Below are 54,794 nucleotides of genomic sequence, written 5' to 3' on the forward strand. Positions count from 1 at the left end.
TTTTTCAATCTGCTCGACCAGCGCCAGTTTAAAAGTCAGCGAGTAATCGCGCTGTGTACGTTTCACACCTTGTCCCATCGGGGTCTCCATTTATGTGGGGAAAGGTGTAAACCATATTCAGGACGGGACACGGAAATGAAAAAGGCCCCCTCGCCTGGCGAGGGGGCCTTTTTAGTGCTCATCGGCAAGAGGTGATGATCACTCCTTGATGCGCTCTATGCAGCCGCCCAGGCCTTGCAGCTTGTGCTCTATGTCTTCATAGCCACGGTCGATGTGATAGATGCGCTCGACCATGGTGGTGCCCTCGGCCACGAAGCCGGCGAGGACCAGGCTGGCGGAGGCGCGCAGATCGGTTGCCATCACCTGGGCACCCTTGAGTTGTTCGGTGTCGCGGCAGATGGCCACGTTACCCTGCAGCTCGATGTCCGCACCCATACGTACCAGCTCGGGCACGTGCATGAAGCGGTTCTCGAAGATGGTCTCGGTGACCATGCCGGTGCCCTTGGCCACGGCGTTCAGCACGGTGAACTGCGCCTGCATGTCGGTCGGGAAGGCCGGGTAGGGGGCCGTCTTGATGGTGACCGGCTTGAGGGTGCGACCCGTCATGTCGAGGGAGATCCAGTCTTCCCCCTTCTCGATGAGCGCACCGGCCTCTTCCAGCTTGACGAGGACGGCTTCCAGCAGGGAAGGGTCGGTCTTGCGGCAGGTGATCTTGCCCCCGGTGACGGCGGCGCCCACCAGGAAGGTACCGGTCTCGATACGGTCTGGCTGCACGCTGTAGCTACCGCCGTGCAGGCGCTCGACGCCATCGATGGTCAGAGTGTCGGTGCCCGCACCCTGGATCTTGGCACCCAGGGCGTTGAGGAAGTTGGCCAGATCGACCACTTCCGGCTCGCGGGCGGCGTTTTCGATCACGGTGCGACCGTCGGCCAGGGTGGCGGCCATCATCAGGTTCTCGGTGCCGGTGACGGAGATCATGTCCATCAGGATGTGGGCACCCTTGAGGCGACCGTCGACACGGGCCTTGATGTAGCCATCTTCGATGGCGATCTTGGCGCCCATCAGCTCGAGGCCGTGAACGTGCAGGTTGACCGGGCGGGCACCGATGGCGCAGCCACCGGGCAGGGAGACGTCAGCCGCGCCGAAACGGGCGGCCAGCGGGCCCAGCGCCAGTATGGAGGCGCGCATGGTCTTCACCAGCTCGTAGGGGGCGACGTGGTTGTTCACGGCGCCGGTCAGCACTGTCACGTTGCCGTTGACCTTGGTGCTGGCACCCAGCATCTCCAGCAGCTTGAGGGTGGTGCCCACGTCTTTGAGGCGCGGCACGTTCGAGAGCTGGATCTCCTCGTCGCACAGCAGGGTGGCGAACAGGATCGGCAGGGCGGCGTTTTTGGCGCCGGAGATGGTCACTTCACCGGAGAGGGTGCAGGGGCCGGTGATCTTGAATTTGTCCATTTACTTAGATACCAAATCAGGAGGGCATTAGGAATTTACGTTCGCGCTTCCATTCGGCATCGGTAAAGGCCTTGATGGAGAGGGCGTGGATGGCGTTGCTGGCGATCTTGTCCATCAGCGGGGCATAGATGGCCTGCTGCTTCTTGACCCGGCTCATGCCGTCAAACATGTCGCCGACCGCAATCACCTGATAGTGACTGCCGTCGCCTTTGACATGGACTTCGGACAATGGCAAGGCCTCAAGGAGTATCGCTTCAATTTCAGAGACTTGCATTATGCGTCCTCGGTGTTGGGCGGGGTGGGTTGAAACAGACTGGCCACACCGTACAGCTTGGCCAGGGTATAAAAATCAGTGGAGGCGCCCACCAGTTGCGGCGTGGCCCCCCGTGTCAGGGTGGCTTTGGCCCACTTGACCAGCAGGGCCAGGCCGGCGGAATCCAGGGTGGTGACCCCGCTCATATCGAGCGCATCATCTTGCCACCACTCGGATCGCCGTTGCCACAGGGCGTTGACCTGCGGTGCCTGCAGCTCCCCCTGGAGTGTCATGACTTGAGCACCAGTGGCTTGGCATTGTGCTCGCGCAACTGGGCTATCACCGCATCTATGCCGTTCTGGCGAATGAGGCCACCGAGCTCGCTCTGCTTGGCGGAGAGCAGGCTGATCCCTTCGGCAACCATGTCGAAGGCCTTCCATTCCCCTGTCTTGTTGTTCTTGCGCAGCTTGAACTCGAGGAAGATGTCCGGTTTGCCAGCCTCTTTCACGCTGACGTTGACGGCGGTGATGTTGCTGTCACCGGGCGCCTTGCCAGGCTGGACCTTGACGGTCTGCTTGTCGAAATGGGCCAGGGCATCGGCGTAGGAGCTCACCATGTACTCGGTGAACACCTGGACGAAGGCATCGCGCTGGGCCGGGGTGGTTTCCTTGATCTGGTTGCCAAGTACCTTGTAGGCGGCGAAGCGGTTGTCCACATAGGGCAGCAGCTCTTCGCGGATGATCACCCGCAGGTGATCCGGGTTGCTCTTGACCTGGGACTTGTCCGCCTTCAGGCGGGCGAAGGTCTGCTGGGCAGCCTGATCCACCAGGGCATAGGGGTCGGCGGCATTGACCGCTGCCAGGGCGGAGACGGAAAACAGCATGCTGGTCATCAGACCCAGCAGCAGGGCGATCTTCTTGAACATGGTTACTCCTTGGTTGCTGGCGTATCGGTGGCCGGGGAAGACTGGCTGTAGAGGAACTTGCCAATCAGGTCTTCCAGCACTATGGCAGACTTGGTGTCTTCGATCATGTCGCCATCCTTGAGCATGCTGGTGCCCATCTCTTCATCGGTGAAGCCCGGTGCCAGGCCGACATACTGCTCGCCCAGCAGACCCGAGGTCAGGATGGAGAGGGTGCTGGTTTCGGAGAACTCGCCGGCACTCTTTTGCATCTGCAGGGAGACGATGGGCACCTGGCTCTTGGCATCCAGCGTGATGTCGCTGACTCGACCGACGACGACGCCGCCGACCTTGACCGGCGAGCGCACTTTCAGGCCGCCGATATTATCGAAATGGGCGCGCAGGGTATAGGTTTCTCCTTCCGGTTTGAAACTCAATCCCGCCACTTGCAGTGCCAACGCCAGAATGGCTGCGATGCCAGCCAGCATGAAGGCACCGACCAGGAATTCTACTTTGCTGAACTTCATCTTTCCCTTATCCAAACATGACTGCGGTGAGTATAAAATCCAGACCGAGCACGGCCAGGGATGAGTGGACCACGGTACGGGTCGTCGCCTGACTGATCCCGGCCGAGGTCGGCTTGGCATCATAGCCATTGAAGAGCGCGATCCAGGTCACCACCAGGGCGAAGATCACACTCTTGATGGCCCCTTGCATGATGTCGTCCTGCCAGTCGACGGAGGCCTGCATGGCAGACCAGAAACTGCCCTCATCCACCCCCAGCCAGTCTACCCCGACCAGTTTGCCGCCGAAGATGCCGATCAGGCTGAACATGAAGGCCAGCAGCGGCATGCTGATGACCCCAGCCCAGAAGCGAGGCGCCACTACCCGGCGCAGCGGGTCCACCGCCATCATCTCCAGGCTGGAGAGCTGCTCGGTGGCCTTCATCAGGCCGATCTCGGCGGTGAGGGCCGAACCTGCACGACCGGCAAACAGCAGGGCGGTGACCACAGGGCCCAGCTCCCGCAGCAGGGAGAGGGAGACCAGGGGCCCCAGACTCTGCTCGGCGCCGAAGTCCTTCAGTACGTTGTAACCCTGCAAGGAGAGCACCATGCCGATGAAGAGACCCGATACCAGTATGATGGCGACCGATTGCACCCCCACCACATAGAGCTGCTGTACCAGCAGGGGGAAGTGCTTGCGGGGCTCGGGTTTGCCCGCCAACGCGTGAAACAGCATGATGGTGGCGCGGCCGACGGCGCTGATGAAGCGCACCCCGCTCCGCCCCAGCTTGCTTATCTGACTTATGAACATCACAGATCCTGTAGCAGGTCGCCTGCCGGAAAATGAAACGGAACAGGACCGTCGGGCAATCCCTTGAGGAACTGCTCGACTTCGGGATTGTGCTCCTCGCGAAGTTGCTCCGGCGTGCCCTGTGCCACCACCCTGCGGTTGGCGATGATGTAGGCGTAGTCGGCGATGCTCAGCACCTCCTTCACATCGTGGGTGACGATGACGGAGGTGATGCCGAGGGCATCGTTGAGCTCCTTGATGAGCTTGACCAGCACCGCCATGGTGATGGGATCCTGGCCGACGAAGGGCTCGTCATACATGATGAGATCCGGATCCAGCGCTATGGATCTGGCCAGGGCTGCGCGACGGGCCATGCCGCCGGAGAGCTCGGAGGGCATCAGGCGGGCGGCACCACGCAGACCCACAGCCTGCAACTTCATCATGACGATGGTGTGGATCAGCTCTTCCGGCAGACCCGAGTGTTCCCGCAGCGGGAAGGCCACGTTGTCGAACACCGTCATGCCGGTGAACAGGGCGCCGCTCTGGAACAGCATGCTCATCCGCTTGCGCACTTCATACAGACGGCTGCGGGAGAGGGTGGGGATGTCTTCCCCGTCAAACAGAATATGACCGGACTCAGGCTTCAGCTGGCCACCGATCAGCCGCAGCAAGGTGGTCTTGCCGATGCCGCTGGGGCCCATGACGGCGGTGACCTTGCCACGGGGAATAGTCAGGTTGATCCTGTCGTACAGCAACCTATCTCCGTGACTGAAGGTCAGGTCGGAGATGGTGATCAGGTCATCGTTCAAACAATTGTCCATCCGGTATAAATGAAGAGCGAATTTTATGGGCTAGTCTAGGTCTAAGCAACAGCAAGGAACAACTATTGAGCGGCTTTGCCCCCCAAATACGCGACAGTTTTATGTAACAACTTGCATCAGCGGCAGAGCGTCCCGCATCCGATTCGCTTATCTCGGCAGACTTTTTTATAATCCCGCAGCAAATTTCGGCCCGGAGCTGTGCCTTTATGTCTGTAAAGCCTGAAAAAGTGTCTGAATTGTTCGATTTTCGTCGCAGTGCCCGTGCGGTGCTGGACATAGAAAAACAAGCCATCGATGGGCTCTACCAGTACCTCGACGAGACCTTCGAGCGCGCCTGCGAGATGGTGCTGCGTTGCGCCGGCAAGATAGTGGTCACCGGCATGGGCAAGTCGGGTCATGTCGGCAACAAGATTGCCGCGACCCTGGCCAGCACAGGCACGCCAGCCTTCTTCCTCCACCCTGGCGAAGCCAGCCATGGGGATCTGGGGATGATCTCCGCCGGGGACCTCATCATCGCCATCTCCAACTCAGGAGAGAGTGACGAGATCCTCGCTCTGCTGCCGGTGCTCAAGCGTCGCGGCATTCCGCTCATCTGCATGACCGGCAACCCGGCCTCCACCATGGCCAAGGAGGCCAACGTGCACCTGTGCATCAAGGTGGAGAAAGAGGCCTGCCCGCTGGGTCTGGCCCCGACCTCCAGCACCACGGCGACCCTGGTAATGGGGGACGCCCTGGCCGTGGCCCTGCTGGAAGCGCGTGGCTTTACCGCCGATGACTTCGCGCTCTCCCACCCGGGCGGGTCACTGGGCAAGCGGCTGTTGCTGCGGGTCGGCGACCTGATGCACAGCGGCGCGCTGTTGCCCCGGGTGGGGATAGATGCCACCATCAGCCAGGCGCTGCTGGAAGTGAGCCGCAAGGGCCTCGGCATGACGGCTGTGGTGGATGAGCAGGGGCTGCTGGCCGGTCTGTTCACCGACGGTGACTTGCGCCGGATCCTGGATCTGCAGGTGGACATTCACCACACCCCGATCAGCCGCGTAATGACGGCCAACTGTGTTACCGTAGGGCCTGAGATGATGGCGGCCGAGGCCGTCAAACTGATGGAAACCAGAAAGATTAACGGATTGCTGGTGGTGGATGAAGAGCGGCGGCCACTTGGCGCCTTCAACATGCACGACCTGCTGAGAGCCGGGGTGATTTGATGCAAGACGTACCGACCCTCTATGGTCCGGTGACGCGCAGCCAGTACGAGAAGGCGGCGCAGATCCGCCTGCTGGTGTGCGATGTGGATGGGGTGCTCTCCAATGGCTTCATCTATATGGGCAATAACGGCGAAGAGCTGAAGACCTTCTGCACCCGTGACGGTGCTGGCATGCGTGCCCTGCTCAACGCCGGCATCGAGATTGCCATCATCACAGGACGCAACTCCCGTATCGTCAGCGATCGGATGAGGGGCCTGGGGGTGCAGCACCTGGTGCAGGGGGCGGATCAGAAGCTGCCCCACTTCGAGGCGCTGCTGGCCAAGCTGGGCATGACGCCGGAGCAGGCCGCCTACATGGGGGACGACACCATAGATCTGCCGGTGATGCAGGCCTGCGGCCTCGGCATCGCAGTGGCAGATGCCCATCCGCTGGTGCTGGCTCGTGCCGATCTGGTGACCCGTCTGGGGGGCGGAGTGGGCGCGGTGCGCGAGGTGTGTGATCTCATCCTGCAGGCGCAGGGCTTGGGTGATTACCAACCCGAGGCCTCGGTATGAACAAGCAGACGTTTCTGTTCGCCCTGCTGTTTCTGGCGGCGCTCGCCGCCTGGCAGCTCGGCGAGATCGAGCTGGCGCCCGAACCGGCTGCCAAGGTAGAGAACTATCAACCGGACTTCACCGCCAAGAACCTGGTCACGACCCGCTTCAACGAGCAGGGCAAACGAACCGAGCGGTTGGAGTCCGAATATGCGGAGTATTACCAGATCCTCGAGCAGGCCACCTTCGACAAGCCGGTGGTCTACATGTTCGATGAACAGGGGGAGGCCGAATGGAAAGTCACGGCCGAAACCGGGGTGCTCAACACAGATGACAACGTGATACTGCGTGACAAGGTACATCTGGACGGCCTGCTGCCAGCGTCTTTCATCTCCACGCTGGATACCCCTTATCTGGAGCTGGATCTGGTGACTCAGGACGTGAGAAGCAACCAGCACATCAGCATAGTGGGTCAGGAATTCCAGACCGAGGGCGTTGGCCTGAAGGGCCATCTGGAACGTAAATATTTCGAATTACTGGATAAAGGCCATGCCACTTATTTCAATGAAAAACGTTAATCTGGCCCTCGCGGCCCTGCTTCTGTGCAGTACAGTGAGCGCCAAAGAGTCCGACTTTGCCGAGAAGGTCTATGTGGATGCGGTCAAGCAAGTGGCCGAGATGCAGGACAACCGCATCACCTTCAGCGAAGACGTGATCATCACCCAGGGCACCATCAAGATTAAGGCCGACAAGGTGGTGGTGATCCGCTCCGGCGACAAGGGCGCCGAGGTGATGACCGCCTATGGCAATCCCGCCACCTTCTTCCAGATCCTGGACAACGGCAAGCCGGTCAATGCTCACGGCAACAGCATTCGCTACGAGCTGAAGAACCGCCTGGTCACCATCACGGGCAACGGTCAGCTCAAGCAGGAAGACAGCCAGGTCACCGGCGACCTCATCCGCTACGACATCGTCAAACAGAAGATGATCGCCGAGAGCAAGGGACCCACCCAGCGGGTCAAGACGGTGTTCCTGCCGGATCAGGTAGAAAACTTCGACAAACCCGCCGATCAGAAGAAGTAGGAAACAGAAGCAATGGCAGTGTTAAAAGCAACGGGTTTGCAGAAGAGCTACAAGCGCCGCATGGTGGTCAGCGACGTGAGTCTGGAAGTGGGTACCGGCCAGATAGTGGGGCTGCTCGGCCCGAACGGTGCTGGCAAGACCACCTCCTTCTACATGATCGTGGGCCTGGTGCAGCGGGATGCAGGTCTCATCACTATCGACGAGCAGGACATCAGCCTGCAGCCCATGCATATCCGTGCCCGCAATGGCATCGGTTATCTGCCCCAGGAGGCCTCCATCTTCCGCCGCCTGTCGGTGTTCGACAACCTGATGGGGGTCATGCAGACCCGCAAGGGGTTGAGCCGCGAAGAGCGTGAGGATAAGGTCGAACAGTTGCTGGAAGAGTTCAACATCACCCATATTCGCGACAGCCTGGGTCAGAGCCTGTCTGGCGGGGAGCGACGCCGGGTCGAGATTGCCCGGGCGCTGGCGGCAGAGCCGCGATTCATCCTGTTGGATGAACCCTTTGCAGGTGTTGATCCTATTTCGGTCATAGACATCAAGAAGATCATCCAGCATCTGAAGGAAAGAGGGCTGGGTGTGCTGATCACGGATCACAACGTCAGAGAGACGCTGGATGTGTGCGAGAAGGCCTACATCGTCAGCCACGGCAAGATGATTGCCGAGGGGGCACCGGCCGATATCCTCGCCGATGAGCAGGTCAAGCGCGTCTATTTGGGCGATCAATTCAGTCTATAGTAAGGGGGCACCCCTCATTTTTGTTAGGTGACTGCCTCGCTGAACATAAGGATATCCCGACGTAGATGAAGCCGACATTACAGTTGCGTCTCGGTCAGTCCCTGACCATGACGCCACAATTACAACAAGCGATTCGTCTGCTCCAGCTCTCCACCCTGGAACTCCAGCAGGAAATTCAGCAAGCGCTCGATAATAACCCCTTGCTGGAGCAGGAGGAGAATGAGGCGCAGGAAACCAGCCCGATAGAGCCCCAGGACGCCAGTCAACTCGACTCCAGCGACGCCATGGCGCAGGACAAGATGCCGGATGAACTGCCGGTGGACACCACCTGGGATGAGGTCTACTCCGCCGGTACGGCCCAGAGCGCCGGGCCTATCCATGATGGGGAAGACAGCGTCTATCAGGGGGAAACCACCGAGAACCTGCAGGACTATCTGCTGTGGCAGATGCGCTTGACGCCGTTCAGCGATCTGGATGCCGCCATCGCCCTCGCCATCATCGATGCCATCGATGAGTCCGGTTACCTGACCGTCTCTCTCGAAGATATTCAGGCTGCAGTCAGCAGCGAAGAGGTAGAAGTTGAACTGGATGAAGTGGAAGCCGTGCTCAAGCGGGTGCAGCATTTCGATCCGGTTGGCATAGCCGCGCGCTCGGTGCAGGAGTGTCTGCTGATCCAGCTTGGCCAGTACTCGCCGGATCTGCCCTGGCTCAATGAGGCAAGGGAGGTGATCCGCGAGCACATGGATCTGCTCGGCAACCGCGACTACCGCACCCTGGCACGCAAGACCAGGCTCAAGGAGAGCGACCTCAAGGAGGTGCTGGATCTCATCCAGCAGCTGGAGCCGAGACCCGGCAATGGCATCATCCAGAGTGAATCGCAATACGTGATCCCGGACGTCTCCGTGGTCAAGAAGGGGGCTAAGTGGGTGGTTGAGCTCAACCCGGATTCGGCGCCGCGCATCCGTGTCAACGAGGCCTATGCGGCCATGGCACGCAATGCCCGCAGCAGCACGGATACCCAGTTCATCCGCTCCCATCTGCAGGAAGCCAAATGGTTCATCAAGAGCCTGGAGAGCCGCAACGACACCCTGCTCAAGGTGGCCAGCTGCATAGTCGAGCAGCAGCAGGGCTTCTTCGAATACGGTGAAGAGGCCATGAAACCCATGGTACTCAACGACATCGCCGAGGCGGTGGAGATGCACGAGTCGACGATTTCACGGGTGACGACCCAGAAGTACATGCATACGCCCCGTGGCATCTTTGAACTGAAGTTTTTTTTCTCCAGTCATGTCAACACGGAGGGAGGAGGAGAGTGCTCATCGACCGCAATTCGCGCCCTGATCAAGAAGCTGGTGACGGCCGAAAACCCGGCCAAACCGCTTAGTGATAGCAAGATCGCGGATTTGCTGGCCGAACAGGGTATTATGGTGGCGAGACGCACGATCGCAAAGTACCGTGAATCCTTGTTGATCCCGCCATCCAATCAGCGCAAACGCCTGGTTTAGGCAAACAAAAGGAAGACGTTATGCAAATTAACCTGACCGGACACCATGTCGAGATTACCGAAGCTCTGCGTGATTATGTGAATAACAAATTTGCCAAACTCGAGCGTCACTTTGACCATATCAACAACGTACATGTGGTGTTGAGCGTCGAAAAACTGAACCAGATCGCCGAAGCCAAGCTGCATGTCAGCGGTGGTGAGGTGTTCGCCAATTCGCAGCATGCCGACATGTATGCGGCGATTGATACCCTGCTGGATAAACTGGATCGGCAGATCATCAAGCACAAAGATAAGTTAAATCAAAAATAACTATGCAACTTGAACACATACTGAGTCGGGACTGCACCAAGAGTGCGGTCCCTTGTACCAGCAAGAAACGCGCCCTCGAGATCATCAGTGAGCTGGCCGCAGAGCGCCTCGGCGCCTCCCGCCAGGTGCTGTTTGAAAGCCTGCTGGCGCGGGAAAAGATGGGCAGTACCGGGATCGGTGCCGGTATCGCCATTCCCCATGGCCGGATCGACGACGCCTTTGCGCCGACGGCCGTGCTGATGACCTTCTCCGAACCCATCCCTTTCGATTCTATCGACAATCAACCGGTTGACCTGCTCTTTGCATTGCTGGTGCCGGAAAGCGAGTGCAAGCAGCATCTCAAGACCCTTTCCCTGATGGCATCCAAGCTGGGTGACAAGGCCGTCTGCCGCCAGTTGCGCCAGGCGACCAGCGACGAAGAACTCTATCAGATCATGACCTCGGCCTGATGCCGGGTCTGACACAGCCACGTTGGCGTGAGGGGACAAGATGCAGTTAATAGTGGTAAGCGGTCGTTCGGGCTCCGGTAAGACGGTGGCCCTGAGGGTGCTGGAGGATCTGGGTTACTACTGCGTGGATAATCTGCCGGTCAACCTGCTGCCCCAGCTGATCGTCTCGGTGGAGAGCCAGTATGACAAGCTGGCGGTCAGCATAGACGTGCGCAACCTGCCGACCCAGCCCGACAAGCTGGACAATCTGCTGACCCAGGTGCGCAACGAAGGGCGGGTGGAGTTCTCCAGCTTCTTCTTCGATGCAGACAACGGGACCCTGCTCAAGCGCTATGGCGAGAGCCGCCGGCTGCACCCCCTGTCTCGCAAGCAGCTGTCGCTGGATGAGGCGATTCGGGAAGAGACCCACCTGCTGGCGCCCCTCTCCTCGACCGCCGATCTGCGCATCGATACCACCAACCTCAGCATCCACGACCTCAGCGAGCTCATCAAGACCCGGGTGCTCGGCAAGAAAGAGAACGAGCTGGTGCTGGTGTTCGAGTCGTTCGGCTTCAAATACGGCATCCCCAAGGATGCGGACTTCGTGTTCGATGCCCGTTTCCTGCCCAACCCCCACTGGATCCCGGAGCTCAAGCCGTTCACCGGTCAGGATGAGCCCGTGGCCAACTACCTCTCGGCCCAGGCGGACGTGATGCTGTTCATCCAGCAGATAGAGAACATGCTGGTGACCTGGCTGCCCCACCTGGAGCGCAACAATCGCAGCTATGTGACCGTCGGCATAGGTTGTACCGGCGGGCAGCATCGTTCGGTGTTCATCGCCGAGCGGCTGGCCAGCACCTTCCGACTGCTTGGCAAGAACGTGCAGATCCGTCACCGCACGCTGGACAAGCGCTCCACCCAAGCCTGACAGACCCACAGGATGTTCAGATGACAGTTTCCGCCTCGGTAGAAGTCAAAAACAAGCTGGGAATCCATGCCAGACCGGCCATGATGCTGTTCGAGCTGGTGCAGGGGTTCGATGCCCATGTGCTGCTGCGCAACGAGGACGGCATCGAGGCCGATGCGGACAGCGTGATCGGCTTGCTGATGCTGGACTCTGCTCAGGGCAAGCAGGTGGAGGTGCAGGTCGAGGGCCCCGAAGAGGTGGAGGCCCTGGCCGCCGTGGTGGCGCTGTTCACCTCGGGCTTCAACGAGGAGTGAGCGGCGCCTCCCTTGCCGTCATGATCCGGCGCGCGCCAGCGCCTTGAAGTCGCAAAAATCCCGACAAGCCAGCAGAGCCCTGCTGGCTTTTTCGTTCATCAGCGCCAGAAACAGATCGTAGAGCCCCATTGCCTCCTCGTAGTCCGCCTTGCTGATGGCGAGCACGAAGATGAGGGTGGCGGTCTCGCCATTGCCCCAGTCGATCCCCTGAGGGGCCAGCACTGTATAGACCAGGGTGCGGCGGGCCAGCAGACCGAGGGAGTGGGGCAGGGCTATGCCCTCTCCCAGCAGGGTGGAGACGATCCGCTCCCGCTCCTGCAGTGAGGCTCTGAAGCCGCTTTCCACCAGTTCTTCCGCCTCCAGCTGATCACAGATACGGGCAAATAGTTCGGCCTGGGTGAGCGGCTCTGTGACCACCATGAAGTGGTCGGCATCGAAATACTTGTCCAGCAGGTAGGGGCGGGTGCGATCGATCAGCACCAGCTTGCCGAGCTGCTCCAGCTGGTACTGGGTCGGGAAGGGGGCGACCTGTACCACGGGGGCGTTCTTCTCGCTCACCTTGAGGGTGCTGATGACAAAGTCCTGCTCGATCTGTGCCAGTCCCTCGTAATCCCGTACCGACTCCAGAGTGGTCAGCTGCAGCTGGGGGTACTCCCGCCGGATGCGCGCCTCCAGTACCCGGAAGGTGGCGTTGCCCGCATCGCACAGGAGCATGGCCTGGGGGCGACGGGTGTAACCGATATCATAGTGGCGCTCCAGGCCTACCCCGATATGGATCACCAGATAGCCGATCTCGTGATGGGTCAGCCGGTAGGGGGTCTGCCTTATCCATTCCGAGATGGCGGCCAGGGTGATGTCGTAGGCGAGGGGATAGTACTGCTTGATGTGGTCCGCCAGCGGGTTGTGGCTGCCTATCTGGTATTTGACCCGCAGCAGCATGGCACCTATGTGGGTCTGCAGGTCGGCCCGCAACTGCGGGTCGGCGCGCAGATCATAGGGGTAGTGCTGGTGGATGTAGGTCAGCAGATGCTCCACCAGTTGCTCGCTCTCGGCGGCCATGGTCGGGCTGAGCTGGGGAGTATCGGCAGTGAGCCGGGCCTGGATCTGGATGGCGAGGCAGGCGATCTCCTCCTCCCCCGGCGGGGTCAGGGTCGGCAGCTCGGCATAGATGTCGCGGGCCACCGCGGCCAGGGTCTGGGTGATGTCGTCGCTGGCAAACTGTCGCAGCTCGTGGCCTGCCGCCTGACGCAGCAGGGCGACGGCGCAATAGATGGCGAGCTGTTGCAGGCTCTCGTCGGCGAGGCGCAACTGATGGCGGCCGAGCTGATCGTGAATGTGGTTGCCCACGACCTCCAGGGTCTTGCTGGGGCAGAGGGTGGGCAGCAGGCTCTGCAACGGGTGGTTGTGCAGCAGCTCCTGGCAGAGCAGCTGGGTCAGGCAGGCGCGGATCGCCGCCTCGCTCCCCTGGATACGCATGCCCAGCCGTGGCTTGCTCTCTATGGTGAGCCCGAAGTGGGCGAGCCGCTCCCTCACCTGTGCCATGTCTCCCTGCAGGGCCGCCCGGCTCAGATACCAGGTATCCGCCAGCTCGTCGAGCTTGATCCCCTGCTCCGCCGTCAGCAGCAGGATCTGCAGATGCAGCACCCGCTCGCGACTGGTGCGCGGCAGGCTGCTCTCCTGCTCCTGTGCCGCCAGCAGCGCATCAAACAGTCCCTGATTGTAAATCTTGAGCTGATAGCCGGTGCCTCGCTGGTGGATCAGGTGGGCGCCCTGGGTGGCGATCAGCTCGTTGAGGGTCGCCACGTCGGTGCGCACCGTGCGGGTGGAGACATTGAGGCGACGGGCCAGCTCCTCCTGCGGCAGTGGTTCGGCATGGAGCTGGGTCAGCAGTTGATGGAGCCTGGGGTGGGGCAGCTTGATCATGGGGTGAGGCAAGACTCCTGTTGCGAAATAAAGGGTCGATGTTAACAAGGGGATCATCAACAAGCCAGACACCGGCCTGTGATCGGACCGGTGCCTGCGGGGGTCGTTATGCCAGCAGCGTCTTCACCATGGCGAGCAGGGTGCGCACATCCTCGGGGCGGGTCTGGCCGCTCTCGCTGTCGATGATGGAGCTGTAGACGTGGGGGATCACCTTCTCGACCCCGGCCTCCAGCGCGATGCGCACTATCTCCTCGAAGTTGTCGAGATCGATGCCGCCGGTGGGTTCCAGCCAGAAGCCGTGCCGGGCACAGGCCTCGGCCACCGCCTGATACTCGTCGCGGCAGGCCAGGCCTCCCATGGGGAAGAACTTGACCGAGCTGCCGCCCATGTCCTTGAGCAGGGCAATGGCGGTGTCGATGGGCACAATCCCGTCCGGCTGCTGGGCACTGAGGGGACCGGTGGAGATCTTCACCATGCCGGGGGTGCCGGTGGGGGAGACAAGGCCGTTGACCAGGCTGTGAGGCTGACCCAGCAGCGCCCGGCTGGGGCCCACTCCGGTAAACACCTGGTTGACGTGCTGGGGCTGCAGCTGGCGAGCCAGCTCGGCCACCATGGCGGACTGGCGGGGATCCCCCGCTCCCAGACCGATGGAGAGGGCGTTGTCGATAAGCCTGGCGTACTCCCGCATGTCGGCGACGGCGGAGGGCACATCCGGGTAGTTCTTGGAGAGCACGCCGACCAGCACGTGCCCCTCGGCCGCCTCATAGATATCGACGGCATTCTGTCTGGACCCTGCCAGCACGTTGAGACAGACACGATCACGGTAGTAGTTGGGAACAAGGGACATCAGCGGTTCTCCTGAACGAGGTTGGCAATGGCGGAATGGATCTGGTCTAGTTGGGCCGTGCTGACGCTGCGCACGTCGATCTCGATGTGCCCCTCGTTGGCCTTGTAGCCGCGGCAGTAGATGGCCGGATTGCCCTGCTGCAGGCGAGCCACCAGTTGCACCGTCGTCATGCCGATCTGAGCATGCTCGAAGGCGATGTCGGTGCGGGCTATGTCGCGCCCCGCACTGTCCCACACCACCCGGGCGGTGACGCCGGGCAGCAGGTTGAGGCGCTCGATGAAGGGAGTCATCTTGGCAACCATGGCGGCGCCGCTCTCCTGCTCTTTCTCCAGGTAGCGCTCTATGGCGTGGGTCAGGCCGAGGATCCCCTCCTTGCCCACCTTCATGGCGCGCCCTATGCCGTTGGCCTGCTGCTTGACCCACCCCACATACTGACGCTTGCCGAGCACCAGGCCGCTGGTGGGCCCTTCGATGGCCTTGGCGCCGCTGTAGATGACGAGATCCGCCCCTTGCTGGTAATAGAGACGCAGATCCTCTTCCGCCGCCGCATCGACGATGAGCGGCAGCCCGTGGGCCCTGGCCACCTCGGCCGCCTCAGAGACTGACAGAATGCTCTTCTGCACACAGTGGTGGGACTTGATGTAGAAAATGGCGGCGGTATTGGGGTTGATGGCGGCAGCCAGCTGGGCGGGGGAGCACTCGTTGGCATAGCCAGCTTCTACCACCTTGCCGCCCCCCAGGTTGACCATGGTGCCGACCGGCGCGCCGAAGTTCACGTTGTGACCCTTGGGCAGCACTATCTCGCTCGGCACCCCGTGGGCATGGGCATGCAACTGCTCGAGGCGGTAGGGATCGCCGCGCACTATGACGGCGGCCACCGACTGGGCTATGCCGGCACTGGCGCAGGAGACCACCACGGCGTCTTCCACGCCGAGCAGGCCGGCCAGGTAGGCACCTGTCTTGTTGACCAGGTCTTTGACCTCGAAGTAGTGGCCAAGGCCGAAGTTGACCGCGTCGACCACCTCCTGCTCCGGGGTGGAGACGCCGAGGATGGTCATGCGCCCGGAGGCGTTGATCACGGGTTTGAGCTGATATTTCTCATACACGGAAGGCATGGTGGGATTGTCCATATTGAGTGAGAACCAGGTCACCGCCGACCAGGGCGGCGAGGGGGCGCAGTTGCCGGTCGCCGTGGCGGGACTCGGCTTCGGTATCGGTAAAGAGCGTCGGGCCGCTCATGACCTCGAACAGGGTCAGGTCGGCATCGGCGCCCACCTCGAGTCGTCCCTTGCCGGGCAGACGCAGGGCATCGGCGGCATGGCTGGTGACGCAGGCGATCACCTGCTCCAGGGTCATGCCGATGGCGAGAAACTTCGACATCACGTGGGCCAGGCTGTAGACGGGGCCCTTGATGCGGTTCTTGCAGTAGATATCCGAGCTGATGGTGTGAGGCAGTATCCCTTGCCGGATGGCGGTCTCTGCCACCTCGAAGCTGAAGCTGGCGCCGCCGTGGCCGATGTCGAGGCGCAGGCCCCGTTGCATCGCGTCCCGCACCGCGACCCGCAACTCGCCGGCCGGGGTCAGGATGCGGTTGGGTTTGCCGTTGAAGCAGTGGGTCAGCAGATCCCCCTCTCCCAGCAGGGCGACTATCTCGTCGAGATCCGGCGGCGTGTTGCCTACATGCACCATCAGCGGCAGCTGGCCGTTGTCCCGCTGGATCTGCTTGGCCACGCGCAGCGGCTGCAGGCCGTTCTCGCCCACCACGCTGCCGCTCATCCGCGCCTTGATGCCGACGATGAAGGAGGGGTGACGCCGAATGGCCGCCCGGGCGAGAGCGGGATCTATGTCGGCGGGGTTGGCCAGCTCGTTCTGGCGCAGCAGACCGATGCGGGAGATGTTGAGCAGGGCATGGACCCGGGTCTTGCAGCCAGCGGCGAGGCGCTGGAAGTCGTCCACGTCGTCGGCCCCCGTGCTGCCCGCGTCTATGACTGTGGTGACACCGGACTCGACGCCCACCTTGTCCGGCTCATCCTGATAGATGGGGGAGGTGGGGTAGCAGTGGGTGTGGCCGTCAATCCAGCCGGCGCTCACATGAACCTGTCCGGCTAGTGTGAGGGTTCGCTTCGCCTCGGCCGCCACTGGCAGCTGGCCGAGGGCCGCAATCTTGCCGTCCTGGATGGCGATGTCGATGAGCTGGCCATTTCCCTGGCGTCCCGCTCTGATGATGATGTCGTACATGCTGATATCCCTCTTGGAACCTGCTTGCGCTCTTACTGCGAGGCCGCTTCCAAGGCTCATGTGCTGCTCGCTTATTTGTAACCAAGAGTTCTCACGTATATCTATACGCTCCGGTTCCTGCGCAGCTCTTCACCTTGCTGACGACCTCTCGCGACAGATCGCAAACAGGTTCTTCAATGCCGCCGAGAGACGGCCTGTGATTAAGCCAAGGCAACCGGGAAGAAGGTACCGAGCAGCATGGCACCCAGGATGGCGCCGCCTGTGATGGGCTTCTCCCAGATGTAGAACAGCAGCGCTCCTGCCAGGGAACCCAGCCCTATGGGGATGGAGGCCCCCATGGCGGAGAGGATGATCAGGGGGCCGAGGAAGCGGCCCGAGCTGTTGCCAGCCCCCATCATCACATCCGCCCCGTAGGTGGAGTTGCTCTGGTTGATGGTGAACTTGCGCGCCAGGATGATCACGTAGCCGATGGCCAGACCTATGGCCATGCCGGTGACCAGGGAGGCGCCGAAGTTCTCCACCGGGTAGACGATGCCGGCACCCAGCAGCAGGGCGGGAACCCCCAGGCCGACGCCGGTCTGGATGGCGCCGCCGATATCCAGGATCCCCACCAGGGAGCCCTCTATGATGCGGGCAAACAGGAAGCTGGCACCGAAGGCTGCGACCGCGCCGTAGGCTCCTGTGTCCATCCCGGCTTTCAGCATGGCGACGAAGGCCACCTCGTTGAAGGCGCCGACCCCGTACAGGTAGAACATGTGGGTCCCGGCAAAGACCCCGGCCGACAGCAGACCGACGAAGATGGGGAAGGACCAGTCGGCGTACCAGAAGTTGTTTCTCAGTTTCTCATCCATGTGGTGGTCCCTTATTTACTGCCAAGCAGGTGATGGACGTTTTCCAGCCACAGGGGAATGCCCAGGTGGAAGGACTCAATCAGTTTCATATCGAAGCCGCGGAAGAAGCCGCTCAGCACGAACAGCAGCACTATGGCGCTCATCATCACCTTGGTGACGTGGTTCCAGCCGCTCTCTTCGACCCCCTTGCCGATCAGGATGCCAAGCACCAGGCCCGGCACGGCGTTGCCCATGATGAGCTGCGCCAGACCGCCGAAGATGGTGGCCCAGAAGCCGGATTTCTTGCCCGCCTCAATGGCGGCCAGCCAGAAGATCACCGGCATGACGGTGTTGACCAGCAGGTTGGCGGCCGGCACCAGCACCTTGACCGCAGTGACCTGCAGGGCCTCGGGTACGGCCGCCGCCGTGCTGTTGAGGAAGGCGACGACGATGGCACCTATGATGCCGCCGGCGATGGCCATCTTCTTGGGGTCGTGCAGGGTAGTGGCGAGATCCCGGTTCTTGAACAGCAGCGCGGCCGTGGCCCAGTGCGGGATGATGCGGTGGTCCACGTCCTGGGTGAAGGCTCCTGCCGCGACCGTGGAGGCCCAGGCATTGAAGAAGAAGCCAAGGCCGAACGAGAAGTGGGAGGCGGGATCCCCTTCGCAGGAGTTGAGCTCACCCAGGGTGCGGAAGGCACCCATGCCCTGTACTGTCGGGGCGTGGAACATCCGCGCCGCACCGGCTCCCACGCCGACGCCCACCAGGCCGCCGATGATGAGTGACTTCATCAAAATGATTAGAAACATCCAACATGTCCTTTTGGTTGTGGGGTTACGCCCTGGTGAAATCCACCTTGTCGACATCCAGGCTGCTGACCTTGACCGAGATCTCCAGCTGGACCCTGAACTCGCGGCGCTGGCGCGGCAGGAAGAAGAACAGGAACTTCTCCACCCGCACCGACTCCTCGGCCTTGAGCACCCGGACCTCGAGCGGCTCGATGCGCAGCATCACCCTGGGGTTGTCCTTGAGCAGGCTGGATTGCACCTGACCGAGGGCGGCGGCAAACGCCTGCTGGCGGGTCGCCCCCTTGCCGTTGACCATGACCTGGGTGGTGAAGTCCTCTTTCATCAGGCGCGCCCGTGTTTCTTGGCGAAGGCTTCGACCAGCTTCTGGCCCAGCTCTTCCTTGTCCATGAAGCCGAAGCCCAGCACCACGCAGCCTTCGTTGATGGCGGTCACACCCTCCTCGACGGAGCGCATGCCGTAGCGGCACTTGTAGCCGTACTTGGTCTGGGCCGTGATGGCGCCGGCGCCGCCGCTGCCGCAGAAGGAGATGCCGAGATCCGCCTGCTCCTTGTTCATCACATCACCGAGCTTCATGTCGGCGGCCATGCCGGGGATGACGGTCACTGTGGCGCCGGCGGCCTCTGCCCCTGCTCCTACCTTCTGACCCTTGCCGAGACGATCTCCAATCACGAGTTTGATGGCTGACATTTAGATTTCTCCTTTGACTGAGCTGAGTTCATTTTCTTTGGCAACTTCGAAATGGACGGACAAGAGGTGGGCCTCTTCATAGGCCAGCCTGTCCAGCCAGCCGACCACCTGTTCGGCGAGGCGCAGGGAGAGGGGGGAGATCTCCTCGAACAGGCTGAGGTCGACCTCGGGCAGGGCTTCACCGCTGTGGGAGCGCCACACCATGGCCTTGACGTGGGAGGCGAGCATCTGTTTCTGCACCTCGTTGGGGATGATGCCCTGATCCGCCAGCAGGCTGTGGATGCGCGCCAGAGTGAGATCTGTCTTGCGCAGCAACGCCGGGCTGTTCGGGGTCAGGGCTGTGTCATGAGTGTCGGTAGTCAAGGTCTGCTCTCCAAGGCTGGCAGAAAGGATGGGATTACCTTAAGGCGGGGAAGAGGGCAGGAGGAGGCACTGTTTTTCCGATTCGAAATGGAAATTCCGGGAAAAAAGCCCCGAAAGAGGCTGAATTTGTGGCGACAAGGGGGAAAGGGAGGGGATTGACCCCGGCGCCGTGTGAGCGGGACCACAGTTTCACCCCGCAGCCGCCCGGTCGTACGCCGGTGGAAACTGTGAGTCATCTCACGCCAGGAAAGGGGGGCCTGAGAGGGAGGCACGAAAAAGGGGCCCTGATGGCCCCTCTGTTGGCTCCCTGCCGTCAGCTGGCGGGTGATGCGCTGCTGGTGGGCAGATTCTGGTAGCGCACGTCTTCCTCTATGATGACGTCGACGTCCAGAGGCTTGCCATTGCGGATCACCGAGATGGTCAGCTTGGTGCCGGGGCGGCTCTCGACGATCTTGTCCATCACGGGGCGCACGCCGCTGATGGCTTCACCGTTGATCTTGAGCAGCACATCCCCGCGCCTGAGGCCTGCCTTGGTGGCCGGGCCGTCGGGATCCAGACTCTCCACCACCAGACCCTGCAGATCCCCGAGATTCATCATGCGCGCGACTATGGGGTTGATCTCGACGCTGGAGATGCCGAGGTAGCCGCGAATGACACGGCCATTGGCGATCAGCTCGTCCATGATCCGCTTGGCCAGCTTGTAGGGGATGGCGAAGCTGATGCCGTAGCTCTCCTGATTGCCATTGAGGTGGTAGGCGGCGGTGTTGATGCCCACCAGGTCGCCACGGCCATTGACCAGGGCGCCACCCGAGTTGCCCTCGTTGATGGCGGCATCGGTCTGCAGCAGATCCTGTCGGCCGTTGCTGTCCGGTCCCATGCTGGAGAGACCGATGCGGCCGGTGGCACTGATGATGCCCTGGGTAATGGTCTGGCCGACGTTGTAGGGGTTGCCGATGGCGAGCACCACATCGCCCACGTCCGGCAGGCGCTCCGGATCCTGCGGTATCACCGGCAGGTTGTCTGACTCTATGTAGAGCACGGCGAGATCGGTCAGCTTGTCGGTGCCGACCAGCTCGGCGCTGAATACCCGGCCATCCTGTAGCGCGACTATGATCTGGTCCGCATCGGCGATGACGTGGTAGTTGGTCAGCACATGACCGCGCTGGTTCATGATGACCCCTGAGCCCAGCCCCTGTGGCCTCAGCTCTGCCTTCTCGCCGCGATTGCCGGCGAAACTGCGGGTGTAGATGTTGACGACGGCAGGGCCGGCGCGGTGGGCGGCATAGGAGAAACTCAGCTCGCGGGCATTGGTGATGAGACCCGGCAGGGGGGCGCCGCCCCGAAAACTGGGGAACAGCAGCAGCAGGAGCGCAGCCACGGTGAGGCCAAAGCCGACAGACTTGCCCAAGTAACTGATCAAAGGTGGGATTTTCATGTCATTCTCGTCCGTACATGCTGCGCGCAGAGAATAACATTATCGGTGGATAAAAATCACCCGCGGCGGTTGCCGCGGGTGTGAGGGACTTAACGGATCACCAAATAGAGCGAGGAGTCGCCGCGCTGTATGTTCAGCGCCAGGACTTCCGGCTTGTTCTTCAAGGCCTTGGTCAGCTCATCCATGGAGTTGATGCGCAGACGGTTGACCCCGATGATGATGTCGCCCTTCTGCAGGCCGGCGGCGGCGGCAGGGGAGCGCGGATCTATGTCGGCCACAGCTACGCCGGTCACCGGATCCGAGGTGGTGCTGAGCTTGGCCCCTTCCAGTGCCGGGTGCAGGGCGCTGGCGAGGATCTCGCTGTCATCGGCCTTCTTCAGGGTGACCTTGACGGTCTGCTCCTTGCCATCACGGATGAGGCCGAGTGCAACCTGCTTGTCGGCGCCCATGGTGGCGATCTTGGCCCGCAGTTCACCGAACGAGCGGATGGGCTTGCCATCTATGCTGATGATGATGTCGCCGGCCTTGATGCCCGCCTTGGCGGCGGCGGAGTCAGGCATGACCTGGTTGACGAAGGCACCATCCTTCTTGTTGTAGCCGAAGGACTTGGCGATATCCGTGGTCAGCTCTGTGCCGGTGATCCCCAACTGGCCACGGCGCACTTCACCGTATTTCACGATCTGCTCGGACAGGTCGCGCACCATGTTGGAGGGGATGGCAAAGCCGATGCCGATGTTGCCACCGTTCGGGCCCAGGATGGCGGTGTTGATGCCGATCAGCTCCCCACGCAGGTTGAGCAGGGCACCACCCGAGTTACCCGAGTTGATGGCCGCATCGGTCTGGATGAAGTTCTCCAGGTTCTCGATGTTGAGGCCGCTGCGGCCCAGGGCGCTGACGATACCCGAGGTGACGGTCTGACCCAGGCCGAAGGGGTTGCCGATGGCCAGGGCATAGTCACCGACCCGCAGCTCGTCCGAGTCGGCGAACTTGATCTGCACCAGGTCCTCCGCCTTGATTTGCAGCAGGGCAATATCGGACTGCTTGTCTTCACCTATCTTCTTGGCCGCGTATTCGCGACCGTCTTTCAGGTTGACCTTGATCTCGTCCGCCTCGTGGACCACGTGGGCGTTGGTGATCACGTAGCCCTTCTTGGCATCGATGATGACGCCGGAGCCAAGGGCCTGGAAAGGCTGCTCGCTCACCTGCTCATCGGGCATGTTGGGGCCGAAGAAGAAGCGGAATTGTTCCGGCAGGCGCTGGCGGGTGATCTTCTTGCCAGAGACGGAGATGTTGACCACGGCAGGGGTTACCTGCTCGAGGACGGGGGCCAGGCTCGGCATCTCCTGGCTGTTGCCCATCAGGGGCAGGGCGGCTTGTGCCGGCGCGGCTGACAGGGCGATACCGACACTGAGGGCTAACACACTGAATACAGAAAGAGATTTACGCATATGAGAAACAGCTCCCAGAAAAAGTTGCAATGCAATCGTCAAGGTCTGACCACGATAAGGCGTAATTAGTTCCACCAGAGGCTAACCGGGCTGCTTGAGCAGGCCGGAGGCACCGGCGTAGTCACGGGGCGGCTGGCCCGGCTCCTCGTTGGCGGAGTCAGCGTTGCCTTCTTCCACCTGAGGTTCGCGGAACAAGGGCTCCTGCGCCTTGGCGAGGAACTTGCTCTGTTCGGCCATGTGGCGATAGAGGGTCTGGTATTGATCGGCCAACTGCTCCATCAGGGCGGCGCTGTCGGCGAAGTGGGTGGTGATCTGGCCCTGGTAGCTTTCCAGCTCCTTGTGAGCCTTTTTCAGCTCTTGTTCCAGGCGCCCGGCATCCCGGCTGCGGACAGTGAAACGGCCGATCAACACGCCGATGATCAGGGCGGCTACCGCCAGCAGGATCCCGTTTAACAGAGTCATAGAAGCTCCTTGTTACAGCTAAATCGATGAGTTTGAGGCGGCCGGATTGACCGCGATGCCTCGTTGGCACTATACCGTGCACCCCGAGAGCGTGATACCATTTTGTCCCTCATTCAGGGACTTGGAGGCGGTTTACAGGATGACCCCGCAGCAAAAATACCAGCAGGATTTGCAGCGTCCCGGCTTTTTGGCCGACCCGGCCCAGGCGATGGCCGTGACCCGCCTGGAGCGACTCTATCAGGATTTGTGCGCCAGCCCGACTCCGACCAGATCCCGTGGCCTGCTGGGCTGGCTGCAAAAGCCGAAAGCCCGCGAGCCCATCCTGGGTCTCTATATGTGGGGCGGAGTGGGCAGAGGCAAGACCTGGCTGATGGATACTTTTTTCGACAGCCTGCCGGGGGAGCGCAAACTGCGCGTCCACTTCCACCGTTTCATGCATCGGGTGCACGATGAACTCAAGGGGCTGACCGGTCAGGCCGATCCGCTCAAGCTCATCGCCAGCAAGCTGGCCGGCGAGACAGACATCATCTGCTTTGACGAGTTTTTCGTCTCCGACATCACGGATGCCATGCTGCTGGGCACCCTGTTCCAGGAGCTGTTTGGTCATGGCGTTGTGCTGGTGGCCACCTCCAACATCCCGCCCCGGGACCTTTATCGCAATGGGCTGCAGCGAGCCCGCTTCCTGCCTGCCATTGCCCTCATTGAGCGCCACTGCGAGGTTCTCAATGTGGATGGCGGCGTCGACTACCGGCTGCGCACCCTGGAGCAGGCGGAAATCTATCACTTCCCGCTGGATCAGCAGGCCAAGTCCAATCTGGACCGCTATTTTGGGCAACTGACCGGGCTGGGGCAGATCGCGGCCGCCACGCTGGAGATCAACCATCGTCAGCTAAGCGCGCTGGGCGTGGGGGAAGGGGTGCTTTATATGGAGTTCGAACAGCTCTGCTGTACTCCGCGATCCCAGGGGGACTACATAGAGCTGGCCCGGGAGTTTCACACCGTCCTGCTGGCCAACGTGCAGCCCATGGGCACAGGCACGGACGATGCGGCGCGCCGTTTCATCGCCATGGTGGACGAGTTCTATGAGCGACACGTCAAACTCATTCTGTCGGCGGCGGTGCCCATGGCTGCGCTCTACGGAGATGGCCTGCTGAATTTCGAATTCAAGCGCTGTCTTTCACGGCTCCAGGAAATGCAATCGCACGAATACCTTGCAAGAGTGCACCTTCCTTAGTCACAATACCGCGCCTGCCAGTCGGATGGGCATCTGCGGCAGGTAGGGCCGGGCGACATTTGCTAGCTTCATGGCAGTGAAATTAGCAGGTGATATTTAAGGCAACTTCACTTATAATCGCCCGGCCCACGTTACAGCTGTCGATAAGACAGCAACACTTTAAGCTTTACTTGTATTCGAAGGGGTACAGGTAGGCCATCGTTTGTTGTTTGTGGGAGAGCCCCCATAAGCAATTGGGTCTGTAACAGGTAATTGGGTTTAACTTAATGAAAACTTTCGTTGCCAAGCCAGAAACCGTAAAACGTGACTGGTACATTGTGGACGCAGAAGGTAAAACTCTGGGTCGTATCGCAACCGAGATCGCTGCTCGTCTGCGTGGTAAGCACAAAGCTGAATACACTCCGCACGTTGACACCGGTGATTACATCATCGTTGTAAACGCTGAGAAGGTACACGTAACCGGTAAGAAATTTACCGACAAAATGTACCATTCTCACTCCGGTTTCCCGGGTGGTATCAAGTCCATCAGCTTTGACAAGCTGATTCAGCGCAAGCCGGAAATGGTAATCGAAGCTGCCGTCAAGGGCATGCTGCCGAAGGGTCCGCTGGGCCGTGCCATGTTCCGTAAGCTGAAAGTTTACGCAGGCGCAGAGCACGCTCATGCTGCTCAGCAACCTCAAGTACTGGATATCTAACGGGAACTGGCAACATGGCAGAAAATCAATACTACGGTACCGGCCGTCGCAAAAGCTCCACTGCTCGCGTCTTTATCAAAGCGGGTAGCGGTAAAATCGTAATCAACCAGCGCTCCCTGGAGCAATACTTCGGCCGTCCGACTGCCCGCATGGTAGTTCGTCAGCCGCTGGAACTGGTTGAGATGACCGAGAAACTGGATCTGTACATCACCGTTAACGGTGGTGGCATCTCCGGTCAAGCTGGTGCGATCCGCCACGGTATCACTCGTGCTCTGATGCAGTACGACGAGACCCTGCGTGGCGAACTGCGTAAAGCTGGCTTTGTTACTCGCGATGCCCGTAAGGTTGAGCGTAAGAAAGTCGGTCTGCACAAAGCGCGTAAGCGTCCGCAGTACTCCAAGCGTTAATTCGCTTTTGGTACGCACTCTCACGAGTGTCAAAAAAGCCTGGCCATGTGCCAGGCTTTTTTTATTGGTAATATTACATACGCCAATGCTAACCATACGTCACAAAAGACAAAAATTTGTGTATTTATTGTTTTTGCCCATCGCTTCTCTTTCTTGTCAAATTGTTATCTTTTCTTTAAAATTTCCATGGTCTTTCTGTGTCAATTGCCACTCCGCTTCCGCCGCAGTTGTCAGAGGGAGAGGAGATAGGAAACGGGGACACTATAAGAATGAGCGGAGTCCACATGGGAGAGTTTTTGGATGAGCAATGCGCCAGTTGATACCGGTCGCCGCAGATTTCTTACCTGGTCAACGGTTGCCGTTGGCGGTGTAGGAGCTGCTTTTACCGCAGTGCCGTTTATAAAGTCATGGAATCCGAGTGCCAAAGCCAAAGCGGCCGGGGCACCGGTAGAGGTGGATATCAGCAAGTTGGAGCCGGGCCAGCTCATTCGCGTCGAGTGGCGCGGCAAGCCGGTCTGGGTGGTGAAGCGCACCAAGCAGACCCTGGATGCCCTGGCCACGCACGATGACAAGCTGCGCGATCCCGCCTCCGATGAGCCACAGCAGCCGGACTATGCCCACAACGGCTACAGATCCATCAAGCCGGAGATCTTCGTGGCGGTCGGTATCTGTACCCATCTGGGTTGCTCCCCCTCCTACCTGCCGGACAGCTTCGGCGAGCAGGTGCAAGGGGTGACTTCCGGCTTCTTCTGCCCATGCCATGGTTCCAAGTTCGACATGGCCGGTCGAGTGTTCCAGGGCGTGCCCGCACCGCTAAACCTGGTCATTCCGCCATACCAATTTCTTAGCGACACCACCATTCTGGTCGGTGCCGATGGCAAGGAGGCCTGACCATGTTTGCCAAACTCATGGGCTGGATTGACGATCGTTTCCCGCTCACGGCCATGTACAACGACCACATGGCCAAGTATCCGGCTCCCAAGAACCTGAACTTCTGGTACTTCTTCGGTTCTCTTGCCATGTTGGTGCTGGTCAACCAGATCATCACCGGCATCTGGCTCACCATGAACTACAACCCGTCGGCGGAGGGGGCCTTTGCCTCCGTGGAATACATAATGCGGGACGTGGACTACGGCTGGCTGCTGCGCTACATGCACTCCACCGGCGCCTCCGCCTTCTTCGTTGTGGTCTATCTGCACATGTTTCGCGGCATGATCTACGGCTCCTATCAGAAGCCGCGCGAGCTGCTGTGGATCTTCGGCATGCTGATCTTCCTGGTGTTGATGGCCGAAGCCTTCATGGGTTACCTGCTGCCCTGGGGACAGATGTCGTTCTGGGGCGCCCAGGTCATCATCTCGCTGTTTGGTGCCATTCCGGTCATAGGTGACGATCTGACCCTGTGGATCCGGGGGGACTACGTCATCTCGGGGGCTACCCTGAACCGCTTCTTCGCGCTGCACGTCATCGCGCTGCCGCTGGTGCTGGTGATGCTGGTGGCCATGCACATACTGGCGTTGCATGAGGTGGGCTCCAACAACCCGGACGGCATCGATATCAAGAAGCACAAGGATGAGAAAGGCTGGCCGCTGGATGCGGTGGCATTCCATCCCTACTTCACCGTCAAGGACATGATAGGTGTGGCGGGCTTCCTGTTCCTGTTCTGCGCCATCATCTTCTTCAAGCCGGATATGTGGGGCTACTTCCTCGAGAAACCGAACTTTGAAGTGGCGAACGGGCTGAAGACGCCGGCGCACATAGCCCCTGTCTGGTACTTCACTCCCTTCTACGCCATCTTGCGCGCAGTGCCGGACAAGCTGCTGGGGGTCATCATGATGGGGCTCTCCATAGTCGTGCTCTTCCTGCTGCCCTGGCTGGATCGCTGCAAGGTGCGTTCGGTACGCTACCGCAGCACCCTGCACAAGCTGAACATCGCCCAGTTCGTGGTCTGCTTCGTCATCCTGGGTGTGCTGGGCGTTCTGCCATCGACGCCTATGCTGACGCTGATCGCGCAGCTCTGCACTCTGGGTTATTTCGGGTTCTTCGTCCTGTTGTTCTTCTACAGCAAGAATGAGAGCACCAAGCCGCTGCCGGAGAGGGTGACATTCAAATGAAAAGAATAATTTTTGCAGTGCTGGCCCTGCTGCCCGGTCTGGTATTGGCCGCTGGCGGTGGCTTCCCCCTCGACAAGGCAGAGTACGACCTGAGTGACAAGGCATCCCTGCAACGGGGGGCTGCGACCTTCATGAACTACTGTGCCGGCTGTCACTCCACCCAATATCAGCGCTATAACCGGGTTGCCGCCGACATCGGCATTCCGGAAGAGCTGATGAGGGAAAACTTGGTCTTCACCGGTGCCAAGATTGGCGATCTGATGAAGAGCGCCATGTCCGAGAAGGATGCGGCGCGCTGGTTCGGGGCGCCGCCACCGGATCTGACCCTGGTGGCCAGGGTGCGGGGCGCCGACTGGATTTACACCTATCTGCGTTCTTTCTATGTGGATGAAACCCGGCCGTTCGGTGTGAACAATGCGGTCTTCCCGTCCGTGGGCATGCCCCACGTATTGGAGCCGTTGCAGGGGACTCCCCGTGCCGAGTTCGAGACGCACACCCTGGATGGAGTGGAGATGCAGCAAGTCGTCAGCATCAAATCTGACGGCAATGGTGAAATGAACAACGAAGAATATGATCAGACGGTACTGGATCTGGTAAACTTCTTGGTCTACTCGGCTGAGCCGGTGCAGCAGGAGCGCGAACGCATGGGCTTCTGGGTGCTAGGTTTCATCGCAATCTTCTTCATCTTCACTGTGCTGTTGAAGAAGGAATTCTGGCGCGACGTTCACTAAGCGACCAGATCGGAGTAATATGACGCACGGCAATGGAGATCAAGATGCTTCATTGCCGTTTCTGCTTTTTAATGACGGGAGGGTTCAATGGCTGTAGCTGCCAATAAGCGTTCGGTAATGACGCTGTTTTCCGGTGCCAACGATATGTTCAGCCATCAGGTGCGTATTGTCCTGGCGGAGAAGGGTGTTAGCGTGGATATCTGCCAGGTTGACCCGAGCAACCTGCCGGACGAGCTGGCCGAGCTGAACCCGTACAACACTGTACCGACTCTGGTGGATCGCGAGCTGGCGTTGTACACCTCGCGCATCATCATGGAATATCTGGACGAGCGCTTCCCGCACCCGCCCCTGATGCCTGTCTATCCAGTGGCTCGCGGCAACAGCCGTCTGATGATGCATCGCATTGAGCTGGACTGGTACTCGCTGGCCGACAAGATCATGGCGGGCACCGATACCGAAGCCGCCCGTGCCGAGCTGCGTGACAACCTGCTGGCCATAGCGCCGATCTTCGGTGAAATGCCCTACTTCATGAGCGAAGAGTTCGGTCTGGTTGACTGCTACATGGCTCCGCTGCTGTGGCGTCTGCCGAGCCTGGGCATCGACTTCACCGGTCGTGGTGCCAAAGAGCTGAAGGCTTACATGGTCCGCCTGTTCGAACGTGAATCCTTCCAGGCCTCCCTGACCGAGGCTGAACGCGAGATCCGTGCCAGCGTATGAGTAGTATGGAACCGACCATGACACCCAGTCGCCCCTATCTGTTGCGGGCGTTTTTTGACTGGTTGCTGGATAACGACTTGACCCCGCATCTGGTGGTCAATGCCAATATCCCCCATGTGATGGTGCCGATGCAGTTCGTGCAGGATGGGCAGATCGTCCTGAACATAGCGCCTCGGGCCGTGGGCCAGTTCCACATGGATAATGATGCCGTCAGCTTCAGCGCCCGCTTCGGCGGCGTGTCACAGCAGGTCTACATTCCCATGGCGGCCATATTGGCCATTCATGCCAGGGAAAACGGCGTGGGAACCCTGTTCCCGCCTGAGCCGGGCTACGATCTCTGGCTGGAGCAGGCCGAGGCGCCGGTAGAACCCGAGCCGGAGCCTCCGCGCCCGACGGGTCGTCCGACCCTGAAAGTCATCAAATAAAAAACGCAGCCAACTGGCTGCGTTTTTTTATCCCATCATTGCCCGCTTAGTTCTGGGCAAATTCGAAGGCCTTGATCACCTGCTTGACCCCGCTGACGTGGCGGGCGATCTCCACTGCCTGATCCCCTTCCTGACGGGTCACCAGGCCGATGAGAAACACCTCGCTGTTCTCGGTGACCACCTTGACCTTGGTGCTGTCGAAGTTCTTGGTGCCCAGCATGTCGGCCCGTACCTTGGAGGTGATCCAGGTATCGTTGCTGCGTACCCCTATGCTCACCGGCTTGCCGAGACGCAGTTCATTGTAGACATGACGAACCCCTTCGATCCGGCCCACAATCTTGCCCGCTTCCTGCTTGTAAGCGTCAGACGGTGTCTGACCGACCAGCAAGACACGGCCGTTGTTGCTGTAGACGCTGATCTTGCTGGAGGCACTCAGCGACTTGTTGTCGGCCAGCAGATTGGCCGCTTTCAGCTCTATGGTCTGATCGTCCCACTGGGCACCCAGGGTGCGGCGATCCCCGGTCGCCTTGGCGGTACCGGCTGCGCCACCCACTACCACGGCGGCACAGCCTTGCAGCAGCAGGGCGCCGGTCAGCAGGGCGAGTGCAAGAATAGGCTTCTTCATGGTTTCAATCTTCCTGTTGCGGGAAAAGTGTCTGGTCGATGAGATCACAGAGGCAGTGCAGGGTCAACAGATTCACTTCCAGAATGCGAGGACGGCGGGCGGATGGCACGCGGATCTCCACGTCATTGGGCCCGAGCAGGCCGGCTATCTCACCACCGTCGCCCCCACCGAGCACTATGATGGTCATGTCGCGGGAGAGTGCCGCCTCAGCGGCCTTGATCAGGCTGCGGCTGTTGCCCGTGGTGGTGAGCACCACCAGGATGTCGCCGGGTTGACCCAGAGCCCTGATCTGCTTGGCATAGACCTCTTCGAAGCCGTGGTCGGTGGCGATGGCGCTGATGGTGGCCATGTCGGGGGTCAGGGCAAGGCCGGGCAGGGAGGGGCGTGGCGTCTCGTAGCAGTTGACCAGCTCGGAGATGAACAGCTGTGCCAGGGCCGAGGAGGGGCCATTGCCGCATGCCATGACCTTGTGGCCATTGAGCAGGCAGATGGTCAGCATCTGGGCCGCGGTGTGGATGGCGTCCGGCAGCGCCTCGGCGGCGGCTATCTTGGTCTGGATGCTTTCGGTGTAATTCTCTTTGATGGGATCAGTCATGGGGTCCTCTTAAAAAGCGTTCTGGATCCAGTCTGGCTGGTCGCCCTCGAACGCGATCACATCGAATCGGCAGGCCTGGCTGGCCTCGTTGATGGCATGTTGCTTGAAATAGTGGCGCGCGGCCAGCACGATCTTGTGCTGTTTGCGCCGGGTGACCGAGCTGGCGGCTCCGCCATGGCTGGCCCGAGCGCGATATCTGACCTCGACAAACACCAGGGTATCCCCCTGGCGCATGACAAGATCTATTTCACCACCACGGCAGCGGTAGTTGCGGGTCACGGGTTGCAGGCCGCGGGCCTGCAACCAGCGTTCCGCTACTTGCTCAAAGTGCTGTCCCTTGTTCGTCGCTGCCGACGGCAACAGGTTCAACCACTGCTGGTGCAGTTGTGCCAGTAGCCTCTTCATGGGTGGTGTCCTCCAGCTGGGGCACGGCGCTGTCGCTGACCAGCTTGCCGTTCTGGTAGGTGGCCCAGTCCAGCATGCGCACTATGTTGCCCTGGGGATCCACGCTCAGCTGCCCGCTCATGCCCGGTTGCTGCATGGCATTGAGCTTGCGCATCTGCGGCAGGTTGCCGGCCAGGCTGACCGCATCGTAGCCGAGGGCAAACAGGCGCAGCAGGTCACCTTGGGTCTGTGGCCAGAGCAGGGCGATCTGTTCCCGTTGCTGCTCATAGCCTCCCAACAGCAGCGGCATGTCGGAGATGTGCATGCCGTTGAGTTCGGAAGCCACCTCGGTTGCCCCGCTGTCATAGCCTCGCGAGCTGCTGTAGATGGGCAGGCTGCCCATGGGATTGACCGAGATGTCCACATAGGGCTTGATCATCCGGGTCTCCAGGCTGTTGGCCACCACATAGACGGCATCTATGCTGCGCGGCGCGGCATCAGAGAGCTGCACTATCTCCCCGGCCCGAGCGGTGGAACGACCGCTCAGGGCATTTTTGACCATGCCTTGTACCTCGTTGCGCGCCCCGAAGGTGGCGACCACGGGTTTCTCCTGGCTGACGCCGGCCCAGGCCTGCTCGAATGCCTTGATGCTGCTGTAGCCAATCCGGCCTTGCGCCGCGATCAGCAGCGGCTTGCGGTAACCCTGACCATAGAGGTACTGGGCGGCCTGGCTCGCATCGGCGGCGGCGGAGAGGGAGAAGTAGAAGGTGTTGTCGTTGATGACTGGCTTGTCCAGCTCGTTGAGCGCCAGCACCGGCACGGCCGGGTTGGCCTTGAGCAGCTCCTCGACCTGGTCTTTCAGCAACGGGCCTATGATCATGTTGGCCCCCTCCTGGATCGCCTGCTTGTAGAGATCCCCCATCGCCTTGCCCTGAGTGTCATAGAAGTTCAGGGTGAATTGCCCCTGATTCTCCTTGTAGGACATCAGCATGCCGTTGCGGATGGCGGCGCCCTGCGCCTCCAGGTTGCCGGAGAGGGGCAGGAAGACGGCGACCTGCTGCAGTGCACCTGTATCCGTGGTGGCGAGATCCCCGAGGCCAGCCGGCATGTCAGTCTGGGCCGGGTGGTTCGGGAAGCTCTGCTTCCAGCCTGCGAGCTGGCGCGCGAGTTGACTTGGCTGGGCGCCAAACTCGTTCACCAGTGCCGCCAGTCGCAGCCAGCCGGTGGTCACGTCGGGGGCCGGCGCCTCTTCCAGCGCCTGCAGGGTGGAGGGGGTCATGCTTTTCAGCAGTGACCAGATCTGCTGGTGGTTGGTGGCCAGCTCATTCTTGGCCAGGTAAGGCTCCAGCAGGATCAGCGACTTGGCCGCACCAAACTTGTTGTTGATGTCCAGTTGCAGCACCACTCGCTGGCGATACCAATCCTTCTGGGTATCGGCATCGAGGGCCACTTCCGGTTTGCCTTCCAGCAGGATCAGCGCCTGGTTGGCATTACCCTGGGCCAGCAAGAGGTGCGCCTGCAGAAGTTGCAGTTGTGCCTGCTGCACCGGATTGCCGGCCTGCTTCTGCAACTGTTGATACAGGGCGGCGGCCGGTTTGGCCTGGCCGAGCGCCAGATAACTGCGCGCCGCCATCACCTGCCAGGTGAAGGCCTCAGCCGGTTTGGCGGGATCCACCTGCTCCAGATACCACTGAGCATTCTTGGTCAGATCCGAGAACGCCGACGGCATGCCGGGCTCTGCGGAAGATGAGTTGGGCTCCGACGCACAGGCGGCGAGCAGTACTGCCGCGAGTATGATGCCGAAGAGTCGTGATACACTTAGCTGCTTTGTAACCCGGTTCAAGTTCATTCCCCGACCAGTGTTGAAGTTCTCCATAGTGTAAACGGGCCAATATGGCGACACAATTGTCGGGACACTCGGAGATCCCATGAGTGACACCCCAACCCTGTATATAGTCCCCACTCCCATCGGTAATCTGGCGGATATCACCCAGCGTGCATTGGATATTTTACGCAGCGTCGATCTGGTGGCCGCCGAAGATACCCGGCACTCCGGCATCCTGCTCAGCCACTACCAAATATCGGTGCCGACCTTCGCCCTGCACGATCACAACGAGCAGCAGAAGGCGGATGTGCTGATCGGCCGGATCAAGGAGGGCAAGAGCGTCGCCCTGGTCTCGGATGCAGGGACGCCGCTCATCAGCGACCCCGGCTATCACCTGGTCACCCGCTGTCGCGAGGCCGGGGTCAAGGTGGTGCCGCTGCCGGGCCCTTGCGCCGCCATCACTGCACTCTCTGCCGCCGGTCTGCCCACAGATCGCTTCGCCTTCGAAGGATTTCTGCCGGCGAAAGCCAAGGGGCGCGACGACAGGCTGCAGGCCGTCATCGAAGACACCCGCTCCCTGGTGTTCTACGAGTCGCCGCGCCGGGTGCAGGATACGGTGGAAGCCATCGCTCGCATTCTCGGTGAACGCCAGGTGGTGGTGTGCCGCGAGCTGACCAAGACTTTCGAATCCATCCACGGTCTGCCTGCCTCCGAGATGCTGACCTGGCTTGGTGAGGACGATAATCGCTGCCGTGGCGAAATTGTGCTGGTGGTCGCCGGTGCCAGCAAGGTGGATGAAGAGCTGCCTGCGGAGGCTATCCGCACCCTGGGGCTGCTGGTGGCGGAGCTGCCGCTGAAAAAAGCGGCTGCTCTCACCGCCGAGATCCACGGTGTGAAAAAGAATGCCCTCTACAAATATGGTCTCGAGCACCACTGAGCCGTGCAAGCAGGTTAAATGAGCACCGCCAAGGCGTAAAAATAGGCAAAATGAGAGCGTTCTGACTGGTGCAAGCCAGGGGGCCCGCAAGAGTGGGCCCGGCCGGCGGGGGTTGGCGCACTATTAATTGCTGCAAACGGGAATTGCCGGTTTACCCCACTGTGTCACGAGGCTATAATCCGCGCCTCGGAGTCGGCTGGGCAATCGCTGCTTCGTCGTTGTGTCCCTCGGGACAGACGGGCGGAGGGGAGGAAAGTCCGGGCTTCATAGGGCAGGGTGCCAGGTAACGCCTGGGAGGCGCGAGCCTACGACCAGTGCAACAGAGAGCAAACCGCCGATGGCCCGCAAGGGATCAGGTAAGGGTGAAAGGGTGCGGTAAGAGCGCACCGCGCGACTGGCAACAGTTCGTGGCACGGTAAACTCCACCCGAAGCAAGACCAAATAGGCCCCTATTGGCGCGGCCCGCGTTGGGGGCGGGTAGGTTGCTTGAGCCAGTGAGCGATTGCTGGCCTAGAGGAATGATTGCTACCCGGGGCAACCCGGTACAGAACCCGGCTTACAGGCCGACTCCGACCTATTCCTGAAGAGCCTTGCGATTTATCGCGAGGCTCTTTTTTATAGCGGTAGAAATAGTAAAAAATTGAACGGCGATACTGGCTGACATGAGGGGCTTATAAAAATACCTTATAAATCAAGTTGTTGTTTTTTTGTTTGCATACTTTTGTCATACACTAGTGTGTAAAAAGAGGGGAGACTCCAGCATGATTTACTTCTTTCACATTGTTCATTTTAAAAATGTTCGCAATTAATCCTATGGCTGTTAACACAAATAACTTGTGGAAAATCAACTCAGTTAATCTGTAGCCTCCCCGCGCAGCGTCAATATGTTCCCCATGCCCGAGATCCTTGCTTGAAAAGCCCCCTGCTCGTCCTTAAACTTCATGGTGGAGAAAAGTGGATCAAAGTGGTTTTATTGGGCAATTTGCCTCCATAACTCACCTTCGGGGACTGCAATTTGTTGCGTGGCGCTCACGCCATCAGCCTGGACAGCAAAGGGCGACTGGCGATTCCGACCAAATATCGAGATTGGCTGCGCTCCGAGCGCGACGGCCAGCTGGTCTGCACCATCGACATAGCCCATCCCTGTCTGCTGCTTTACCCCCTGAGTGAATGGGAAGAGATAGAGCGCAAGCTCAAGACCCTTTCCAGTACCAATCCGGCGGAACGCCGCCTGCAGCGCATGCTGCTCGGACATGCAACCGAGTGCGAACTGGACGGCAATGGCCGTCTGCTGCTGAGCCAGCCACTGCGTAGCCACGCCGGGCTGGACAAGAAGATCATGCTGGTGGGCCAGCTCAACAAGTTTGAGTTGTGGGATGAAGCCCGCTGGCAACAACAGATCAATGACGACATCCTGGGCCTGCCCGAGGACGACTGGGCAAGTTCACCACGACTACAGGATTTTTCTTTATAAATGACCCAAGCCGCTGAACACATCACAGTGCTGTTGCACGAAGCCGTCGAAGGGCTGGCCATCAAGCCGGACGGTATCTACGTCGACGGTACCTTTGGCCGGGGTGGTCACTCTCGTCTCATTCTCCAGCATCTCGGTCCGCAGGGGCGACTGATCGCCATAGACAGGGATCCCCAGGCCATTGCCGAGGCGGCCAAGATCCAGGATCCCCGCTTCGAGATAGTGCACGGTCCCTTCTCCGGCATCACCACTTACCTGAGCGATCGCGGCCTGCTCGGCAAAGTCGACGGCTTCCTGCTGGATCTGGGGGTCTCTTCTCCACAGCTCGACGACGCCGAGCGTGGCTTCAGCTTCATGAAGGACGGCCCCCTCGACATGCGGATGGACCCGACCACGGGCCAGAGCGCTGCGCAGTGGCTGGCCAAGGCCGATGTGGATGACATCGCCTGGGTGCTGAAGACCTTCGGCGAGGAGCGTTTTGCCAAGAAGATTGCTCGCGCCATCGTCCATGACCGCGTCACCGAACCCTATGTGCGCACCCGTCAGTTGGCGGAGATGATTGCCCGGGTCAACCCGAGCAAGGAGAAGGGCAAGCATGCGGCAACCCGCAGCTTCCAGGCCATCCGCATCTATATCAACAGCGAGCTGGACGAGATCGAAACCGCGCTGAACGGTGCCCTGCAGGCGCTGGCGCCCGAGGGTCGCCTCTCCGTCATCAGCTTCCACTCTCTGGAAGACCGTCTGGTCAAGCACTTCATCCGCAAGCACGAGAAGGGGCCGGAAGTGCCCCATGGCATCCCGTTGACCGAGGCGCAACTGGCCGGTGGCCGCAAGTTGAAGTCGGTCGGCAAGGCGCTCAAACCTTCCGAACATGAAGTCACCGAAAACACCCGATCCCGCAGCTCTGTGCTGCGAGTCGCCCAGCGTCTGGCGGATTGAGTCATGAGCGAGGTACGCATTCATCTGTCCAGGGAGATCATCGGTGATCTCTGGCGCCACAAGCTGCAGGTCGTGCTGACCCTGGCCGTGCTGATCACCGCCTTTGCGGTGATCCTGGTGACCAACATGACCCGGGGGCTGACGGCCAAGCAGAATGACCTGATGGCGGAAGAGGACAGGCTCAACATCGAGTGGCGGCACCTGCTGCTGGAGCAGGGCACCCTGGCCGAACACTCCCGTGTCGCGAGTCTGGCCATGGATAAATTGCAGATGGCTCGCCCGCTGGTGACCACCGAGAAGGTAATTACACAACCATGACACGCAAGGCCGCCACCAAGGCTCCGGCAAAGGACAAAGCCAAGGCTAAAGCTCCGTCACTCTACCCGTGGCGCTTTCGCACCCTGGTGTTTTTCATCGGGATTGCGTTTGCCGGCCTGATCCTGCGGCTGGCCTGGATCCAGGTGATAGATCCGGACAGGCTGCGCCAGGAGGGGGACATGCGCTCCCTGCGTACCACCTCCACCCAGGCGGTGCGCGGCATGATCACCGATCGCAACGGCGAGCAGCTGGCGGTCTCTGTGCCGGTCGAGGCAGTCTGGGCCGATCCCAAGACGGTGCACGAGTCCGGCGCCATCCACAACGAGCGCGCCTGGCTGGCGCTCTCCGCCGTGCTCAAGCTCGACATCAACACCCTCAAGCACCGCATCTCCAACCCCAGCAAGCGCTTCGTCTATCTGCAGCGTCAGGTCACGCCTGCCGTGGCGGAATACATCAAGGGCTTGAAGCTGGGGGGCATCTACCTGCGCCCCGAGGCGCGCCGTTTCTACCCGACCGGCGAGATCAGCGCCCACCTGGTGGGGGTGACCAACATAGACGGCAGCGGCATCGAGGGGATAGAGCGCAGCTACAACGAATGGCTGACCGCGACCCCGGGCGAGATGCGGGTGCGCAAGGACAGGCAGGGCAGGGTCATCGAGCGGCTCGGACTGGTCAAGGAGGGCAAGCACGCCAACGATCTGCAACTGAGCATAGATCAACGGGTACAGGCGCTGGCCTACCGTGCCCTCAAGCGCGCCACCGACGAGAACAAGGCGACCTCCGGCTCCATGGTGATGCTGGATGTGAAGACCGGCGAAGTGCTCGCCATGGTCAATACCCCCTCCTACAACCCGAACAACCGGGGCCAGTACCAGAGCTTCCGGGTGCGCAACCGGGTGGTGACCGACACCTACGAGCCGGGTTCGACCGTCAAGCCGCTGATCCTGTTGAGCGCCCTGCAGGCGGGCGTCACCAGCTGGAAGGACACCATACCCGGTGGTCCCCTGTTCATCGGGGCCAAGCAGATCCGCGACGTGAGCATTCACAAGGCGACCAACCTGTACGACATACTGCGCTACTCCTCCAACATCGGCATGTCGCGTATCGCGCTTCGGATGCCGGCCCAGGAGATGATCAACACCCTCAGCATGGTCGGCTTCGGCATGGATACCGGCAGTGGCCTGATGGGAGAGAGCGGCGGTATGCTGCCCCAGCGCCGCCGCTGGTCCGATATCGAGCGGGCAACCCTCTCGTTTGGCTATGGCCTGCGGGTCACCCCGCTGCAGCTGGCCTCCGCCTACGCGACCCTGGCCAACAAGGGCAAGCGGGTGCCGCTCTCCATCATCAAGGTGACCACGCCGCCCAAGGGTGAGCAGGTCATCGATCACAACAACGCCACCGCCATGCTGCAGGCGCTGGAGTACGTGGTCAGCAATGCCATTCCCAAGGCGCAGATCCCGGGTTATCGGGTCGGCGGCAAGAGTGGGACCGCCAAGGTCGCCGTCGCCGGTGGCTACGGCAAGGATTACATGGCCTGGTTTGCCGGTTTCGCCCCGGCCAGCAACCCCCGCTTCGTCATGGTGGTGGTGATCAACGAGCCCAAGGGCGATGCCTATTACGGCGGTGCCGTGGCGACCCCGCCCTTCGCCGAGGCCATGGGGGGCGTGCTGCAGCTCTTCAACATTCGTCCCGACGCCATCCCCCCCGAGGTGCCGGCGAAGCTTGCCCGTACGGAGGCCGCCCATGGCGCACCTCGTACCTGATTGGCATCCGTTTCTCTCTGTCGACCCCGCGATTGTCGGGGTGTTTTCCATGGCGCCGCATTCCCTGAGCGCCTGCATTCCTGCCCATTCGGAGGCTTCCCATGTTGCCGCCCCGCGCACTTGATCAACTCATGAGCCATTTTGGCATCCATGCTCCGGCGCTCGCGCTCACCGACATCCAGCTCGACAGCCGGCGAGTCGGGCCCGGTTCTCTCTTCGTGGCAATCCGGGGCCACCAGATGGATGGCAGGCGTTTCATCGAACAGGCGGTGGCTCAGGGAGCGACCGCCGTCCTGTTTGAGGAGGATGGGGAATTCGTGGCCCCCGCCACCTCGATCCCCTGTTTCGGGCTCAAGGATCTGCCCGCTCGCCTCTCCGAACTGGCCGGCCATTTCTATGACTATCCGGCGCAGAAGTTGCAACTGGTGGGCATCACCGGCACCAACGGCAAGAGCACCACTGCCCTGCTGGTCGCCAACTGGCGCACCCTGCTGGGAGGCAAGGCCGGGGTGATGGGCACCATAGGCAACGGCCTGTTCGGTGAACTGGTGGAAGCGGAAAACACCACAGGCAGCGCCGTGCAGGTGCAGGCCAATCTTGCCGCCCTGCAACAGCAGGGGGCCGATCTGGTGGCGATGGAGGTCTCCAGCCACGGTCTGGTGCAGCACAGGGTGGCGGCCCTGCCGTTTTCCGCGGCCGTGTTCACCAACCTGAGCCGGGATCACCTGGATTATCACGGCACCATGGAGGCCTATGGCGCCGCCAAGGAAGAGCTGCTGAAACTGGTGGACGAGCCCTGCGCCGTCATCAATGCCGACGACCGTCTGGGGCGCCAGTGGCTGGCAGCCTACCCCGGCGCGGTGGCCTTCAGTGTGCATGGCCCGATTGAAAACCATGTCGGGCGACAGTTGACGGCGCAGGATCCCCATTTCCACCAACAAGGATTTGACACGTGCATTAACTCCAGCTGGGGGAATGGTGTATTATCCGCCCCCTTGCTCGGCCGCTTCAACGTCAGCAATGTGCTGGCCGCCATGGGCGCCATGCTGGTACTGGGTTATGACTTCGATGCACTGCTGGCCAGCGCCCCGAAACTGCAACCCGTGACCGGTCGCATGGAGTGCTTCGGTGGTGGCAAGGCGCCGCTGGCGGTGGTCGATTATGCCCATACCCCGGATGCGCTGGAGAAGGCATTGCAGGCCCTGCGGGTGCACTGCGAAGGCCGGCTCTGGTGCCTGGTGGGCTGTGGTGGCGACCGGGATCGCGGCAAGCGGCCCATGATGGCCGCCATGGCGGAGCAACATGCGGATCGCGTGATCCTGACCGACGACAATCCCCGTACCGAGGCGCCGGAACAAATCATGGCGGACATGGTGGCGGGCCTTCGCGATCCTGCTGCCGTGCAGATCGAGCACGACAGGGTCAAGGCGATCCGGCTGGCCCTCAGTCAGGCGAGCAAGCAGGACATCATCCTGGTGGCCGGAAAGGGTCACGAGGATTATCAGATCATTGGAACCGACAAGCGGCACTACAGCGACCGGGAAACCGTCGCGGCCGCCTTGCACACATTAATGGAGTCATTCAGATGATGACCCTCAGGCTTGCCGACCTGGCGCAGGTGCTCGATGCCCGTCTGATCGGCGGCGATCTCGAGATCACGGCAGTCAGTACCGACACCCGCACCCTGGGCAAGGGGGCGCTGTTCGTCGCCCTGCGTGGCGAGCGTTTCGACGCCCACGATTTCTGCGACCAGGCCCTGGCCGCCGGGGCCTCTGCCCTGCTGGTGGAGCGCGAGCTGCCCCTGGCCATACCGCAACTGGTGGTGGCCGATACCCTCAAGGGACTGGGTCGCCTCGGCAAGCTGGTGCGCGAGCGCATCAACCCGAAAGTGCTGGCCATCACCGGCAGCTGTGGCAAGACCACGGTGAAGGAGATGGCAACCGCCATCCTGCGCGGTGAGGGGGAGGTGCTGGCCACCGCCGGCAACTTCAACAATGAAGTGGGGGTGCCGCTCACCCTGCTGCGCCTCGAGCCGCAGCACCAGTTTGCGGTGATGGAACTGGGTGCCAACCACCCGGGGGAGATCGCCTGGACCACCTCCCTGGCCCGGCCCGATGCCGCCCTCATCAACAACGTGGCCGCCGCCCATCTGGAAGGCTTCGGCTCCCTGGAAGGGGTGTTCCACGCCAAGAGCGAGATTTTCCAGGGCCTGGGCGAGGGTGGCACCGCCATCGTCAATGCCGACAACGAGTTCTGGCCGAAGTGGCGCGAAAGCGGCATTCAGTGCGCCTTCTCCCTCGAAGATCAGAGTCAGCCCTTCCATGCCCGTGACATAGCGCTCAACGGGCAGGGCTGCGCCGAATTCGTGATGGTTACCCCGCAGGGGGAGTTGAACCTGACCCTGGCCATTCCGGGCCGCCACAATGTGGCCAATGCCCTGGCTGCCGCCGCCGGCTGCCTGGCGCTGGGCGCCTCCCTCGCTTCCGTCAAGGCGGGGCTGGAGCAGATGTCGCCGGTCAAGGGCCGCTTCTGCGTGCAACGCTGGGGTGGTCTCACCCTGGTGGATGACACCTACAACGCCAGCGTGGAGTCCGTGCTGGCGGGCATCGATGCCCTGACCGCCATGGGCGGCTACAAGGTGCTGGTGTTCGGTGACATGAAGGAGTTGGGTGAGGAGTCCGCGGCCCAGCACGCCCGGGTCGGACACCACGCCCGCGAGCAGGGCCTCGACGCCGTGCTGACGGTAGGGGAACAGAGTCGTCACACCGCAGATGCCGCGGCGGGTCGACATTTCGATAACAAGGCGTCGTTGTTTGAAGTGCTTGCGCAAATGATAAATACACATCAAGAAATCTCGATCCTGGTCAAGGGTGCCCGCGGTTCCCGCATGGAAGATATCGTCAAGATGGTCGTTGACCGTCAGGAGTCAGCCACATGCTAGTCTGGCTGGCGGAACTGCTCACCCCGCACTTCACCTTCTTCAACGTCTTCTCCTACCTGACGTTTCGCGCCATCCTGTCGATCATCACGGGTCTGGTGGTGGCACTCTGGATGGGGCCGCGTCTCATCCGTCGCCTGCAGATCCTGAAATTCGGTCAGGTGATCCGCAACGACGGCCCAGAGTCTCACCTCAGCAAGAAGGGCACCCCGACCATGGGGGGCCTGATGATCATTGCGGCCATCTTCATCTCCGTGCTGCTCTGGAGCCGCCTCGACAACCCCTATGTCTGGCTGGTGCTGTTCGTGCTCGGTGCCTACGGCGCCATCGGCTTTGCCGACGACTACCTCAAGGTGGTGCGCAAGAATACCGACGGCCTGATCGCCCGCTGGAAGTACTTCTGGCAGTCGGCGGTCGCCCTGGCCGTGGCGGTATTCCTCTATGCCACCGCGACCCATGACGGCCAGACCCAGCTGGTGGTGCCCTTCCTCAAGGATGTGATGCCGCAGCTCGGCCTGATGTTCATAGTGCTGACCTACTTCGTCATCGTCGGTACCTCCAACGCGGTCAACCTGACCGACGGTCTGGATGGCCTTGCCATCATGCCGACCGTGATGGTGGCGGGGGGCTTCGCATTTGTCGCCTGGGCCACCGGCAACGTGAACTTCGCGAACTACCTGCACATTCCCTACGTGCCCTACACCTCCGAGCTGGTGATCGTCTGTACCGCCATCGTCGGTGCGGGTCTTGGTTTCCTCTGGTTCAACACCTATCCGGCCCAGGTCTTTATGGGGGACGTCGGTTCCCTGGCCCTCGGCGGTGCGCTCGGCACCATAGCCGTGCTGGTGCGTCAGGAGTTCCTGCTTGTAATCATGGGGGGGGTCTTCGTGATGGAGACAGTCTCGGTGATCCTGCAGGTGGGTTCCTACAAGCTGCGCGGCGTGCGCATCTTCCGCATGGCACCCATCCATCACCACTATGAGAAGAAGGGCTGGCCGGAGCCGCGCGTCATAGTGCGCTTCTGGATCATCACCCTCATGCTGGTGCTGCTCGGCCTCGCCACCCTGAAGGTGAGGTAAGCCATGGTCATCATCATCGGACTCGGCAAAACCGGACTCTCCTGCGTCGACTACTTCCTCGGTCGTGGTGTCACGCCCCTGGTGATGGACACCCGTGCCAACCCGCCTGGCAAGGATGAACTGCCCCCCGAGGTGGAACTCATCCACGGGCTGGACGGCGATCTGCTCAAGCAGGCGCACATGATAGTGGCGAGCCCGGGCATCGCCCTGGCGACCCCCGAGCTGAAGGCCGCTGCCGAGTTCGGGGTACGCATCGTCGGCGACATAGAGCTGTTCGTGCGCGAGACCCAGACCCCCGTCATCGCCATCACAGGCTCCAACGGCAAGAGCACAGTCACCACCCTGGTCGGCGAGATGATCGCCGAGGCTGGCCTCAAGGTAGGCGTAGGTGGCAACATCGGTACCCCGGCGCTGGAGCTGCTCAAGCAGCCCATGGATCTCTGCGTGCTGGAGCTCTCCAGCTTCCAGCTGGAGACCACTTACAGCCTGCGTGCCGCGGCATCCGTGGTGTTAAACCTCAGTGAAGATCATATGGATCGCTATCAGGGCATGGCGGATTACCGCGCCGCCAAGCAGGAGATCCATCAGCATTCCCAGCACATCCTGGTCAACCGGGACGATCCCCAGACCCTGCCCGACGTGGGTCAGGTGTGGCAGAGCTTCGGGCTGGATTGCAACGGCTACGGCCGCTGCGATCTGGCGGGTCGCCACTGGCTGACCCTGCACGGGGAGCCGCTGCTCCCCGTGGACGAGATGAAGATAGTCGGCGCCCACAATCAGGCCAATGCCCTGGCGGCCATGGCCCTGTGCGATGCGGTCGGCATTCCCCGCGAGCCGCAACTCGCCGTGCTGCGCCGCTTCGAAGGCCTGCCCCACCGTGCCCGCTTCGTGCGGGAGGTAAACGGGGTGCGCTGGATCAACGACTCCAAGGCCACCAACGTGGGGGCCACCCTGGCCGCCGTGGCAGGGGTGCGTGAGTCGGTGAAGGGCCGTTTGCTGCTGCTGGCCGGTGGCCAGGGCAAGGGCCAGGACTTTGGCCCTGTGCAGGCGCTGCTCGGCAGCCAGATCGATCACATGTACTGCTTCGGTCAGGATGCCGAGGTGCTGCTGGCCCTGGGCGAGCAGACCGAGAAGGTCGCCTCCCTCGAGGCCGCCGTCGCCAAGGCAGCCGCTGATGCCAGACCCGGTGACTGGGTGCTGCTGGCACCGGCCTGCGCCAGCCTGGATCAGTTCAAGTCCTTTGAAGCGCGCGGTGATCGTTTCACCGAGCTGGTACAAAAGTTATGAACGCCCTTCGCGCCGTCGCAGGCTTCTTGCAGCGCTGGTTGTTGCCGGCGCGTCCCGCCGGTCTCTACGACAGGCAACTGGTGGTGCTGGCGCTGGCGCTGATGTCGGTGGGCCTGGTGATAGTGGCCTCTGCCTCCATTCCCGAAGGGATTGCCCTGGGCGATGACCCCTTCATGTTCGTGAAGCGGCATGGTCTCTTCCTGGTGATGGCGCTCGGCATCTCCTGGTTCGTGCTGCAGGTGCCCATGGCGCGCTGGCAGCAGTACAACGGCCCCATGCTGCTGCTCGCCATAGTGATGCTGGTGCTGGTGCTGCTGGTGGGGCGCAGCGTCAACGGCTCGGTGCGTTGGTTGCCGCTCGGCCCCTTCAACCTGCAGCCGGCGGAATTCGGCAAGCTGGCGCTGTTCGTCTATCTGGCGGGCTATCTGGTACGCCGCCAGAGCGAGGTGCGCGAGCGCTTTATCGGCTTCATGAAACCCATGGCGGTGCTGTTCGTGGTGGCCACCTTGCTGCTGGCCCAGCCCGACCTGGGATCCGTGGTTGTTATGTTCGTCACCTCCCTCGGGATGCTGTTCCTGGCGGGGGCCCGCATGGTGCAGTTCATCGGTCTCATCCTGGTGGGGGTGAGCGCCGTGGTGACCCTGATCATCGCAGAGCCCTACCGGATGCGGCGGGTCACCTCCTTCTTGGATCCCTGGGCCGATCCCTTCGGCAGCGGCTATCAGCTGACCCAATCCCTGATGGCATTCGGCCGCGGCAGCTGGTTTGGCGAGGGGCTGGGCAACTCCATCCAGAAGATGGAGTACCTGCCGGAGGCCCACACCGACTTCGTGTTCGCCATCCTTGGCGAGGAGCTGGGCTACGTGGGTGTGCTGGGTGCGCTCTTCCTCATCTTTGCGCTGGCGGTGAAGGCGCTCAAGCTCGGTCACCAGGCGCTGGTGTCCGAACGGCTCTATGAAGGCTATCTGGCCATCGGCATCGGTATCTGGTTCAGTTTCCAGACCTTCGTCAACGTCGGCGCCGCCAGCGGCATGATGCCGACCAAGGGCCTGACCCTGCCGCTGGTCAGCTACGGCGGCTCCAGTCTCATCATCATGATGGTGGCGGTGAGCATGTTGATTCGTATCGATTTCGAGTTGCGCCAGGCCAGTGCCCAGGCGCGTGTGAGGGAGGTTTCGTGAGCAAGACGTTACTGGTGATGGCGGGTGGTACCGGGGGCCATGTGTTCCCCGGGCTGGCCGTGGCCGATCGCCTCAAGGCCCAGGGCTGGACCATTCACTGGCTCGGTACCGCCGACCGGATGGAGGCCGAGCTGGTGCCCGCCCACGGTTACCCCATCTCCTTCATCGACATTCAGGGGGTGCGTGGCAACGGCATCAAGCGACTGCTGGTCGCCCCCTATCGCATCGTCAAATCCGTGTTGCAAGCACGTCGCGTGCTGAAAAACATTCGTCCTGATGTGGTGCTCGGCATGGGGGGCTTCGCCTCAGGCCCGGGCGGCGTGGCGGCCTGGCTGTCTGGTATTCCCTTGCTGCTGCACGAGCAGAACGCGGCGGCCGGCCTCACCAACAAGCTGCTGGCCCGCCTCGCCAAGCGGGTGCTGATGGCCTTCCCCGGCGCCTTTGCGCCTAGTGCCCGCACCGCAGTGGTGGGCAATCCGGTGCGCCCCGAGGTGGTGGCCCTGCCGGATCCCCAGTTGCGCAGCAGCAGCGAACCGCTGCGCCTGCTGATCATCGGTGGCAGCCTGGGTGCCCGGGTGCTCAACGAGCAGGTGCCGCCAGCGGTGGCCTCCGCCGGCGTGCCGATTGAAGTGCGTCATCAGTGTGGCAAGGGCAACCGGGAGACTGTCGCCCAGGCCTATGCCGAGCAGGGCGTCGAGGCCGAGGTGAGCGAGTTTATCAAGGACATGGCCGATGCCTATGCCTGGGCCGATCTGGTGGTGTGCCGCGCCGGGGCCCTGACGGTCTCCGAAGTGGCTGCCGCCGGTGTGGCCGCCATCTTTGTGCCGCTACCCCATGCGGTGGATGATCACCAGACCCGCAACGCCCTGACCCTGGTCGACGGCGGGGCGGCCGAATTTCTGCCCCAGTCCGAGCTGACCCCGGCCTCATTGGCCGCGCGTCTCTCCTGGCTCGCCGGGCGCAGGGAGACACTGTTGAACATGGCCCAGGCCGCCCGTCGCGTGGCCATCATAGATGCCGCCGAGCGGGTTGCCGATGAGTGCAAGCGGCTCGCCAGCGGGCAGAGCGAGAAAGCATGTTGAGCAAGATTGCACAGGCCAGGCCGTGCAGTCTTGTCCCCGTATTTATTGATGCCGCCGAGCGCAAACCGCTGACGGCAGACTTGAAGAGAGAGCTATGACCAAGGTTGAACTGGCAAAACTGCGTACCGTGATCCCCGAAATGCGCCGCGTGCGTCGCATCCACTTCATCGGCATAGGTGGTGCCGGTATGGGCGGGATCGCCGAGGTGCTTGCCAACGAGGGCTACCAGATTTCCGGCTCCGATCTGTCCCGCAATGCGGTGACCGAGCGGCTCGCGTCCCTGGGGGCCCATATCTTCGTGGGGCACAGTGCCGAGCACGTGAACGAGGCGAGCGTGGTGGTGGTTTCCACCGCCATCAAGCAGGACAACCCCGAGTTGCTGGCTGCCCGTGAACTGCGCATTCCCGTGGTGCGCCGTGCCGAGATGCTGGCCGAGCTGATGCGCTTCCGCCACGGGGTTGCCGTCGCCGGCACCCACGGCAAGACCACCACCACCAGCCTGGTGGCGAGCATCTATGCCGAAGCCGACCGTGACCCGACCTTCGTCATCGGCGGTCTGCTCAACAGCGCCGGCACCAACGCCCGCCTGGGCAGCAGCCGCTACCTGATCGCCGAGGCGGACGAGAGCGACGCCTCCTTCCTGCATCTGCAACCCATGGTCTCCATCGTGACCAACATCGAAGCGGATCACATGGACACCTATGGCGGCGACTTCTCCAAGCTGAAGGCCACCTTCATCGACTTCCTGCACAACCTGCCGTTCTACGGTCTGGCCGTGGTGTGCGTGGATGATCCCGTGATCCGTGGCATGCTGCCGGAGATCGCCCGTCCGACCCTGACCTACGGCCTTGCCGAGGATGCCGATGTGCAGGTGCTGGACTTCGTGCAGACCAGCAACCGCAGCCGCTTCCGGGTGCGCCGCAAGGATGCTGGCGAGCTGACAGTCACCCTGAATCTGCCGGGCATTCACAACGCCCTCAACGCCGCCGCCGCCATCGCTGTCGCGACCGAAGACGGCATTGGCGATGAGGCCATCATCCAGGCGCTCGCCAAGTTCGAAGGTGTGGGTCGCCGCTTCCAGCAATATGGCGAGTTCGAGACGGGGCGTGGCAAGGCCATGCTGGTGGACGACTACGGTCACCACCCGAGCGAAGTCAAGGTGACCATCAATGCCGCCCGCGCCGGCTGGCCCGAGAAGCGACTGGTGATGGTGTTCCAGCCGCACCGTTACAGCCGGACCCGGGATCTCTATGAAGATTTCGCCGACGTGCTCTCCAAGGTGGATGTGTTGGTGATGCTGGAGGTGTATGCCGCCGGTGAAGAGCCGATCCCGGGGGCCGATGGCCGTGCCCTGTGCCGCTCCATCCGCTCTCGCGGTACCCTGGAACCCATCTTTGTCGCAACCCCTGACGATGTGCCGGCCGTGCTGGCCGAGCTGATCGGCGAGGGGGATCTGGTGCTGACTCAGGGCGCCGGTAACGTCGGGGCACTGGCCCGCCGTCTCGGTGAGATGAAATTGAGCGTGGATAGCATGAAATCCGGTGCCTGAGGGCCCAATGAGTATTTTGACCGCCAAGCCGAGGCCTATATAATGGCGAACCGGTCTGCAAGTGACCGGCATGGCGCGTTATACGGGGATAGATCGGGTGGAGGCAAGGGCACAAGGGCGCACCAAGGGGGGCTTCATCGCCGGGGTGGCATTTTTCATCCTGGTCATGTGGGGGCTCTACCAGACTGCGCTGGATGTTAAAGACTGGCTGACAGATGCCAGTCGGTTGCCCATGAGCGAGCTGTTGCTGCAGGGGCAACACGAATATTTGAAAGCCGATGAGTTGCGCGCCGCCGTGCTGGATGGCGCCGAGTTGCGCAACTTCTTCGAGTTGGACGTGAACGAATTGCAGGGGCGGTTGAACGCCCTGCCCTGGGTGGCCCAGGTCTCGGTACGCAAGAAGTGGCCGAACAAGATCAAGGTCTACCTCACCGAACAGGCTGTGGCTGCACGCTGGAACAGCAACCGCTTCGTCAATACCAAGGGTGAGGTGTTCAGTGCACCGGACAGGGTGAAGAAACCCCTGATGCAGTTGTCCGGGCCCGATGATCAGGCCGCCAAGGTGCTGGAAGCCAGCCATCAGTACGAGACGCTGCTGGCGGCCAAGGGATACAAGTTGTTGGGGGTGAATCTGACTCCCCGCCATGCCTGGGAACTGACCCTGGATGGCAACATTCAGCTGTTCGTGGGGCGCTCGGATATCGCGCTTCGCCTGCAGCGGTTTATCGATGCCTTTCCGGTCATCGAACCCCGTGAGCGGGTTGCTTACGTGGATCTTCGATACGACACCGGAATGGCAGTTGGCTGGAAGAAAAGCGAAGAGAAAGTGAATGACCAACACCGCAGATAGAAATTTGATTGTCGGACTGGATATCGGCACGACCAAGGTGGCGGTACTGGTTGGCGAAGTATTGCCCGATGGCGAGCTCAATGTCATCGGCATGGGCAGCCACGCTTCTCGCGGGATGGAGAAGGGCGGGGTCAATGACCTCGACTCCGTGGTCAAGTCCCTGCGCCGCGCGGTGGAAGAGGCCGAGATGATGGCCGACTGCCAGATAAGCTCCGTCTATCTGGGGCTGTCCGGCAAGCACATCGATTGCCGCAACGAAACCGGCATGGTGCCCATCTCCGATGAAGAGGTGACCCAGGAGGACGTGGACAACGTCATCCACACCGCCAAGTCGGTGCGACTGTCGGACGAACTGCGGGTGCTGCACGTGCTGCCCCAGGAGTTCGCCATCGACTATCAGGAAGGGATCAAGAATCCGGTCGGTCTCTCCGGTGTGCGGATGGCGGCCAAGGTGCACCTGATCACCTGCCACAACGACATGGCTCGCAACATCGAGAAGTGTGTGGAGAAGGTGGGTCTGCGGGTGGATCAGCTGATCTTTTCGGCCCTGGCTTCCAGCTATGCCGTGCTGACCGAAGACGAGAAGGAGCTGGGTGTCTGCGTGGTGGACATAGGTGGCGGTACCATGGACATGTCGCTGTTTACCGGCGGTGCCCTGCGTCACACCAAGGTGATCCCGTACGCCGGCAGCACTGTGACCAGCGACATCGCCTACGCCTTCGGCACACCGCCGCTGGACGCCGAAGCGATCAAGGTGCGCTACGGTTGCGCCCTCGGCCGCCTGGTCAGCAAAGAAGACAATATTGAAGTCCCCAGTGTCGGCGGTCGCCCGGCGCGTAGCCTGCAACGGCAGACACTGGCTGAAGTGATTGAACCCCGTTACACGGAATTGCTCTCCATGGTGAATGACGAGCTGGTACGGGTGCAGAGCGAATTGAAGGCACAGGGGGTCAAGCATCAGCTGGCGGCCGGTGTGGTATTGACCGGTGGCGCGGCCCAGATCGAAGGCATTGTGGAGTGCGCAGAGCAGATCTTCCAGAGCCAGGTCCGGGTGGGCGAACCCATGAACATTCGGGGATTGAGCGATTACGTGCAGGCACCTGTGTACTCGACCGCGGTCGGGCTGCTGCAGTACGGCCGTACCAATCAATCCACCGGCAGTAGCAAGGAATATGCCGCCAAGGCAAGCGTAGGTGGGCTGGTCAAACGGGTCAGCAACTGGTTGCGTGGCGAGTTCTAAAGATTTTGCGTCAGTCAGCAAATAAAGCGGAGAGACAACATGTTTGAATTTATGGATAGCCACACTGACGAAGCCGTCATCAAGGTGATAGGTGTGGGTGGCGGCGGCGGCAACGCAGTCGAGCACATGGTTCGTCAAAACATCGAGGGTGTTGAGTTCATTACCGTCAACACCGATGCCCAGGCACTGCGCAACTCCAGTGCCAACACGACTCTGCAGATCGGCGGTGGCATCACCAAGGGTCTGGGAGCCGGAGCCAATCCGGAAGTGGGCCGTGATGCTGCCATGGAAGACAGGGAAGCGCTGCGTGAGCTGCTGACCGGTTCAGACATGGTGTTCATCGCCGCCGGCATGGGTGGTGGTACAGGTACGGGTGCCGCACCTATCGTGGCCGAAGTGGCCCGCGAGATGGGTATCCTGACCGTCGCCGTCGTGACCAAGCCGTTCTCCTTCGAAGGGAAGAAGCGGATGGGCTTCGCCGCTCACGGTATCGAGGAGCTGTCCAAGAACGTCGACTCCTTGATCACCATCCCCAACGACAAGTTGCTGAAGGTGCTGGGTCGTGGCATCTCCCTGCTGGACGCCTTCAAGGCGGCCAACGATGTACTGCTGGGTGCGGTACAGGGCATTGCCGAGCTGATCACCCGTCCGGGCCTGATCAACGTCGACTTCGCGGACGTGCGTACCGTGATGCGCGAGATGGGGACCGCCATGATGGGTACCGGCTCCGCCTCCGGTGATGACCGTGCCGAAGAAGCCGCCGAGAAGGCCATCTCCAGCCCGCTGCTGGAAGACGTGGATCTGGCCGGTGCCCGTGGCATCCTGGTCAACATCACCGCCGGCATGGACATGACCATCGAAGAGTTCGAAACCGTGGGTAACGCGGTCAAGGCCTTCGCCTCCGAGAACGCCACCGTGGTGGTGGGTACCGTAATCGACCCGGAAATGCACGACGAACTGCGGGTGACCGTGGTGGCCACCGGTATCGGTGCCGAGCGCAAGCCCGACATCACCCTGGTCAAGAACAACATGGTACAAGAGCGTCCGGCCCGTCAGCCCCTGATCAGCGAAGCCCTGCAGTCTCGCGTGATGGAAGAGGCCCCGGCCAAGGTGGTGAACGCCGAGCCGCAAGCTCGTCGCGAACCGGATTATCTCGATATTCCTGCGTTCCTGCGCAAGCAAGCTGACTAAGTCTCGCATGGACCTGGTTTGTTTGTTGCTTAAGGATTGTGCTAAGATGGCCCGGCAACGACCATCTGGTCAGGAATTTGAGCTGTTAAGCGGATACGCCCATGATTAGACAAAGAACCTTGAAAACGAGTGTCCAGGCCACCGGTGTGGGCCTGCATTCGGGCCGGAAAGTCACAATGACGTTCCGTCCGGCGCCTGTGAACACAGGGATCGTTTACTTGCGTACCGATCTGAATCCTGTGGTCGCGCTGCCAGCCAACGCCGATCAGGTGCGTGATACCGTGCTTTGTACCGCTCTGGTAAACGAAGCCGGTGTCCGCGTGTCAACCATCGAACACCTCTCTGCCGCCCTGGCCGGGATGGGGATCGACAACCTCTATGTCGAGGTTGACGCACCCGAGATCCCGGTGATGGATGGCAGTGCGCACCCGTTCATCTACCTGCTGCAAGAAGTGGGTATACGTGAGCAGAATGCGCCCAAGCAGTTCGTGCGGATCAAGCAGAGTGTGCGGGTTGAAGACGGCGACAAGTGGGCGGAATTCCACCCCTATCGCAACGGCTTCAAAATGGATCTCGAGATCGATTTCCAGCATCCGGTATTTGAAGGCCGCAACCAGCGTTGCGTGCTGGATTTCTCCGGTGCCTCTTTCGTGAAAGAGATCAGCCGTGCCCGTACCTTCGGCTTCATGCGTGACATTGAGTACCTGCGTTCCCAGAACCTGGCCCTGGGCGGAAGCCTGGAAAACGCCGTGGTACTGGATGACTACCGGGTGCTGAACGAAGATGGTCTGCGTTACGAGGACGAGTTCGTCAAGCACAAGATGCTGGATGCCATCGGTGACCTCTATATGTGCAACCGCAGCATCATCGGCGAATTCCGTGCCTACAAGACGGGGCATGCCCTGAACAACAAACTGCTGCGTGCCTTGCTGGCCAAGCAGGAGGCCTGGGAACTGGTGACCTTCGAGGCGGAGGGCGACAAAGCGCCCATCGCTTACTACGATAACGGTCTGGTTCTGGCCTGATAGCTGTGCAACAGGACGTCGGTCATCTCTCCGCACCGACGTCCTGTCATTTGTTTATTCCATCCTTTAATACCGATTATCTCCCGGTTTTATTGCCCGTGCTGGCTCCTGGCCTCACCTGACCGAGAAGACAGATTTCTATGAGCATTACCCTGATCCTCAACGGTAAGCAGCGCCGCAAGTTGCACTTACCCAAACAACGTCTGGCCTGGGTCGGCGGTATCCTCTTCACTGTATTGGCACTGAGTGGTGGTTGGCTCTGGCAGAGCTGGCACCAGAAAATGGAGGCGCTGGAAGTCGCGCTGGCCATGGCCGAACAGCAAAAATCCACGCAAGGGGCCGATGAAGCCCGTGAACAGCTTGCCATGCTGGCCGCCCAGGTGGGTACCATGCAGGGGCAACTGGGTCGCCTCAATGCGCTCGGCGAGCGTCTGACCGAGAAGGCAGACCTCGATCCCGACGAGTTCAATTTCAAGGAGCTGCCCCCTATGGGTGGCCCTTCCTATGACGAAGAGCTGGAAGTGAACCTGGGTGAGCTGCAAGCCTCCATGAAACACCTCAGCCAGCAGCTCAGCAGCCGTGAAGAACAGCTGTCGGTACTTGAATCTTTCATCATGAATCACCATATCACCGATGCCGGTTTCATCTCGGGTTCACCGGTGAAGCAGGAGCGAGTCTGGATCTCCTCCGGGTTCGGTGGACGGGTTGACCCGTTCAACGGTCGCGCCAAGATGCACAAGGGGGTGGATTTTCGTGGCAAGCCCGGCACTCCCATCCTGGCAACCGGCAAGGGGATCATCAGCTGGGCAGGCCGCCACCCGCAATTTGGCAACATGGTGGAGATAGACCATGGCAATGGTCTGGTGACCCGTTATGCCCACAACTCCAAGTTGTTGGTGGATGTGGGCACCCTGGTCGATGAGGGCCAGAAGATTGCCTTGATGGGGCGTACCGGTCGTGCGACCGGGGTCCATCTGCATTACGAAGTGTTGAAAGATGGTCGTCAGGTCAACCCCGCACGCTTTCTGAATGCCAGACGGGGTTAGGTTTTTTCTTCAGGTTCCAGTGACGGAACGCTTATATAACCAAAACAGTTGGTACACATGATTAGCACACTGCTCACCAAGATTATCGGCAGCCGGAACGACAGAACGCTCAAGGCTTTGCGTAAAATTGTTAAACAGATCAATGCGATGGAGCCTCAGTTCGAGGCCTTGTCCGATGGCGAGCTGCAGGCGAAGACCGCCGAGTACCGTCAGCGCCTGGAGCAGGGTGAGACCCTGGAGCAGTTGTTGCCGGAAGCGTTCGCCACAGTGCGCGAGGCGTCCCGCCGTGTGTTCGGCATGCGTCACTTCGACGTGCAGCTGATCGGCGGCATGGTGCTGAACTCCAACCGCATCGCCGAGATGAAGACGGGTGAAGGCAAGACCCTCACCGCGACGCTGCCTGCCTATCTGAATGCGTTGACCGGTCGCGGTGTGCATGTGGTGACGGTGAACGACTATCTGGCCAAGCGTGATGCGGAGGCGAACCGCCCGCTGTTCACCTTCCTCGGCATGACGGTCGACTGCAACGTGCCCGGCATGGATGCGTCTCAGAAGCGCGACGCCTATGCCGCCGACATCACTTACGGTACCAACAACGAATTCGGTTTCGACTACCTGCGCGACAACATGGCGTTCTCGCCGGAGCAGCGCGTGCAGCGTCCGCTCAACTACGCGCTGGTGGATGAGGTGGATTCGGTGCTCATCGATGAAGCCCGTACCCCGCTGATAATCTCGGGTCCGGCGGAAGACAGCTCCGCCATGTATACCCAGATCAACAAGCTGATCCCGCTGCTGGTCAAGCAGGACAAGGAAGACTCGGAAGAGTATACCGGCGACGGTCACTACACTGTGGACGAGAAGAACCGCCAGGCGCTGCTGACCGAAAACGGCCAGATCTTCGTGGAAGAGCTGCTCAAGAAAGAGGGGCTGCTGGCGGAAGAGGATTCCCTGTTCTCCGCCACCAACATCAGCCTGCTGCACCACGTCAACGCCGGCCTGCGTGCCCACACCCTGTTTGAACGCAACGTCGACTACATAGTCCAGAAGGACGAGATCGTCATCGTTGACGAGCACACCGGCCGTACCATGCCGGGTCGTCGCTGGTCCGACGGCCTGCACCAGGCGGTCGAGGCGAAGGAAGGGGTCAAGATCCAGAACGAGAACCAGACCCTGGCCTCCATCACCTTCCAGAACTACTTCCGTCTCTATGACAAGCTGGCGGGGATGACGGGGACAGCGGATACCGAAGCCTTTGAATTCCAGCAAATTTATGGTCTGGATACCGTTGTCATTCCGACCAACAAGCCGATGGTGCGCAAGGACATGGGCGATCTGGTCTATCTGACCGCCCAAGAAAAATACGCCGCCATCGTCGAAGACATCCGTGGTTGCGTCGAGCGTGGTCAGCCGGTGCTGGTCGGTACCGTCTCCATCGAGAACTCCGAACTGCTGTCCGGCATCCTGACCAAGGAAAACATCCCGCACAAGGTGCTGAACGCCAAGTTCCACGCCATGGAAGCGGAAATCGTCGCCCAGGCCGGTCAGACCGGCGCCGTCACCATAGCCACCAACATGGCCGGTCGTGGTACCGACATAGTGCTGGGGGGCAACTGGCAGGCCGAGATCGCCGCGCTGGAGAACCCGACCAGCGAGCAGATTGCCGAGCTGAAAGCGGCCTGGCAGGTGCGTCACGACGCCGTGCTGGCCTCTGGCGGCCTGCACATTATCGGTACCGAGCGTCACGAATCTCGCCGTATCGACAACCAGCTGCGCGGCCGTTCCGGCCGTCAGGGTGACCCGGGCTCCTCCCGCTTCTATCTCTCCATGGAAGATACCCTGATGCGGATCTTCGCCTCCGATCGCGTGACCGGCATGATGAAGAAGCTGGGCATGGAAGAGGGCGAGGCCATAGAACATCCCTGGGTAACCAAGGCCATCGAGAATGCTCAGCGCAAGGTGGAGGGTCGCAACTTCGACATCCGTAAAAACTTGCTCGAATTCGATGACGTGGCAAACGACCAGCGCAAGGTGGTCTACGAGCAGCGCAACGAGCTGCTGGACACCAACGACATCTCCGACACCATCCACGTCATCCGCGATGACGTCTATGGCAGCGTGATCGACGAGTACATTCCGCCCCAGTCCCTGGAAGAGATGTGGGACGTGCCGGGTCTGGAAGCGCGCCTGAAGTCCGATTTCGCGCTGGATCTGCCGCTGCAGCAGTGGCTGGCGGAAGACGACAAGCTGTATGAAGAGAAGCTGCGCGAACGCATCCTGGAAGAGGCCACCAAGCTCTATGCCCACAAGCAGGAACTGGTCGGCGTCGATGTGCTGCGCAACTTCGAGAAGGCGGTGATGCTGCA

General features: G+C 61.1%; 59 protein-coding genes and 1 other RNA gene (1 of these 60 running past the window's edge). 37 read left to right on the plus strand and 23 right to left on the minus strand.

Translation table 11 applies throughout. The features are described from left to right. Positions 1-198: 198 nt before the first annotated feature. Genes murA through mlaF form a run of 7 tightly spaced genes read right to left on the minus strand, consistent with a single transcriptional unit; the run spans position 199 to position 4,723 of the window. Positions 199-1,455 (minus strand): UDP-N-acetylglucosamine 1-carboxyvinyltransferase, encoded by a 1,257-nt coding sequence (gene murA / locus G4923_RS18805; RefSeq protein WP_106885623.1) that lies wholly within the window; start codon positions 1,453-1,455, stop codon positions 199-201. A 16-nt stretch (positions 1,456-1,471) separates the two neighbouring features. Then, on the minus strand, positions 1,472-1,729 hold the full coding sequence (ibaG, locus tag G4923_RS18810; protein ID WP_033115468.1) for a BolA family iron metabolism protein IbaG: 258 nt from the start codon (positions 1,727-1,729) through the stop codon (positions 1,472-1,474). Next, positions 1,729-2,001, minus strand: coding sequence for an STAS domain-containing protein (locus G4923_RS18815; protein ID WP_042649054.1), 273 nt, complete (start codon positions 1,999-2,001; stop codon positions 1,729-1,731). The genes ibaG and G4923_RS18815 overlap by 1 nt, the downstream gene beginning before the upstream one ends. Further along, a complete protein-coding gene (gene mlaC / locus G4923_RS18820) occupies positions 1,998-2,633 on the minus strand; it encodes a phospholipid-binding protein MlaC (RefSeq protein ID WP_042649053.1) in 636 nt (211 codons plus the stop codon). The genes G4923_RS18815 and mlaC overlap by 4 nt, the downstream gene beginning before the upstream one ends. A 2-nt stretch (positions 2,634-2,635) precedes the next feature. Then, positions 2,636-3,136, minus strand: coding sequence for an outer membrane lipid asymmetry maintenance protein MlaD (mlaD, locus tag G4923_RS18825; RefSeq protein ID WP_106885624.1), 501 nt, complete (start codon positions 3,134-3,136; stop codon positions 2,636-2,638). Between the two features lie 7 nt (positions 3,137-3,143). Next, positions 3,144-3,923, minus strand: coding sequence for a lipid asymmetry maintenance ABC transporter permease subunit MlaE (mlaE, locus tag G4923_RS18830; protein WP_025328536.1), 780 nt, complete (start codon positions 3,921-3,923; stop codon positions 3,144-3,146). Then, positions 3,923-4,723: a phospholipid ABC transporter ATP-binding protein MlaF gene (mlaF, locus tag G4923_RS18835; protein ID WP_025328535.1), complete on the minus strand. Its 801-nt coding sequence runs from the start codon at positions 4,721-4,723 to the stop codon at positions 3,923-3,925. Before mlaF ends, mlaE begins: the two co-directional genes overlap by 1 nt. Positions 4,724-4,929: 206 nt before the next feature. Between mlaF and G4923_RS18840 the strand changes: the two genes are divergently transcribed. From G4923_RS18840 to npr, 10 genes are all read left to right on the plus strand, one after another. Further along, on the plus strand, positions 4,930-5,925 hold the full coding sequence (locus tag G4923_RS18840) for a KpsF/GutQ family sugar-phosphate isomerase (protein ID WP_163137979.1): 996 nt from the start codon (positions 4,930-4,932) through the stop codon (positions 5,923-5,925). Beyond that, entirely contained in the window at positions 5,925-6,479 is a 555-nt protein-coding gene (gene kdsC, locus G4923_RS18845; RefSeq protein ID WP_163137980.1) for a 3-deoxy-manno-octulosonate-8-phosphatase KdsC, read from the plus strand. The genes G4923_RS18840 and kdsC overlap by 1 nt, the downstream gene beginning before the upstream one ends. Next, on the plus strand, positions 6,476-7,036 hold the full coding sequence (lptC, locus tag G4923_RS18850; RefSeq protein ID WP_042649050.1) for an LPS export ABC transporter periplasmic protein LptC: 561 nt from the start codon (positions 6,476-6,478) through the stop codon (positions 7,034-7,036). The genes kdsC and lptC overlap by 4 nt, the downstream gene beginning before the upstream one ends. Then, complete coding sequence (gene lptA, locus G4923_RS18855; RefSeq protein ID WP_025328531.1) at positions 7,023-7,541, plus strand: lipopolysaccharide transport periplasmic protein LptA; 519 nt, start codon at positions 7,023-7,025, stop codon at positions 7,539-7,541. Before lptC ends, lptA begins: the two co-directional genes overlap by 14 nt. A 12-nt stretch (positions 7,542-7,553) precedes the next feature. Further along, on the plus strand, positions 7,554-8,279 hold the full coding sequence (lptB, locus tag G4923_RS18860; RefSeq protein WP_010675872.1) for an LPS export ABC transporter ATP-binding protein: 726 nt from the start codon (positions 7,554-7,556) through the stop codon (positions 8,277-8,279). A 65-nt stretch (positions 8,280-8,344) separates the two neighbouring features. Beyond that, the gene (locus G4923_RS18865; RefSeq protein ID WP_163137981.1) at positions 8,345-9,784 is read left to right on the plus strand and encodes an RNA polymerase factor sigma-54; all 1,440 of its coding nucleotides are present in this window, start codon (positions 8,345-8,347) and stop codon (positions 9,782-9,784) included. Positions 9,785-9,804: 20 nt separating this feature from the next. Next, positions 9,805-10,092 carry a ribosome hibernation promoting factor gene (gene hpf, locus G4923_RS18870; protein ID WP_005305957.1) on the plus strand — a complete coding sequence of 96 codons (288 nt, stop codon included), beginning with the start codon at positions 9,805-9,807 and terminating at the stop codon, positions 10,090-10,092. A gap of 2 nt (positions 10,093-10,094) precedes the next feature. Then, entirely contained in the window at positions 10,095-10,541 is a 447-nt protein-coding gene (ptsN, locus tag G4923_RS18875; RefSeq protein ID WP_010675870.1) for a PTS IIA-like nitrogen regulatory protein PtsN, read from the plus strand. Between the two features lie 40 nt (positions 10,542-10,581). Beyond that, positions 10,582-11,448: an RNase adapter RapZ gene (gene rapZ, locus G4923_RS18880; RefSeq protein ID WP_139438909.1), complete on the plus strand. Its 867-nt coding sequence runs from the start codon at positions 10,582-10,584 to the stop codon at positions 11,446-11,448. A 20-nt stretch (positions 11,449-11,468) separates the two neighbouring features. Next, complete coding sequence (gene npr / locus G4923_RS18885) at positions 11,469-11,741, plus strand: PTS phosphocarrier protein NPr (protein ID WP_005331359.1); 273 nt, start codon at positions 11,469-11,471, stop codon at positions 11,739-11,741. An 18-nt stretch (positions 11,742-11,759) separates the two neighbouring features. Here npr and G4923_RS18890 read toward each other — a convergent pair whose 3' ends face one another. The 12 genes from G4923_RS18890 to G4923_RS18945 all read right to left on the minus strand — a co-directional run bounded on the left by G4923_RS18890 (position 11,760) and on the right by G4923_RS18945 (position 22,783). Then, complete coding sequence (locus tag G4923_RS18890; protein ID WP_163137982.1) at positions 11,760-13,664, minus strand: BglG family transcription antiterminator; 1,905 nt, start codon at positions 13,662-13,664, stop codon at positions 11,760-11,762. A gap of 106 nt (positions 13,665-13,770) precedes the next feature. Then, complete coding sequence (gene dagF / locus G4923_RS18895; protein WP_106885629.1) at positions 13,771-14,511, minus strand: 2-dehydro-3-deoxy-phosphogluconate aldolase; 741 nt, start codon at positions 14,509-14,511, stop codon at positions 13,771-13,773. Beyond that, on the minus strand, positions 14,511-15,626 hold the full coding sequence (locus tag G4923_RS18900; protein WP_163137983.1) for a DgaE family pyridoxal phosphate-dependent ammonia lyase: 1,116 nt from the start codon (positions 15,624-15,626) through the stop codon (positions 14,511-14,513). Before G4923_RS18900 ends, dagF begins: the two co-directional genes overlap by 1 nt. Then, a complete protein-coding gene (locus G4923_RS18905) occupies positions 15,610-16,749 on the minus strand; it encodes an amidohydrolase/deacetylase family metallohydrolase (protein WP_163137984.1) in 1,140 nt (379 codons plus the stop codon). The genes G4923_RS18900 and G4923_RS18905 overlap by 17 nt, the downstream gene beginning before the upstream one ends. A 200-nt stretch (positions 16,750-16,949) precedes the next feature. Beyond that, positions 16,950-17,600: a DUF4310 family protein gene (locus G4923_RS18910; protein ID WP_025328524.1), complete on the minus strand. Its 651-nt coding sequence runs from the start codon at positions 17,598-17,600 to the stop codon at positions 16,950-16,952. A gap of 11 nt (positions 17,601-17,611) precedes the next feature. Then, positions 17,612-18,388: a DUF4311 domain-containing protein gene (locus tag G4923_RS18915; protein ID WP_106885632.1), complete on the minus strand. Its 777-nt coding sequence runs from the start codon at positions 18,386-18,388 to the stop codon at positions 17,612-17,614. Between the two features lie 25 nt (positions 18,389-18,413). Next, on the minus strand, positions 18,414-18,710 hold the full coding sequence (locus tag G4923_RS18920; protein ID WP_025328522.1) for a DUF4312 family protein: 297 nt from the start codon (positions 18,708-18,710) through the stop codon (positions 18,414-18,416). After that, positions 18,710-19,075: an SFCGS family glycine-rich protein gene (locus tag G4923_RS18925; protein ID WP_106885634.1), complete on the minus strand. Its 366-nt coding sequence runs from the start codon at positions 19,073-19,075 to the stop codon at positions 18,710-18,712. Before G4923_RS18925 ends, G4923_RS18920 begins: the two co-directional genes overlap by 1 nt. Continuing rightward, positions 19,076-19,438, minus strand: coding sequence for a transcriptional regulator (locus G4923_RS18930; protein ID WP_106885635.1), 363 nt, complete (start codon positions 19,436-19,438; stop codon positions 19,076-19,078). A gap of 313 nt (positions 19,439-19,751) precedes the next feature. Continuing rightward, positions 19,752-20,873 (minus strand): outer membrane-stress sensor serine endopeptidase DegS, encoded by a 1,122-nt coding sequence (gene degS / locus G4923_RS18935; protein ID WP_106885636.1) that lies wholly within the window; start codon positions 20,871-20,873, stop codon positions 19,752-19,754. 89 nt (positions 20,874-20,962) lie between these two features. Beyond that, positions 20,963-22,321, minus strand: coding sequence for a Do family serine endopeptidase (locus G4923_RS18940; RefSeq protein ID WP_106885637.1), 1,359 nt, complete (start codon positions 22,319-22,321; stop codon positions 20,963-20,965). Positions 22,322-22,402: 81 nt separating this feature from the next. Beyond that, positions 22,403-22,783: a Z-ring associated ZapG family protein gene (locus G4923_RS18945; RefSeq protein WP_106885638.1), complete on the minus strand. Its 381-nt coding sequence runs from the start codon at positions 22,781-22,783 to the stop codon at positions 22,403-22,405. A gap of 139 nt (positions 22,784-22,922) precedes the next feature. On the opposite strand from G4923_RS18945, the gene zapE reads away from it, so the two are divergent. The 8 genes from zapE to G4923_RS18985 all read left to right on the plus strand — a co-directional run bounded on the left by zapE (position 22,923) and on the right by G4923_RS18985 (position 29,103). Then, complete coding sequence (zapE, locus tag G4923_RS18950; protein WP_163137985.1) at positions 22,923-24,017, plus strand: cell division protein ZapE; 1,095 nt, start codon at positions 22,923-22,925, stop codon at positions 24,015-24,017. A gap of 266 nt (positions 24,018-24,283) precedes the next feature. After that, positions 24,284-24,712 (plus strand): 50S ribosomal protein L13, encoded by a 429-nt coding sequence (rplM, locus tag G4923_RS18955; RefSeq protein ID WP_033132308.1) that lies wholly within the window; start codon positions 24,284-24,286, stop codon positions 24,710-24,712. Positions 24,713-24,726: 14 nt separating this feature from the next. Then, positions 24,727-25,119 (plus strand): 30S ribosomal protein S9, encoded by a 393-nt coding sequence (rpsI, locus tag G4923_RS18960; protein ID WP_005891084.1) that lies wholly within the window; start codon positions 24,727-24,729, stop codon positions 25,117-25,119. A gap of 300 nt (positions 25,120-25,419) precedes the next feature. After that, a complete protein-coding gene (gene petA, locus G4923_RS18965; protein WP_025328515.1) occupies positions 25,420-26,010 on the plus strand; it encodes a ubiquinol-cytochrome c reductase iron-sulfur subunit in 591 nt (196 codons plus the stop codon). A gap of 2 nt (positions 26,011-26,012) precedes the next feature. Then, positions 26,013-27,230, plus strand: a complete 1,218-nt coding sequence (locus G4923_RS18970; protein WP_005331374.1) for a cytochrome b — start codon at positions 26,013-26,015, stop codon at positions 27,228-27,230. Continuing rightward, complete coding sequence (locus G4923_RS18975) at positions 27,227-27,961, plus strand: cytochrome c1 (protein WP_025328514.1); 735 nt, start codon at positions 27,227-27,229, stop codon at positions 27,959-27,961. Before G4923_RS18970 ends, G4923_RS18975 begins: the two co-directional genes overlap by 4 nt. 87 nt (positions 27,962-28,048) lie before the next feature. Continuing rightward, positions 28,049-28,678: a stringent starvation protein SspA gene (gene sspA, locus G4923_RS18980; protein WP_025328513.1), complete on the plus strand. Its 630-nt coding sequence runs from the start codon at positions 28,049-28,051 to the stop codon at positions 28,676-28,678. 17 nt (positions 28,679-28,695) lie between these two features. After that, complete coding sequence (locus tag G4923_RS18985; RefSeq protein WP_025328512.1) at positions 28,696-29,103, plus strand: ClpXP protease specificity-enhancing factor; 408 nt, start codon at positions 28,696-28,698, stop codon at positions 29,101-29,103. A 46-nt stretch (positions 29,104-29,149) separates the two neighbouring features. Here G4923_RS18985 and dolP read toward each other — a convergent pair whose 3' ends face one another. Genes dolP through G4923_RS19005 form a run of 4 tightly spaced genes read right to left on the minus strand, consistent with a single transcriptional unit; the run spans position 29,150 to position 32,436 of the window. Then, the gene (gene dolP, locus G4923_RS18990) at positions 29,150-29,728 is read right to left on the minus strand and encodes a division/outer membrane stress-associated lipid-binding lipoprotein (RefSeq protein WP_106885641.1); all 579 of its coding nucleotides are present in this window, start codon (positions 29,726-29,728) and stop codon (positions 29,150-29,152) included. A 4-nt stretch (positions 29,729-29,732) separates the two neighbouring features. Continuing rightward, positions 29,733-30,323, minus strand: coding sequence for a D-sedoheptulose-7-phosphate isomerase (locus tag G4923_RS18995; RefSeq protein WP_005331389.1), 591 nt, complete (start codon positions 30,321-30,323; stop codon positions 29,733-29,735). A 9-nt stretch (positions 30,324-30,332) separates the two neighbouring features. Then, positions 30,333-30,728 (minus strand): YraN family protein, encoded by a 396-nt coding sequence (locus G4923_RS19000; RefSeq protein ID WP_163137986.1) that lies wholly within the window; start codon positions 30,726-30,728, stop codon positions 30,333-30,335. Next, positions 30,646-32,436, minus strand: coding sequence for a penicillin-binding protein activator (locus G4923_RS19005; RefSeq protein WP_239497109.1), 1,791 nt, complete (start codon positions 32,434-32,436; stop codon positions 30,646-30,648). Before G4923_RS19005 ends, G4923_RS19000 begins: the two co-directional genes overlap by 83 nt. Before the next feature lie 199 nt (positions 32,437-32,635). Between G4923_RS19005 and rsmI the strand changes: the two genes are divergently transcribed. The 19 genes from rsmI to secA form a co-directional block, all read left to right on the plus strand. Continuing rightward, complete coding sequence (rsmI, locus tag G4923_RS19010; RefSeq protein ID WP_139745541.1) at positions 32,636-33,469, plus strand: 16S rRNA (cytidine(1402)-2'-O)-methyltransferase; 834 nt, start codon at positions 32,636-32,638, stop codon at positions 33,467-33,469. A 188-nt stretch (positions 33,470-33,657) separates the two neighbouring features. Continuing rightward, an RNA gene (gene rnpB, locus G4923_RS19015) (RNase P RNA component class A) lies at positions 33,658-34,044 on the plus strand. Between the two features lie 440 nt (positions 34,045-34,484). Then, on the plus strand, positions 34,485-34,943 hold the full coding sequence (mraZ, locus tag G4923_RS19020) for a division/cell wall cluster transcriptional repressor MraZ (RefSeq protein WP_005332092.1): 459 nt from the start codon (positions 34,485-34,487) through the stop codon (positions 34,941-34,943). Further along, the gene (rsmH, locus tag G4923_RS19025) at positions 34,944-35,882 is read left to right on the plus strand and encodes a 16S rRNA (cytosine(1402)-N(4))-methyltransferase RsmH (RefSeq protein WP_111911138.1); all 939 of its coding nucleotides are present in this window, start codon (positions 34,944-34,946) and stop codon (positions 35,880-35,882) included. 3 nt (positions 35,883-35,885) lie between these two features. Beyond that, on the plus strand, positions 35,886-36,200 hold the full coding sequence (gene ftsL, locus G4923_RS19030; protein WP_025328463.1) for a cell division protein FtsL: 315 nt from the start codon (positions 35,886-35,888) through the stop codon (positions 36,198-36,200). Beyond that, positions 36,197-37,963, plus strand: a complete 1,767-nt coding sequence (locus G4923_RS19035) for a penicillin-binding transpeptidase domain-containing protein (protein ID WP_106885645.1) — start codon at positions 36,197-36,199, stop codon at positions 37,961-37,963. The genes ftsL and G4923_RS19035 overlap by 4 nt, the downstream gene beginning before the upstream one ends. A 101-nt stretch (positions 37,964-38,064) precedes the next feature. Beyond that, entirely contained in the window at positions 38,065-39,552 is a 1,488-nt protein-coding gene (gene murE / locus G4923_RS19040) for a UDP-N-acetylmuramoyl-L-alanyl-D-glutamate--2,6-diaminopimelate ligase (protein ID WP_408846687.1), read from the plus strand. After that, positions 39,549-40,904, plus strand: a complete 1,356-nt coding sequence (murF, locus tag G4923_RS19045; protein WP_163137988.1) for a UDP-N-acetylmuramoyl-tripeptide--D-alanyl-D-alanine ligase — start codon at positions 39,549-39,551, stop codon at positions 40,902-40,904. The genes murE and murF overlap by 4 nt, the downstream gene beginning before the upstream one ends. Then, positions 40,898-41,980: a phospho-N-acetylmuramoyl-pentapeptide-transferase gene (mraY, locus tag G4923_RS19050; protein ID WP_005332102.1), complete on the plus strand. Its 1,083-nt coding sequence runs from the start codon at positions 40,898-40,900 to the stop codon at positions 41,978-41,980. Before murF ends, mraY begins: the two co-directional genes overlap by 7 nt. A 3-nt stretch (positions 41,981-41,983) precedes the next feature. After that, on the plus strand, positions 41,984-43,267 hold the full coding sequence (gene murD / locus G4923_RS19055; protein WP_163137989.1) for a UDP-N-acetylmuramoyl-L-alanine--D-glutamate ligase: 1,284 nt from the start codon (positions 41,984-41,986) through the stop codon (positions 43,265-43,267). Then, positions 43,264-44,448, plus strand: coding sequence for a cell division protein FtsW (gene ftsW / locus G4923_RS19060; RefSeq protein ID WP_162627267.1), 1,185 nt, complete (start codon positions 43,264-43,266; stop codon positions 44,446-44,448). The genes murD and ftsW overlap by 4 nt, the downstream gene beginning before the upstream one ends. After that, complete coding sequence (gene murG, locus G4923_RS19065) at positions 44,445-45,530, plus strand: undecaprenyldiphospho-muramoylpentapeptide beta-N-acetylglucosaminyltransferase (protein WP_163137990.1); 1,086 nt, start codon at positions 44,445-44,447, stop codon at positions 45,528-45,530. Before ftsW ends, murG begins: the two co-directional genes overlap by 4 nt. Before the next feature lie 94 nt (positions 45,531-45,624). Next, positions 45,625-47,079 carry a UDP-N-acetylmuramate--L-alanine ligase gene (gene murC, locus G4923_RS19070; protein WP_163137991.1) on the plus strand — a complete coding sequence of 485 codons (1,455 nt, stop codon included), beginning with the start codon at positions 45,625-45,627 and terminating at the stop codon, positions 47,077-47,079. A gap of 97 nt (positions 47,080-47,176) precedes the next feature. Next, entirely contained in the window at positions 47,177-47,929 is a 753-nt protein-coding gene (locus G4923_RS19075; protein WP_163138004.1) for a cell division protein FtsQ/DivIB, read from the plus strand. After that, the gene (gene ftsA / locus G4923_RS19080; protein ID WP_025328454.1) at positions 47,910-49,169 is read left to right on the plus strand and encodes a cell division protein FtsA; all 1,260 of its coding nucleotides are present in this window, start codon (positions 47,910-47,912) and stop codon (positions 49,167-49,169) included. The genes G4923_RS19075 and ftsA overlap by 20 nt, the downstream gene beginning before the upstream one ends. Positions 49,170-49,208: 39 nt before the next feature. After that, positions 49,209-50,360 carry a cell division protein FtsZ gene (ftsZ, locus tag G4923_RS19085; protein WP_005305686.1) on the plus strand — a complete coding sequence of 384 codons (1,152 nt, stop codon included), beginning with the start codon at positions 49,209-49,211 and terminating at the stop codon, positions 50,358-50,360. Positions 50,361-50,461: 101 nt separating this feature from the next. Then, positions 50,462-51,385, plus strand: a complete 924-nt coding sequence (lpxC, locus tag G4923_RS19090) for a UDP-3-O-acyl-N-acetylglucosamine deacetylase (RefSeq protein WP_042649033.1) — start codon at positions 50,462-50,464, stop codon at positions 51,383-51,385. Between the two features lie 140 nt (positions 51,386-51,525). Beyond that, positions 51,526-52,431 (plus strand): M23 family metallopeptidase, encoded by a 906-nt coding sequence (locus G4923_RS19095; protein WP_025328452.1) that lies wholly within the window; start codon positions 51,526-51,528, stop codon positions 52,429-52,431. 57 nt (positions 52,432-52,488) lie between these two features. After that, a protein-coding gene (gene secA / locus G4923_RS19100; protein WP_111911128.1) for a preprotein translocase subunit SecA crosses the window boundary here: on the plus strand, positions 52,489-54,794 show its 5' portion. Its footprint extends 415 nt past the window's final position; 2,306 of the gene's 2,721 nt are visible here — the first part of the coding sequence; the start codon lies at positions 52,489-52,491; the stop codon falls past the right edge of the window.

Source organism: Aeromonas rivipollensis (genome assembly GCF_010974825.1).
Classification (GTDB): domain Bacteria; phylum Pseudomonadota; class Gammaproteobacteria; order Enterobacterales; family Aeromonadaceae; genus Aeromonas; species Aeromonas rivipollensis.

Coding starts and splice junctions, on each gene's coding strand:
- ftsL (WP_025328463.1), top strand. CDS start 35,886: ATGAGCGAGGTACGCATTCATCTGTCCAGGGAGATCATCGGTGATCTC.
- G4923_RS18905 (WP_163137984.1), bottom strand. CDS start 16,749: ATGTACGACATCATCATCAGAGCGGGACGCCAGGGAAATGGCCAGCTC.
- ftsZ (WP_005305686.1), top strand. CDS start 49,209: ATGTTTGAATTTATGGATAGCCACACTGACGAAGCCGTCATCAAGGTG.
- ibaG (WP_033115468.1), bottom strand. CDS start 1,729: ATGCAAGTCTCTGAAATTGAAGCGATACTCCTTGAGGCCTTGCCATTG.
- G4923_RS18920 (WP_025328522.1), bottom strand. CDS start 18,710: ATGAAAGAGGACTTCACCACCCAGGTCATGGTCAACGGCAAGGGGGCG.
- ftsW (WP_162627267.1), top strand. CDS start 43,264: ATGAACGCCCTTCGCGCCGTCGCAGGCTTCTTGCAGCGCTGGTTGTTG.
- rpsI (WP_005891084.1), top strand. CDS start 24,727: ATGGCAGAAAATCAATACTACGGTACCGGCCGTCGCAAAAGCTCCACT.
- mlaD (WP_106885624.1), bottom strand. CDS start 3,136: ATGAAGTTCAGCAAAGTAGAATTCCTGGTCGGTGCCTTCATGCTGGCT.
- rplM (WP_033132308.1), top strand. CDS start 24,284: ATGAAAACTTTCGTTGCCAAGCCAGAAACCGTAAAACGTGACTGGTAC.
- mlaE (WP_025328536.1), bottom strand. CDS start 3,923: ATGTTCATAAGTCAGATAAGCAAGCTGGGGCGGAGCGGGGTGCGCTTC.
- G4923_RS18995 (WP_005331389.1), bottom strand. CDS start 30,323: ATGACTGATCCCATCAAAGAGAATTACACCGAAAGCATCCAGACCAAG.
- mlaF (WP_025328535.1), bottom strand. CDS start 4,723: ATGGACAATTGTTTGAACGATGACCTGATCACCATCTCCGACCTGACC.
- G4923_RS18970 (WP_005331374.1), top strand. CDS start 26,013: ATGTTTGCCAAACTCATGGGCTGGATTGACGATCGTTTCCCGCTCACG.
- rsmI (WP_139745541.1), top strand. CDS start 32,636: ATGAGTGACACCCCAACCCTGTATATAGTCCCCACTCCCATCGGTAAT.
- lpxC (WP_042649033.1), top strand. CDS start 50,462: ATGATTAGACAAAGAACCTTGAAAACGAGTGTCCAGGCCACCGGTGTG.
- G4923_RS18865 (WP_163137981.1), top strand. CDS start 8,345: ATGAAGCCGACATTACAGTTGCGTCTCGGTCAGTCCCTGACCATGACG.
- dolP (WP_106885641.1), bottom strand. CDS start 29,728: ATGAAGAAGCCTATTCTTGCACTCGCCCTGCTGACCGGCGCCCTGCTG.
- hpf (WP_005305957.1), top strand. CDS start 9,805: ATGCAAATTAACCTGACCGGACACCATGTCGAGATTACCGAAGCTCTG.
- kdsC (WP_163137980.1), top strand. CDS start 5,925: ATGCAAGACGTACCGACCCTCTATGGTCCGGTGACGCGCAGCCAGTAC.
- G4923_RS18840 (WP_163137979.1), top strand. CDS start 4,930: ATGTCTGTAAAGCCTGAAAAAGTGTCTGAATTGTTCGATTTTCGTCGC.
- G4923_RS18900 (WP_163137983.1), bottom strand. CDS start 15,626: ATGCCTTCCGTGTATGAGAAATATCAGCTCAAACCCGTGATCAACGCC.
- npr (WP_005331359.1), top strand. CDS start 11,469: ATGACAGTTTCCGCCTCGGTAGAAGTCAAAAACAAGCTGGGAATCCAT.
- rsmH (WP_111911138.1), top strand. CDS start 34,944: ATGACCCAAGCCGCTGAACACATCACAGTGCTGTTGCACGAAGCCGTC.
- sspA (WP_025328513.1), top strand. CDS start 28,049: ATGGCTGTAGCTGCCAATAAGCGTTCGGTAATGACGCTGTTTTCCGGT.
- G4923_RS19000 (WP_163137986.1), bottom strand. CDS start 30,728: ATGAAGAGGCTACTGGCACAACTGCACCAGCAGTGGTTGAACCTGTTG.
- dagF (WP_106885629.1), bottom strand. CDS start 14,511: ATGTCCCTTGTTCCCAACTACTACCGTGATCGTGTCTGTCTCAACGTG.
- zapE (WP_163137985.1), top strand. CDS start 22,923: ATGACCCCGCAGCAAAAATACCAGCAGGATTTGCAGCGTCCCGGCTTT.
- lptA (WP_025328531.1), top strand. CDS start 7,023: ATGAAAAACGTTAATCTGGCCCTCGCGGCCCTGCTTCTGTGCAGTACA.
- G4923_RS18890 (WP_163137982.1), bottom strand. CDS start 13,664: ATGATCAAGCTGCCCCACCCCAGGCTCCATCAACTGCTGACCCAGCTC.
- G4923_RS18945 (WP_106885638.1), bottom strand. CDS start 22,783: ATGACTCTGTTAAACGGGATCCTGCTGGCGGTAGCCGCCCTGATCATC.
- G4923_RS18915 (WP_106885632.1), bottom strand. CDS start 18,388: ATGTTTCTAATCATTTTGATGAAGTCACTCATCATCGGCGGCCTGGTG.
- lptB (WP_010675872.1), top strand. CDS start 7,554: ATGGCAGTGTTAAAAGCAACGGGTTTGCAGAAGAGCTACAAGCGCCGC.
- mraY (WP_005332102.1), top strand. CDS start 40,898: ATGCTAGTCTGGCTGGCGGAACTGCTCACCCCGCACTTCACCTTCTTC.
- murF (WP_163137988.1), top strand. CDS start 39,549: ATGATGACCCTCAGGCTTGCCGACCTGGCGCAGGTGCTCGATGCCCGT.
- petA (WP_025328515.1), top strand. CDS start 25,420: ATGAGCAATGCGCCAGTTGATACCGGTCGCCGCAGATTTCTTACCTGG.
- G4923_RS18815 (WP_042649054.1), bottom strand. CDS start 2,001: ATGACACTCCAGGGGGAGCTGCAGGCACCGCAGGTCAACGCCCTGTGG.
- murE (WP_408846687.1), top strand. CDS start 38,065: ATGTTGCCGCCCCGCGCACTTGATCAACTCATGAGCCATTTTGGCATC.
- ptsN (WP_010675870.1), top strand. CDS start 10,095: ATGCAACTTGAACACATACTGAGTCGGGACTGCACCAAGAGTGCGGTC.
- rapZ (WP_139438909.1), top strand. CDS start 10,582: ATGCAGTTAATAGTGGTAAGCGGTCGTTCGGGCTCCGGTAAGACGGTG.
- ftsA (WP_025328454.1), top strand. CDS start 47,910: ATGACCAACACCGCAGATAGAAATTTGATTGTCGGACTGGATATCGGC.
- murD (WP_163137989.1), top strand. CDS start 41,984: ATGGTCATCATCATCGGACTCGGCAAAACCGGACTCTCCTGCGTCGAC.
- G4923_RS18975 (WP_025328514.1), top strand. CDS start 27,227: ATGAAAAGAATAATTTTTGCAGTGCTGGCCCTGCTGCCCGGTCTGGTA.
- G4923_RS18910 (WP_025328524.1), bottom strand. CDS start 17,600: ATGGATGAGAAACTGAGAAACAACTTCTGGTACGCCGACTGGTCCTTC.
- G4923_RS18925 (WP_106885634.1), bottom strand. CDS start 19,075: ATGTCAGCCATCAAACTCGTGATTGGAGATCGTCTCGGCAAGGGTCAG.
- G4923_RS19035 (WP_106885645.1), top strand. CDS start 36,197: ATGACACGCAAGGCCGCCACCAAGGCTCCGGCAAAGGACAAAGCCAAG.
- degS (WP_106885636.1), bottom strand. CDS start 20,873: ATGAAAATCCCACCTTTGATCAGTTACTTGGGCAAGTCTGTCGGCTTT.
- murA (WP_106885623.1), bottom strand. CDS start 1,455: ATGGACAAATTCAAGATCACCGGCCCCTGCACCCTCTCCGGTGAAGTG.
- G4923_RS19005 (WP_239497109.1), bottom strand. CDS start 32,436: ATGCCGTCGGCGTTCTCGGATCTGACCAAGAATGCTCAGTGGTATCTG.
- G4923_RS18940 (WP_106885637.1), bottom strand. CDS start 22,321: ATGCGTAAATCTCTTTCTGTATTCAGTGTGTTAGCCCTCAGTGTCGGT.
- murC (WP_163137991.1), top strand. CDS start 45,625: ATGACCAAGGTTGAACTGGCAAAACTGCGTACCGTGATCCCCGAAATG.
- lptC (WP_042649050.1), top strand. CDS start 6,476: ATGAACAAGCAGACGTTTCTGTTCGCCCTGCTGTTTCTGGCGGCGCTC.
- G4923_RS18985 (WP_025328512.1), top strand. CDS start 28,696: ATGACACCCAGTCGCCCCTATCTGTTGCGGGCGTTTTTTGACTGGTTG.
- G4923_RS19095 (WP_025328452.1), top strand. CDS start 51,526: ATGAGCATTACCCTGATCCTCAACGGTAAGCAGCGCCGCAAGTTGCAC.
- mlaC (WP_042649053.1), bottom strand. CDS start 2,633: ATGTTCAAGAAGATCGCCCTGCTGCTGGGTCTGATGACCAGCATGCTG.